Origin of the sequence: Mycolicibacterium sphagni (assembly GCF_002250655.1) — a bacterium.
GTDB classification, from domain to species: Bacteria; Actinomycetota; Actinomycetes; order Mycobacteriales; family Mycobacteriaceae; genus Mycobacterium; species Mycobacterium sphagni.
Genome location: NZ_NOZR01000009.1, coordinates 172,570 through 226,229 on the forward strand (window position 1 = coordinate 172,570; position 53,660 = coordinate 226,229).

The 53,660-nt window shown below is 66.6% G+C and carries 45 protein-coding genes and 2 pseudogenes (1 of these 47 running past the window's edge); 19 read left to right on the forward strand and 28 right to left on the reverse strand.

Translation table 11 applies throughout. The features are described 5' to 3' along the window. Positions 1 to 566 carry the 5' end (the start) of a molybdotransferase-like divisome protein Glp gene (gene glp / locus CG716_RS13140; protein WP_094480140.1) on the reverse strand. Its footprint begins 691 nt before the window's first position, so 566 of the gene's 1,257 nt are visible here — the first part of the coding sequence; the start codon lies at positions 564 to 566; its stop codon lies beyond the left edge, outside the window. A 49-nt stretch (positions 567 to 615) separates the two neighbouring features. Then, positions 616 to 1,536 (reverse strand): UTP--glucose-1-phosphate uridylyltransferase, encoded by a 921-nt coding sequence (locus tag CG716_RS13145; RefSeq protein WP_094480142.1) that lies wholly within the window; start codon positions 1,534 to 1,536, stop codon positions 616 to 618. 63 nt (positions 1,537 to 1,599) lie between these two features. On the opposite strand from CG716_RS13145, the gene CG716_RS13150 reads away from it, so the two are divergent. Both CG716_RS13150 and CG716_RS13155 read left to right on the forward strand, forming a co-directional pair. Then, positions 1,600 to 2,205: a 5-formyltetrahydrofolate cyclo-ligase gene (locus CG716_RS13150; RefSeq protein ID WP_094480144.1), complete on the forward strand. Its 606-nt coding sequence runs from the start codon at positions 1,600 to 1,602 to the stop codon at positions 2,203 to 2,205. 169 nt (positions 2,206 to 2,374) lie between these two features. Next, positions 2,375 to 2,704 carry an FmdB family zinc ribbon protein gene (locus tag CG716_RS13155; RefSeq protein ID WP_094480146.1) on the forward strand — a complete coding sequence of 110 codons (330 nt, stop codon included), beginning with the start codon at positions 2,375 to 2,377 and terminating at the stop codon, positions 2,702 to 2,704. Here the strand turns inward: CG716_RS13155 and CG716_RS13160 are convergent. Next, the gene (locus tag CG716_RS13160) at positions 2,701 to 3,951 is read right to left on the reverse strand and encodes a sensor domain-containing phosphodiesterase (protein ID WP_133066933.1); all 1,251 of its coding nucleotides are present in this window, start codon (positions 3,949 to 3,951) and stop codon (positions 2,701 to 2,703) included. The genes CG716_RS13155 and CG716_RS13160 overlap by 4 nt on opposite strands. Before the next feature lie 68 nt (positions 3,952 to 4,019). On the opposite strand from CG716_RS13160, the gene CG716_RS13165 reads away from it, so the two are divergent. Further along, positions 4,020 to 4,673: an SAF domain-containing protein gene (locus CG716_RS13165; RefSeq protein WP_094480150.1), complete on the forward strand. Its 654-nt coding sequence runs from the start codon at positions 4,020 to 4,022 to the stop codon at positions 4,671 to 4,673. A 1-nt stretch (position 4,674) separates the two neighbouring features. Here CG716_RS13165 and CG716_RS13170 read toward each other — a convergent pair whose 3' ends face one another. Beyond that, the gene (locus CG716_RS13170; RefSeq protein ID WP_094480152.1) at positions 4,675 to 4,884 is read right to left on the reverse strand and encodes a hypothetical protein; all 210 of its coding nucleotides are present in this window, start codon (positions 4,882 to 4,884) and stop codon (positions 4,675 to 4,677) included. Between the two features lie 119 nt (positions 4,885 to 5,003). Here CG716_RS13170 and mscL point away from each other — a divergent pair, with 119 nt between their 5' ends. Next, a complete protein-coding gene (gene mscL, locus CG716_RS13175; RefSeq protein WP_094480154.1) occupies positions 5,004 to 5,459 on the forward strand; it encodes a large-conductance mechanosensitive channel protein MscL in 456 nt (151 codons plus the stop codon). Between the two features lie 63 nt (positions 5,460 to 5,522). Here the strand turns inward: mscL and CG716_RS13180 are convergent, their stop codons facing one another. The 6 genes from CG716_RS13180 to rpmF form a co-directional block, all read right to left on the reverse strand. Next, positions 5,523 to 6,161 (reverse strand): porin MspA, encoded by a 639-nt coding sequence (locus CG716_RS13180; RefSeq protein WP_094480156.1) that lies wholly within the window; start codon positions 6,159 to 6,161, stop codon positions 5,523 to 5,525. A 681-nt stretch (positions 6,162 to 6,842) separates the two neighbouring features. Beyond that, positions 6,843 to 7,370 carry a MogA/MoaB family molybdenum cofactor biosynthesis protein gene (locus CG716_RS13185; protein ID WP_094480277.1) on the reverse strand — a complete coding sequence of 176 codons (528 nt, stop codon included), beginning with the start codon at positions 7,368 to 7,370 and terminating at the stop codon, positions 6,843 to 6,845. A 50-nt stretch (positions 7,371 to 7,420) separates the two neighbouring features. Continuing rightward, positions 7,421 to 8,872: a S1C family serine protease gene (locus tag CG716_RS13190; protein ID WP_094480158.1), complete on the reverse strand. Its 1,452-nt coding sequence runs from the start codon at positions 8,870 to 8,872 to the stop codon at positions 7,421 to 7,423. A gap of 63 nt (positions 8,873 to 8,935) precedes the next feature. After that, positions 8,936 to 10,480, reverse strand: a complete 1,545-nt coding sequence (locus CG716_RS13195; protein ID WP_094480160.1) for a HAMP domain-containing sensor histidine kinase — start codon at positions 10,478 to 10,480, stop codon at positions 8,936 to 8,938. Continuing rightward, complete coding sequence (locus CG716_RS13200) at positions 10,480 to 11,166, reverse strand: response regulator transcription factor (RefSeq protein ID WP_094480162.1); 687 nt, start codon at positions 11,164 to 11,166, stop codon at positions 10,480 to 10,482. The genes CG716_RS13195 and CG716_RS13200 overlap by 1 nt, the downstream gene beginning before the upstream one ends. An 81-nt stretch (positions 11,167 to 11,247) precedes the next feature. Continuing rightward, on the reverse strand, positions 11,248 to 11,421 hold the full coding sequence (gene rpmF / locus CG716_RS13205) for a 50S ribosomal protein L32 (RefSeq protein ID WP_094480164.1): 174 nt from the start codon (positions 11,419 to 11,421) through the stop codon (positions 11,248 to 11,250). A 219-nt stretch (positions 11,422 to 11,640) separates the two neighbouring features. On the opposite strand from rpmF, the gene CG716_RS13210 reads away from it, so the two are divergent. The 7 genes from CG716_RS13210 (at position 11,641) to CG716_RS13240 (ending at position 20,692) form a co-directional block, all read left to right on the forward strand. Beyond that, positions 11,641 to 13,323, forward strand: coding sequence for an acyclic terpene utilization AtuA family protein (locus tag CG716_RS13210; protein ID WP_094480279.1), 1,683 nt, complete (start codon positions 11,641 to 11,643; stop codon positions 13,321 to 13,323). After that, complete coding sequence (locus CG716_RS13215; protein WP_094480166.1) at positions 13,323 to 14,480, forward strand: acyl-CoA dehydrogenase family protein; 1,158 nt, start codon at positions 13,323 to 13,325, stop codon at positions 14,478 to 14,480. The genes CG716_RS13210 and CG716_RS13215 overlap by 1 nt, the downstream gene beginning before the upstream one ends. After that, on the forward strand, positions 14,477 to 16,072 hold the full coding sequence (locus tag CG716_RS13220) for an acyl-CoA carboxylase subunit beta (RefSeq protein WP_094480168.1): 1,596 nt from the start codon (positions 14,477 to 14,479) through the stop codon (positions 16,070 to 16,072). The genes CG716_RS13215 and CG716_RS13220 overlap by 4 nt, the downstream gene beginning before the upstream one ends. Before the next feature lie 8 nt (positions 16,073 to 16,080). Then, a complete protein-coding gene (locus CG716_RS13225; protein ID WP_094480281.1) occupies positions 16,081 to 18,057 on the forward strand; it encodes an acetyl/propionyl/methylcrotonyl-CoA carboxylase subunit alpha in 1,977 nt (658 codons plus the stop codon). After that, positions 18,054 to 19,220: an acyl-CoA dehydrogenase family protein gene (locus CG716_RS13230; protein ID WP_094480170.1), complete on the forward strand. Its 1,167-nt coding sequence runs from the start codon at positions 18,054 to 18,056 to the stop codon at positions 19,218 to 19,220. The genes CG716_RS13225 and CG716_RS13230 overlap by 4 nt, the downstream gene beginning before the upstream one ends. 1 nt (position 19,221) lies before the next feature. Next, positions 19,222 to 20,025 carry an enoyl-CoA hydratase family protein gene (locus tag CG716_RS13235; RefSeq protein ID WP_094480172.1) on the forward strand — a complete coding sequence of 268 codons (804 nt, stop codon included), beginning with the start codon at positions 19,222 to 19,224 and terminating at the stop codon, positions 20,023 to 20,025. A 64-nt stretch (positions 20,026 to 20,089) separates the two neighbouring features. Beyond that, positions 20,090 to 20,692, forward strand: a complete 603-nt coding sequence (locus tag CG716_RS13240; RefSeq protein WP_094480174.1) for a DUF1707 SHOCT-like domain-containing protein — start codon at positions 20,090 to 20,092, stop codon at positions 20,690 to 20,692. A 69-nt stretch (positions 20,693 to 20,761) separates the two neighbouring features. Here the strand turns inward: CG716_RS13240 and CG716_RS13245 are convergent, their stop codons facing one another. From CG716_RS13245 to purN, 5 genes are all read right to left on the reverse strand, one after another. Next, entirely contained in the window at positions 20,762 to 21,904 is a 1,143-nt protein-coding gene (locus CG716_RS13245) for a hypothetical protein (RefSeq protein ID WP_133066934.1), read from the reverse strand. Between the two features lie 375 nt (positions 21,905 to 22,279). Next, a complete protein-coding gene (locus CG716_RS13250; protein ID WP_094480178.1) occupies positions 22,280 to 24,265 on the reverse strand; it encodes a VWA domain-containing protein in 1,986 nt (661 codons plus the stop codon). Beyond that, entirely contained in the window at positions 24,258 to 25,640 is a 1,383-nt protein-coding gene (locus CG716_RS13255) for a sigma 54-interacting transcriptional regulator (RefSeq protein WP_094480180.1), read from the reverse strand. The genes CG716_RS13250 and CG716_RS13255 overlap by 8 nt, the downstream gene beginning before the upstream one ends. An 88-nt stretch (positions 25,641 to 25,728) precedes the next feature. Further along, a complete protein-coding gene (purH, locus tag CG716_RS13260; protein ID WP_094480182.1) occupies positions 25,729 to 27,312 on the reverse strand; it encodes a bifunctional phosphoribosylaminoimidazolecarboxamide formyltransferase/IMP cyclohydrolase in 1,584 nt (527 codons plus the stop codon). Next, positions 27,309 to 27,938, reverse strand: coding sequence for a phosphoribosylglycinamide formyltransferase (purN, locus tag CG716_RS13265; RefSeq protein ID WP_094480282.1), 630 nt, complete (start codon positions 27,936 to 27,938; stop codon positions 27,309 to 27,311). The genes purH and purN overlap by 4 nt, the downstream gene beginning before the upstream one ends. A 235-nt stretch (positions 27,939 to 28,173) precedes the next feature. On the opposite strand from purN, the gene CG716_RS30530 reads away from it, so the two are divergent. Then, positions 28,174 to 28,731 (forward strand): PASTA domain-containing protein, encoded by a 558-nt coding sequence (locus tag CG716_RS30530; protein ID WP_207760669.1) that lies wholly within the window; start codon positions 28,174 to 28,176, stop codon positions 28,729 to 28,731. 30 nt (positions 28,732 to 28,761) lie between these two features. Here CG716_RS30530 and CG716_RS13275 read toward each other — a convergent pair whose 3' ends face one another. From CG716_RS13275 to sfnG, 3 genes are all read right to left on the reverse strand, one after another. Beyond that, complete coding sequence (locus CG716_RS13275) at positions 28,762 to 30,165, reverse strand: cell division protein PerM (protein WP_094480184.1); 1,404 nt, start codon at positions 30,163 to 30,165, stop codon at positions 28,762 to 28,764. A gap of 49 nt (positions 30,166 to 30,214) precedes the next feature. Next, positions 30,215 to 31,027: a DUF5336 domain-containing protein gene (locus tag CG716_RS13280; RefSeq protein WP_094480186.1), complete on the reverse strand. Its 813-nt coding sequence runs from the start codon at positions 31,025 to 31,027 to the stop codon at positions 30,215 to 30,217. Between the two features lie 167 nt (positions 31,028 to 31,194). Next, entirely contained in the window at positions 31,195 to 32,325 is a 1,131-nt protein-coding gene (gene sfnG / locus CG716_RS13285; protein WP_094480188.1) for a dimethylsulfone monooxygenase SfnG, read from the reverse strand. A gap of 120 nt (positions 32,326 to 32,445) precedes the next feature. On the opposite strand from sfnG, the gene CG716_RS13290 reads away from it, so the two are divergent. Next, positions 32,446 to 33,297 (forward strand): LLM class F420-dependent oxidoreductase, encoded by an 852-nt coding sequence (locus tag CG716_RS13290; RefSeq protein WP_094480189.1) that lies wholly within the window; start codon positions 32,446 to 32,448, stop codon positions 33,295 to 33,297. Positions 33,298 to 33,338: 41 nt separating this feature from the next. Beyond that, the gene (locus tag CG716_RS13295; protein ID WP_165774139.1) at positions 33,339 to 34,109 is read left to right on the forward strand and encodes a methyltransferase domain-containing protein; all 771 of its coding nucleotides are present in this window, start codon (positions 33,339 to 33,341) and stop codon (positions 34,107 to 34,109) included. On the opposite strand, the gene CG716_RS13300 is transcribed toward CG716_RS13295, so the two are convergent. The 3 genes from CG716_RS13300 to sucC form a co-directional block, all read right to left on the reverse strand. Continuing rightward, positions 34,066 to 35,598, reverse strand: coding sequence for an acetyl-CoA acetyltransferase (locus tag CG716_RS13300; protein WP_094480193.1), 1,533 nt, complete (start codon positions 35,596 to 35,598; stop codon positions 34,066 to 34,068). The genes CG716_RS13295 and CG716_RS13300 overlap by 44 nt on opposite strands. Before the next feature lie 120 nt (positions 35,599 to 35,718). Continuing rightward, on the reverse strand, positions 35,719 to 36,621 hold the full coding sequence (gene sucD / locus CG716_RS13305; protein ID WP_094480195.1) for a succinate--CoA ligase subunit alpha: 903 nt from the start codon (positions 36,619 to 36,621) through the stop codon (positions 35,719 to 35,721). A 17-nt stretch (positions 36,622 to 36,638) separates the two neighbouring features. Beyond that, a complete protein-coding gene (sucC, locus tag CG716_RS13310) occupies positions 36,639 to 37,802 on the reverse strand; it encodes an ADP-forming succinate--CoA ligase subunit beta (protein WP_094480197.1) in 1,164 nt (387 codons plus the stop codon). Positions 37,803 to 38,126: 324 nt separating this feature from the next. On the opposite strand from sucC, the gene CG716_RS13315 reads away from it, so the two are divergent. After that, positions 38,127 to 39,146, forward strand: coding sequence for a M23 family metallopeptidase (locus tag CG716_RS13315; RefSeq protein ID WP_094480199.1), 1,020 nt, complete (start codon positions 38,127 to 38,129; stop codon positions 39,144 to 39,146). A gap of 4 nt (positions 39,147 to 39,150) precedes the next feature. After that, positions 39,151 to 39,726: a hypothetical protein gene (locus CG716_RS13320; protein WP_094480201.1), complete on the forward strand. Its 576-nt coding sequence runs from the start codon at positions 39,151 to 39,153 to the stop codon at positions 39,724 to 39,726. Here CG716_RS13320 and CG716_RS13325 read toward each other — a convergent pair. Both CG716_RS13325 and pcrA read right to left on the reverse strand, forming a co-directional pair. Next, the gene (locus CG716_RS13325) at positions 39,697 to 40,575 is read right to left on the reverse strand and encodes a phosphatase PAP2 family protein (protein ID WP_094480203.1); all 879 of its coding nucleotides are present in this window, start codon (positions 40,573 to 40,575) and stop codon (positions 39,697 to 39,699) included. The two genes, CG716_RS13320 and CG716_RS13325, sit on opposite strands and share 30 nt — an antisense overlap. A 10-nt stretch (positions 40,576 to 40,585) precedes the next feature. Beyond that, a complete protein-coding gene (gene pcrA / locus CG716_RS13330) occupies positions 40,586 to 42,913 on the reverse strand; it encodes a DNA helicase PcrA (protein ID WP_094480205.1) in 2,328 nt (775 codons plus the stop codon). 216 nt (positions 42,914 to 43,129) lie between these two features. Between pcrA and CG716_RS13335 the strand changes: the two are divergent. Beyond that, positions 43,130 to 43,426 (forward strand): annotated as a pseudogene (locus tag CG716_RS13335) (chorismate mutase); the annotation flags it as partial. Positions 43,427 to 43,495: 69 nt separating this feature from the next. On the opposite strand, the gene CG716_RS13340 reads toward CG716_RS13335, so the two are convergent. Then, a complete protein-coding gene (locus CG716_RS13340; protein ID WP_234817841.1) occupies positions 43,496 to 45,421 on the reverse strand; it encodes an SGNH/GDSL hydrolase family protein in 1,926 nt (641 codons plus the stop codon). Between the two features lie 362 nt (positions 45,422 to 45,783). Here CG716_RS13340 and CG716_RS13345 point away from each other — a divergent pair, with 362 nt between their 5' ends. Beyond that, positions 45,784 to 47,355: a long-chain-fatty-acid--CoA ligase gene (locus CG716_RS13345; RefSeq protein ID WP_094480211.1), complete on the forward strand. Its 1,572-nt coding sequence runs from the start codon at positions 45,784 to 45,786 to the stop codon at positions 47,353 to 47,355. A gap of 11 nt (positions 47,356 to 47,366) precedes the next feature. On the opposite strand, the gene CG716_RS13350 is transcribed toward CG716_RS13345, so the two are convergent. Next, positions 47,367 to 48,824: an NAD-dependent succinate-semialdehyde dehydrogenase gene (locus tag CG716_RS13350; RefSeq protein WP_094480213.1), complete on the reverse strand. Its 1,458-nt coding sequence runs from the start codon at positions 48,822 to 48,824 to the stop codon at positions 47,367 to 47,369. Positions 48,825 to 48,874: 50 nt separating this feature from the next. On the opposite strand from CG716_RS13350, the gene pgi reads away from it, so the two are divergent. Next, the gene (gene pgi, locus CG716_RS13355) at positions 48,875 to 50,524 is read left to right on the forward strand and encodes a glucose-6-phosphate isomerase (RefSeq protein WP_094480215.1); all 1,650 of its coding nucleotides are present in this window, start codon (positions 48,875 to 48,877) and stop codon (positions 50,522 to 50,524) included. Positions 50,525 to 50,620: 96 nt separating this feature from the next. Here the strand turns inward: pgi and CG716_RS13360 are convergent, their stop codons facing one another. From CG716_RS13360 to CG716_RS13370, 3 genes and pseudogenes are all read right to left on the reverse strand, one after another. Beyond that, complete coding sequence (locus CG716_RS13360) at positions 50,621 to 51,370, reverse strand: SDR family oxidoreductase (RefSeq protein ID WP_094480216.1); 750 nt, start codon at positions 51,368 to 51,370, stop codon at positions 50,621 to 50,623. A gap of 9 nt (positions 51,371 to 51,379) precedes the next feature. Then, on the reverse strand, positions 51,380 to 52,234 hold the full coding sequence (locus tag CG716_RS13365) for an Fpg/Nei family DNA glycosylase (RefSeq protein ID WP_094480218.1): 855 nt from the start codon (positions 52,232 to 52,234) through the stop codon (positions 51,380 to 51,382). 9 nt (positions 52,235 to 52,243) lie between these two features. Further along, positions 52,244 to 53,581 (reverse strand): annotated as a pseudogene (locus CG716_RS13370) (xanthine dehydrogenase family protein molybdopterin-binding subunit); the annotation flags it as partial. Positions 53,582 to 53,660: the final 79 nt, after the last annotated feature.

The following is a 53,660-nucleotide window of genomic DNA, read 5'->3' on the forward strand; positions in this document are numbered from 1 at the left end:
CTCATCACGGTCACCCGCGGGCGCGGATGCACCAGCACCCGCTCCCGGCCGACGGCAGCCAGCAAGCCCACCTGCGCAGCGCCGATGATGGCCCCGGCCCGAACGGCCACGTCACCGGGCTGGACGTCGTCGCCGGCCCGGCGTACGTACGCCCCCGACCGCACCCCACGCAGCACCCGCACCCGCGCCTGACCGCCGTCGGTCCAGCGCAGCGGCAGCACCGCATCGGCGAGCGTGGGCATCGGCGCGCCGGTCTGTACCCGGGCAGCCTGTTTGGGTTGCAGACGACTGGGGGTGCGCGTACCCGCCTCGATGACGCCCATGACCGGCAGACTGATCTGGCTGTCGCCCGACTCGTCGTCGGGATCGGCGCCGACACCTTGAACATCTACGCTGCGCACGGCATAACCGTCGATAGCCGCCTGGTCGAAACCCGGCAGCGGGTGTTCGGTGATCACTTCCTCGGCGCACATCAGGCCCTGGGCCTCGGCGATCGGCACCCGAACCGGCCGCGGCGCCACCGCGGCCGCCGCCACCCTGGCCTGTTGTTCCTCTACCGAACGCACCGCGCGCCTTTCTGCTTCGAGCCCCAGTCGCGCGGGCCCGCCGCAGCTCCTACTGTTCGGACTTGCCGGCCAGGCCTAGACGCGCCACCAACCATCGCCGCAAATCCGGGCCATAGTCGTCACGATCCAAGGCAAAGTCAACCGCAGCCTTGAGGTAGCCGCCGGGATTTCCCAAGTCGTGTCGAGAGCCGCGGTGCACCACGACATGCACCGGGTGGCCTTCCTTGATCAGCAACTCGATGGCGTCGGTCAATTGAATCTCTCCGCCGACCCCACGGTCGACCCGGCGCAGCGCATCGAATATCGCCCGGTCCAGCAGGTAGCGACCGGCGGCGGCGAACAGCGAAGGCGCATCCTCGGCCTTGGGCTTCTCCACCATCCCCTTGACCTTGAGCACGTTCGGGTTGGCCGCGTCGGGCAAGGTTTCGACGTCGAAGACGCCGTAGGAGCTGACCTCGTCCGCCGACACCTCGATCGCGCACAGCACCGTGCCGCCACGCTTGGCGCGCACCTTCGCCATCGTCTCCAGCACGCCCGTCGGCAGCACCAGATCGTCGGGCAACAGCACCGCTACCGCGTCTTCGTCCGGTGACAACACCGCTTCCACGCACCCCACCGCATGGCCAAGGCCCAGTGGTTCGTGCTGCACCACCGACTCGACCTTGATCAAAGCCGGCGCCCGGCGCACCTTTTCCAGCATGGCCTTCTTACCGCGGGCCTCCAGCGTGCCCTCGAGCACCAGGTCCTCGACGAAATGCGCGACCACGCTGTCTTTGCCTTCGGAGGTGACGATCACCAGCCGCTCGGCGCCGGCTTCAGCGGCTTCCTCGGCGACCAGCTCGATGCCCGGGGTATCGACGACCGGCAACAACTCTTTGGGGACGGTCTTGGTAGCGGGCAGGAAACGTGTGCCCAACCCGGCTGCGGGGACGATCGCCGTCCGCGGGATCGGCACCTCTGGCGGCGTCATCGTTCACACCCTATCGGCATCATCTTGGCCCTTCACTCTGGCGCAATCGACTGGCGCGCTGACATGGTGGACAGCGTGCTCGCCGGTACGAAAGCCCAACACAGGGAAGCCCTCTTTGCGGCGCGACGCGCGGTACCCGATTCGATCCGGGCCGCCGAGGCCGAGGCGCTGAGCGACCACCTCGCCCAGATCGTCGGTCCTGACGACGCTGTCTGCGCCTACCTGCCGGTGGGCACCGAGCCGGGCTCGCCGGAGATGGTGGACCGGCTGCGCAAGCTGTGCGCCCGGGTGCTGCTGCCGGTGACCCGTTCGGGCGCCGACGGCCGGCCGCTCGCTCTGCTCTGGGGTGTCTACGTGCCCGGCGCGCTGGTGGCCGCACAGTTCGGGCTCCTCGAGCCTGCCGAGCCGTGGTTGCCGAGCTCCGCAGTGGCCGAGGCCGACGTGGTGCTGGTTCCCGCGTTGGCGGTGGACCGCAACGGGGTGCGACTCGGGCGCGGCGGCGGGTTCTACGACCGCTCGCTGGCACTGTGCCGACCCGGCGCCAGACTCGTCGCGGTGGTGCGCGACGAGGAGGTTGTCGACGAGTTGCCCAGCGAGCCACACGACATCCGGGTAACCCATGTCGTGACCCCCAAACAGGGACTGTTCGCGCTGGCTGGCCCGTTGTGAGGCCATCGGCCTACGATGCACCCGAGCGTGCCCCCTCGAATCCTTTTTGCCGCATTTTGTTCCTGCCGCTTCCCTGGGCGCGGTACGGGGAATGATACGTGCCAGATGGCGGTTCTAGCACTTGGCACGGTAGAGTGCTAAAGACCAAAGTTTCGTCCCGGAGGTTCATGTGCCGACCTACAGCTACGCGTGCACCGAGTGCGACAACCGCTTCGACGCGGTGCAGGCGTTCACTGATGACGCGCTGACCAGCTGCCCGCAGTGCGCCGGTCGGCTGCGCAAGCTTTTCAACTCGGTCGGCGTGGTGTTCAAGGGCAGCGGCTTCTACCGCAACGACAGCCGTGATTCCTCGAAGAGCACGAGCAAGTCGGAGTCGTCTCCGTCGTCGTCGAGCTCGGAGAAGGCGGCGAGTTCCAGCGACGCGTCGTCCAGCACCTCGAGTTCGTCGAGTTCGAGTAGCTCCAGCAGCTCGGCGCCGGCCGCAGCGGCCTCCAGCTAGACCTGCTGGCCGGCCGCCGCCCCGAATTCGACTGAATAGCCTAGTAATTCGCTGCTCTCGTCCTTGACCGGACGGATGAGGATGCGCGCCATCGACCCGTTTGCAGTGGTCTCCAATTCTGGAAACTCCTCATCAAGGAGATCGGTCGCGCGCAGTTCGGCGAATGTCTCCGGCGTGACTGCGATCAGGTTCCAGATGTGCTGTCCGGCCGCTTCACCCGTGCCGACGTCCATCGTCCGGTCGAAGGCCGTACTCGATGCGACGACCCTCCCTGTCGCATCCATGAATGCGATCGCCGCGTCGGAGTCATACGCCTCGGCGAGCCGGTGGGCGCGCAGTTCCAGCGACATCGGCACCGACGAATCGGCAACACCGGGCGACGACACGCAGCCGCTTAAGACTTCCCGCACCTGATTGGCGGGCGTCGGCCGGCCGAACAGATAGCCCTGCGCGAGTTTGCATCCCATCCCTCTGAGCAGATCGGCTTGCACGGCCGTCTCCACTCCTTCCGCGACGACGGCCAGCCCCAGGCTGTGGCCCAGACCGACGACTGCGGCGACAATCTTGCGACTCTGGCGATGTTCGTGCATCGCCATGACGAAGCTGGAGTCGATCTTGATTTTGGAGAATGGCAGCGAGCTGAGCCATGTGAGGCTCGAATAGCCGGTGCCGAAGTCGTCCATGGCGATCATGCAGCCGAGGTTGATGAGCCGGTCGAGCGTCCGTCGCGGTTGCGTCAAGTCATCGATGAAGCCCGACTCCGTCACCTCAATATGCACGCGGCTCAAGGGAAATGACGTGTCGGCCGCCGCCCTGGCGATCCTTGTCGCCAACTCAGAATTCCGCAGCTGCAGGGGAGAGACGTTGAACCCCAGGAACAGGTTGTGCGGCCACTCCGTCGCGGCCAGAAATGACGTTCGCATCAATTGATCGAGCAGGCGATCCAGCAGACCGAAGCGATCGGCGATGGGGATGAACCGGTCCGGGCTGATGAAGCCCTCCACCGGATCTCGCCACCGGGCAAGCACTTCGAACCCGAGGATATGTCCGTCGTCCAAAGACACGATCGGCTGAAAGAACGGCTCCACCCCACCGTTGGACAGCGCGGACAAGAGGTTACGCGCGAGAAGCTGATCAGCGTTCATGCCCCGCGCCTCCTTCTCAACCGCCCAGGCGCCGTAACTGCTGTTACAGAAGGTACAGGCAAAGGCATTCCAGAACGTCGAAACGGGAAATATGCGCCGCACGCCGCTGCTTATCCACAAGCTGCGCTCGAGCGAAGGCCTGACAGCTAATGCCCAGTTACCGTCGCCGCATGAGTGAGTCGCTCAATCCCACGCTGACGAACCGAGTTCGGCAGATGCTGCGCCCGGATGTCACCCGCACGCTGCTGGCACGACGAGTCGTCGCCGGCGGGCTGGTGGTATTGGCCGGCGTCGCCGCGCTGCGACCAGATCCCGGCGATCAACGCTCCGATGTGGTGGTGGCCACCCACGATCTCAGTCCGGGCACGGCACTGTCCACCGCCGACATCAAGCTCGAAAAGCGTTCGGCTACAACAGTTCCCGATGGAGCTCAGACGGGCATCGAGGCTCTTGTCGGAGCCACTCTGGCCGGACCGGCGCGGCGAGGCGAGGTGCTGACCGACGCCAGAGTGCTCGGCTCACGTCTGGCCGGCCTCAGCGCCGGACCCGATGCGCGGGTGGTGCCACTGCATCTCACCGACGCGGCAGTACTCGACCTGATCAGACCCGGCGACATCGTCGACGTCACGGGCGCGGCGGACGCCGACAACAACGCCAAGCCGACGCTGGTGGCCTCCGACGCCATCGTCGTGCTGGTGTCCCCGAAGCAGAAGGCTGCGGGAGCCGGTGACGATCGCGTGGTGCTGGTGGCCCTGCCGGCCGCGGCCGCGCACTCGCTGGCTGCAGCCACGTTGGTGCAGACCGTCACATTGACGATCCACTGAGCTATCCCGCTGGCGGCGGCGGGGGCACCGGCGCGGTGGGCGGCGGGCCCTGGTTCTGAATCGCATCCATCACCATGTCGGCGATGTCATCGGAGGACGAGGTCTTCGGCGGACCGGGAGCCGGGGTGAGGGTCGGTGCGGCCGCGGCGATACCGCCACCCACCGCCAGGGCACCGAACAAGGCTGCTGTCGCGACCGCGCGAATCCACATGGTGTTTTTACCTCCGCCTTTCCGTCTGCAGCCAAGCTAACAGCTCCGCAGACGCCCCGCCCGGCCCGTATTACCCTTCGAGGTCTCGGGGCAATGCTCCAATCGAAAGGGGAAATACCGTGTTGAAGGGCTTCAAGGAGTTTCTCTCTCGCGGAAACATCGTCGATCTGTCGATCGCGGTCGTCGTCGGTACCGCCTTCACCGCATTGGTCACGAAGTTCACCGACAGCATCATCCAGCCGCTGATCAACCGAATCGGGGCGGGCAAGAACTCTGATCACGGCATCCTGCGCATCGCCATCGGGGGTGGACAGGTCATCGACTTGAACGTCCTGCTGTCGGCGGTGATCAACTTCGTCCTTGTTGCCGCGGTGGTGTATTTCCTCGTCGTCGTGCCCTACAACCGCCTTCGCAAGAAGGGCGAGGTCGAGCAGGCCGGCGACACCGAGCTGAGTCTGCTGACCGAGATCCGCGATCTCCTGGCCGACGCGAGCGGAACGCCCAAGAAGGTCACCGGTCCGGGCACCGGCCCCAGCCCCGACACCGCAGAGACGACGAGCGCCGACAGAGACTGACGTAGCGCAACAAAATGGCCCCCGGCGTGAGCCGGGGGCCATTTTGTTGACGTGCTTAGGGAATCAGTTCATATTCCAGGGTTCGCCGTAGGTGGTGACGCTGTCACCGGCCTTGGAGATCAGGCGAGCGAACGGGCGCAGGAGCACGCCGCCGGCGGCACCGGTGACGGTGCCGTGGGCGTTGGCCACGGCGACCGAGCCGTTGGGGCCCGAGACGTCCACCGAGAAGGTGGCGACTTCCTGGATGCCGGGGCCGTTGCCCAGGTCAGCGCTGATCGACACGCCCGGGAACAGGTTCGGGGTGATGACCGAGCCCAGCGGGTTGAAGCCCGTCGGGGAGATGTTCGCGTCGTCGAGCAGGATGTTGGGGGTGGTGTAGCTGAAGTTGATGCCCACACCCAGCGACCACGGGAAGCCGACCTGGTAACCCAGCTCCAAGGTGCCCGCGAACTCGTCCGAACCCGGGCCGACCACGCTGTAGACGGCCTTGCCGGAGTGGAACCACTCACGAGTCAGCCTGTTGCGGTCCAGGGGGAACACGCCGTTGAGGAAGGTGTCCCACTGCTGAATCGTCATGGTGCGGCCACCGCCGTCAACCAGACTCAGCTCGTTGTCCAAACCTGCGTGTGAGGTGCCTGTCCCGACAAACAGCGCCGCGACGGCGGCGATCATCGCCACCAGCACCCGACCGATTACCTTCATGTTCTCCCTAGCTATGTCGACGGTGACCCGTGGGCTCACCGAGTGTGTGGTTCGTGCTCGGGTCCCAACATGCTGACACCGCACACGGCGCTCAGCAGTTCAATGAGAGTCCTCACACCCTGCTCTTACGCTCTGCTCATCGTTGACAGGAGGAACATAACGGGATGGCATCTGGGCGGCAACGCAAGCCGTCACGGTGTGCCGAAACGGTGCTTGCGTGGGGAAGTTTGCTGAGAGGCAAGCCGCGGTTAACCGGAATCAGTTGCGACATAGGCCGGACGGACGCCAGGACCCGCGAGTTCGCCACGCTGGCGTGTACCTGACTCCGGAGAGCGCCACGAGCAAAGCCGCCCGACCAGCACCTGCTGATCATCAATGGTGGTGCGGCGGAACGTTATCCCTGAACCACTGCTCGCGGTCCGCGTCCTCGCGCCCCTCATCTGGATCCCGTTCGTCAGAGGACTCCTTGGGCAGTTCGGTACCGAAGACTTTGTTAACTGCGCTTCGGTTCTGGCGCGAAGTTCCCATCACATCACCCCATAATTGTGACAAAGATCACAATCTTGATGTTTGCCCAGTTCACAGGCCGTTAACACAAGGCCTCCAACCCCGGATGCGGCGCTCTTAATTGACGGTACGCCCCGCAGTGAAGCGACCGTTGATGCTCCGCGTGGAGCTTGCTTAAATCTCCAGGCTCGACAGCTGGCCGATGACATGGGTCGCCAGCGGGTTCAACGTCGCCATGCCATCCCGAACCGCATACCGCGAGCCGGCGATGTTGACGACGAGGGTGCTGCCGGAAATCCCGGCCAGACCACGTGACAGTCCCGCATCGGTGATGCCCGCCGACAAGCCGGACGCGCGCAGCGCCTCGGCAATGCCGAGAAGCTCGCGATCGAGGATGGTCTTGGTGGCCTCAGGCGTGACATCGCGCGGTGTGACGCCCGTGCCGCCTACCGACACCACCAGGTCAACACCGCCGATCACGGCGGTGTTCAGTGCATTGCGGATCTCGATTTCGTCGGCTGACACCACCACAACGCCGTCCACCACAAAGCCCGCCTCGGCGAGCAGTTCAGTGACCAACGGACCGCTGTGATCCTCCTCATCGCCGTGAGCCGTGCGGTCGTCGACAACGACGACGAGTGCACGCCCCACCAGCTCACCTGGCTGTTCCATGGATGTCACCGTATATCCGCCCGCCGACATCGCGGCAGTCACGCTGGTCAGCGTCATGGGATGTTCACCCACCACCCGGATCACGAAGCGGCCTTTCCTAGCGTGACCTGCACGGTTCGGTCGGCGCCGGATGGATCGGTGAAGGTCAGCGTCACCTGGTCGCCGGGCGCCCGGGACCTGACAGCCGCGACCAGCGCATCGGCGCTACCGATCACGCGGTCGTTCAGCTTCGTCACCACGACCCCGCTGGGCAGGCCGGCGGCCGCAGCTGCACCGCCCTTCGTCACATCGACGATCTTCGCTCCGTGGGTCGTGGTGTCATTGCTGACCTGTACGCCCAACGACGCATGCGTGGCGGTGCCGGTACTGATCAGCTCGTCCGCGATGCGCTTGGCCTGGTCCACGGGAATAGCGAAGCCGAGCCCGATCGAACCGCTCTGGGCGTCCGGGGAATCACCGCCGAGCGTGGCGATTGCCGAGTTCACCCCCACCAGTTCGCCGCTCATGTTCACCAGCGCACCGCCAGAGTTGCCGGGGTTGATCGCGGCGTCGGTCTGGATGGCATCCAGCACGGTGTTCTGATTGTTGGCATCACCGCCGGTGGCCACCGGCCGATTCAGGGCGCTGACGATGCCGGTGGTGACAGTGCCTTCCAGGCCCAGAGGCGAACCGACCGCCACCACGTCCTGGCCGACCCGAAGGTTGGCCGACGAGCCCACGCTGATCGGCGTCAGGCCTGACACTCCCTGCGCTCGAACGACGGCGATGTCGCTGGCCGGATCGGTGCCGACGACGGTGAAGGTAGAGGTGCGGCCGTCGGCGAACGTCACGGTCGTCGTCGGGGCGCCGCCTGTAGGCGGAGCAGCAGGGCCGCCGGAGTTGCCCGGTCCACTCGGCGCGCCCGGGGCGCCTGGCACCAGCGGCGGCAGGCCGGGGATTGCCGGCGGTGCGGCCGGGGCCGGGCCACCGGCCTTGGCCGCGGCCACGACGTGGTTGTTGGTCAGGATCAGCCCGTCGGAGGACAAGATGATGCCTGAACCCTCTTCGGACTGACGACCGAACTCGGTTTCGAGCTTGACCACGCTGGGGACGACCTTGGCGGCGACCTGCTCGACCGACCCGGCCGGAAGGTTGGCCGCCGGGACGTTAGCCGCCCCGTTCGGCGAGCCTTGCAGCACAGAACCGACGGGTTGCCGGTCCGGATGCGCAAGCAGCACCACAGTGCCACCCACGCCCGCCGACACGACTGCGATCGCCAGCGCCCCTGCCATCAACGCCCCTGCACGCGAACGGTTACGCGGTGGCACGGGCGGAATGTTCGGCGGAGCTGCCGGATATCCTTGTCGCGCAGCCTGATACGGATCGTAAGGCTGACCGTAATGCTGCGGTTGCTGTGGTCCGGCATACCGCCAGTCGTACGGCTGTTGATGGCCGGCCGGCCGCGGCGGAGCTGAATACCCCGGTGCCACACGCTGATTCGGGCCCTGATGACCGGGCGGCGGCGGAGGTGAATACCTCGGGTGGTCGGTCATGTCGTCAGGTCGCTCTTTCTCTTAACGAGATGCATAAAACTGATGAGTAAAGCTTGCCTTGCTCTACTGAGAATCGACTGAGATAACACTCGGTACGGCCGGTGGTTTTTGCTGGGAGTGGCGGCCATCACCATTGATTTTGGCCCTTTTGACCGTGATTTCGCTCTCAGCTGAAGCCTCAGGATACGTTGCCGCGGCGATCGGCAGGCCGGGCAGCAGAACGTAGAACGCCGTACCTGGCGGATCGCCGCCGGGCACGGTGTCCGCGATACGGATCATCCCGCCGTGTTTGACGACAACCTGTTTGACGATCGCCAGGCCGAGTCCTGAGCCCGGCATGGCCCGCGCCGAAGCCGACCGGTAGAACCGCTCGAACACCAGACCGCGTTCCTGAGGCGGGATTCCGGGTCCCCGGTCCGACACCACCAGCTCGGCGTGGGCGGCGTCGACTTGACGCAGCCGAACCCCGACGTGGGCGCCCGACGGGCTCCACTTGGCCGCATTGTCGAGCAGGTTGACCACCGCCCGCGACAATCCGGCCGGATCCCCGTAGACCTGCCATCCGATGACGTCGACGTCGAACTGAACATCGTTGCGGCGCCTGCGCGCCCGCTCCAGGCTGCGTTCGACCACATCGCTGATGTCGACCGCCTCGTGCACCACACCACCGGCGTCCTCACGCGTGAGGTCAACCAAATCGCCTACCAGAGTGGACAATTCCTCGATCTGGGCGATCACGTCGATGCGCAGCTCGGCCATTTCCCCCTCCGGCAGCCGCGGGGCGCCGGGCTGCATCGAGGCCATCAGCAACTCGACGTTGGTGCGCAGCGACGTCAGCGGTGTGCGCAGCTCGTGGCCGGCATCGGCGACCAGCCGGGCCTGGCGTTCCCGCGACTCGGTCAACGCCCGAAGCATCGTGTTGAACGTTTCGGTGAGCCTGGCCAGCTCGTCACTGCCGAACACCGGGATGGGCCGCAGATCGTCGGTACGCGCCACCCGCTCGGCCGCCTCGGTCAGTCGCGCCACCGGCCGTAGACCAGTTCGCGCCACCATCCCGCCGGCGATCGCGGCGACCACCACGCCGATGCCGCCCACCGCCAACAGCACCCACTTCAGCTTGGTCATCACCGCGTTGGTGGGGACCAGACTCTTGGAGATCAATAGTGAACTCTGGTTGGGCAGATGAACCGCCAGCACCCGCTGGTTTCCGACCGTCCTGCGCGACATCAGCAATTCGCCGCTGATGACGGACTTCTCCGGCTCGCCGACCGGCAGCCGCTGCCCCTGCTGGTTCGCCGTGTAGGTCGACCGGCCAGGAGTGATGTACATGGCGTTGACGTCGGAGTAGGCGGTGCCCTCGATGGCCTTACCAGGGTCGACGGCCAGCGACCCGCTGCCGATCAGCAGCGCTGCCCGGCTCTGCAACTGGTTGTCGATATCGGTGTAGAGCGCGGCCGACACCACGGCGTAGACCGCGACGGCCATCAACACCACGACCATCGCCACCATGGACATGGCCAGCAACATGACCCGCCATCGCAGGGAGAGCGATGTCGTGGATTCCTCGGGCGCTCGCGAGGCTCGCGCGCGCCGCCTCCAACGAACCATCAGGGCGGTGTCTCACGCAGCACGTAGCCCACACCACGCACGGTGTGGATTAGCCGCGGTTCTCCTTCTGCTTCGGTCTTTCTGCGTAGGTAGCCGACGTATACCTCCAGCGCATTACCCGAGGTCGGAAAGTCGAAACCCCATACCTCTTCGAGAATGCGGCTCCGCGTCAGAACCCGTCGCGGATTGGCGATGAGCATCTCCAGCAGCGCGAACTCGGTTCGGGTCAGACTGATGGCGCGTTTGCCTCGATGCACCTCGCGGGTCACCGGGTCCAGCGTCAGGTCCCCGAACGTCATCACCGCCGAGTCGGACTGCTCATCGGGGCTCCGCCGGCGCAACAAGGCGCGCATCCGCGCCAGCAGCTCTTCGAGGGCGAACGGCTTGGGCAGGTAGTCGTCAGCGCCCGCGTCCAAGCCCGCCACCCGCTCAGATACCGAGTCGCGGGCAGTCAAAACCAGGATCGGCAGATCGTCACCGGTGCTGCGCAGCTGACGACAAACTTCGAGGCCGTCCAGCCGGGGCATCATCACATCGAGCACCAGCGCATCGGGCCGATCGTTGGCGATCGCATCGAGCGCTTCTACGCCGTCCTGCGCCAAATCCACGGAATAACCGTTGAAGGAAAGGGACCGGCGTAAGGACTCGCGCACCGCGCGATCGTCATCGACGACAAGAATTCGCACGGCCCCAGTGTCAACCCAACGCCTGAGATAGGCCTGAGAGGCACGCCGCGCGAGCAGGCAATTCGCGGCGGGCGAACGCTATCAGCGCTTGTCGAGATCGATCAGTCCGAGCCGCGCTGCCTTGAGCAACCGGCGGGGAATCTTGTGCTGACGGCCGGCAACGGAAACGTTGACCAGACCGGTGGCCTCGGCCTTCCACTGCGCGCGCCGACTGCGGGTGTTCGCGCGCGACATTCTGCGCTTGGGCACAGCCATGACGTGCTTCTCCTTGATCAGGGGTGTCGCCGCGCAGGGACTTTCCAGTGCCGGCGGCCAACAGTTGCACTTCAGGATAGCCGCTCACCTGCGTCGGCTCCAAAACGGCCCGAGCGGGCCGCGGCCGGCGGCCTCACCCCTTGACTGAGGGCTGGTGCTCGCAAGTAACCTACCAGTTGGTTGGTCACTGAAGGGAAGACAGCGCGCGTGGCGAATGCGGTGCGGATCGGCAACTGTTCAGGCTTTTATGGTGACCGAATCGCCGCCATGCGCGAGATGCTCACCGGCGGTGAGCTGGACTATCTGACCGGCGACTACCTGGCCGAGCTCACCATGCTGATCCTGGGACGAGACAGGATGAAGCATCCCGAGCGCGGTTACGCCAAGACCTTCCTCAGCCAATTGGAGGAATGCCTCGGTCTGGCCCATGACCGGGGGGTGCGCATCGTCGCCAACGCCGGTGGCCTCAATCCGGCCGGCCTGGCTGATGCCGTCCGCGCGCTCGCGGATCGGCTGGGCATCCCGACCAAGGTCGCCCATGTCGAAGGTGACGACCTCCTCTCACGCGCGGCCGATCTCGGGTTGGGTTCACCACTGACGGCCAACGCCTATCTGGGCGCGTGGGGCATCGTCGACTGCCTGCAGGGCGGCGCCGACGTCGTCGTCACCGGGCGGGTCACCGACGCCTCCGTGGTGGTGGGCCCGGCCGCGGCGCACTTCGGATGGGGCCGCGCCGATTACGACAGGCTCGCGGGCGCCGTGGTGGCCGGCCACGTCATCGAATGCGGAGCGCAGGCCACCGGGGGCAACTACTCCTTCTTCACCGAGATCGCCGACCTCGGGCACGCCGGCTTCCCGCTGGCAGAGGTCAGCGCCGACGGTTCCTCAGTGATCACCAAACATCCGGAGACCGGCGGCCGGGTCAGCGTGGGCACGGTTACCGCGCAACTCCTCTACGAGATCGGCGGCGCACGCTACGCCAACCCTGATGTCACCGCGCGCTTCGACACCATCGCGCTGACCGCCGACGGCACCGACCGCGTCCGCATCAGCGGCGTGCGCGGCGAACCCCCTCCCCCGTCACTAAAGGTGTCACTGAACAGCATTGGCGGGTTTCGCAATTCCGTGACGTTCGTGCTCACCGGCCTTGACGTCGAGGCCAAGGCCGCGTTGGTGCGCGAGCAGCTGGAGTCGGCCCTGAGCGTGCGCCCGGCCGAGATGGGGTGGTCCCTGGCCCGGACCGACCACGTCGACGCCGACACCGAGGAGGCGGCCAGCGCCCTGCTGAGTTGCGTCGTCCGCGACGCCGATCCCAAGGTTGTGGGCCGCCAGTTCTCCTCGGCTGCAGTCGAACTCGCACTGGCCTCGTATCCCGGCTTCACCTCTACCGCGCCGCCTGGCGACGGACAGGTCTACGGGGTGTTCACCGCCGGATACGTACCGGCGAACGAGGTTACGCAGGTAGCCGTGCGCGCCGACGGAACCCGCACCGCCATCGCCGCTGCAGCCGACACTGTCGAACTGGCCGGGGTCGAACCGCCGGCGCTGCCCGACGCCCCCGCCACGGCGCCCACCCGCCGGCTGCCACTGGGCACGATCGCCGGGGCGCGCAGCGGCGACAAGGGCGGAGCGGCCAATGTCGGCGTTTGGGTGCGCACCGACGAGCAGTGGCGTTGGCTGGCACACACGCTGACGATCGACCTGCTGCGCGAATTACTCCCGGAGACAAAAGATCTCCCGGTTTCCCGCCATCTGCTGCCGAACCTGCGCGCGGTGAACTTCGTCATCGACGGCATCCTCGGGCAGGGCGTTGCCTACCAAGCCCGGTTCGACCCGCAGGCCAAGGGTCTGGGTGAATGGCTACGCAGTCGGCACGTCGACATCCCGGAAGGCATCCTCTAGTGAGCATCTGGAACACCCCCGAACGCCAGCAACTGCGCAAGACCGTGCGCAGTTTCGCCGAACGCGAGATCGTGCCCCACATCGAGGAATGGGAGCGGGCCGGTGAGCTTCCGCGCGATCTGCACCGCAGGGCCGCCGCCGCCGGACTGCTGGGCGCCGAGCTGCCAGAATCGGTAGGCGGCGGTGGTGGCGACGCCGCGGACTCGTTGATCATTTGCGAAGAACTGCACGAAGCCGGCACTCCCGGTGGAGTTTTCGCCTCACTGTTCACCTGCGGTATCGCGGTACCACACATGGCCGCGTCCGGCAACGAACGGCTGATCGAGACCTTTGTGCGCCCTACGCTGCGTGGAGACCTGATCGGATCACTGGCGATCACCGAGCCCGGCGGCGGCTCCGACGTCGGGCACCTGCGCACGACGGCAACGCGAATCAATGACGAGTACATCGTCAACGGCGCCAAGACCTACATCACCTCGGGCGTGCGCGCCGACTACGTCGTGACCGCTGTCCGCACCGGCGGCGCCGACCTTCCCGGCGCGGCAGGGGTGTCCTTGCTCGTGGTCGAAAAGGGGACACCAGGATTTGACGTCACCCGCCGACTGGACAAGATGGGCTGGCGATCGTCGGACACCGCCGAGCTCTCCTACACCGACGCGCGGGTCTCGGCGGCCAATCTCGTCGGCGCGGAGAACACCGGGTTCGCCCAGATCGCCCAGGCATTCGTATCCGAACGTATCGGCCTTGCCGCGCAAGCTTATTCGTCGGCCCAGCGCTGCCTGGACCTGACCGTTCAGTGGTGTCGCGACCGGGAGACGTTCGGCCGGCCGCTGATCTCCCGGCAGGCGGTGCAGAACACCCTGGCGGAGATGGCCCGCCGGATCGATGTGGCGCGCGTGTACTCGCGCACTGTGGTGGAGCGGCAGTTATCGGGTGAGACGGATTTGATCGCGGCGGTGTGCTTCGCGAAGAACACCGCCGTGGAAGCCGGCGAGTGGGTGGCACACCAGGCGGTGCAACTGTTCGGAGGGATGGGCTATATGACCGAGTGCGAGGTCGAACGCCAGTATCGGGACATGCGGATCCTGGGGATCGGCGGAGGGACCACCGAAATCTTGACCAGCCTGGCCGCCAAAGCCCTTGGATACCAGGCATGACGGCTCTGCAGAGCATCGTCGACCCGACGGCGCCGACGTTCGTCGAGGCGGCCGAGGCCATGACGGCGAAGCTTGGCGAGATCGACGTCGAGCTGGCGAAGGCGCTGGCCGGTGGTGGCCCCAAGTACGTGAACCGGCATCACGACCGCGGCAAGCTCACCGCGCGTGAGCGTATCGAGCTGCTCGTCGACCCCGATTCTCCGTTCCTGGAACTGTGCCCACTTGCGGCCTACGGCAGTGACTTTCAGGTCGGCGCCAGCGTGGTCACCGGCATCGGTGTGGTTGAAGGCGTCGAATGCCTGCTGATCGCCAACGATCCCACCGTCAAGGGCGGCACCAGCAATCCGTGGACTCTCAAGAAGATTCTGCGCGCCAACCAGGTCGCCTTTGAGAACCGGCTCCCGGTGATCTCACTGGTGGAGTCCGGTGGCGCCGACCTGCCGACCCAGAAAGAGATCTTCATCCCCGGCGGTCAGATGTTTCGCGATCTGACCCGGCTGTCCGCGGCGGGTATTCCCACGATCGCGCTGGTGTTCGGCAACTCCACAGCCGGCGGTGCCTACGTCCCGGGCATGTCCGATCACGTCGTGATGATCAAGGAGCGGTCCAAGGTATTCCTGGCCGGTCCCCCGCTGGTGAAGATGGCAACCGGTGAGGAGGCCGACGACGAATCCCTCGGTGGTGCCGAAATGCATGCCAGGGTTTCGGGTTTGGCCGACTATTTCGCGGTCGACGAGCTTGATGCCATCCGCATCGGGCGGCGCGTCGTGGACCGGCTCAATTGGACCAAGCAGGGGCCCACACCACGGCCGGTGGTCGCGCCGCTGGCCGACCCCGACGAGCTGCTCGGCATCGTCTCGGCGGACCTGCGGATCCCGTTCGATCCCCGAGAGGTCATCGCGCGCGTCGTCGACGGCTCCGATTTCGACGAATTCAAAGCGATGTACGGGGCTTCCCTGGTGACCGGCTGGGCCACCCTGCACGGCTATCCGCTGGGCATCCTGGCCAACGCCCGCGGAGTGCTGTTCAGCGAGGAGTCGCAGAAGGCGACCCAATTCATCCAGCTGGCCAACCGCTCCAACACACCACTGTTGTTCCTGCACAACACGACCGGATACATGGTGGGTAAGTCCTACGAGGAAGGCGGGATGATCAAGCACGGCTCGATGATGATCAACGCCGTGTCCAATTCCCGGGTCCCGCACATCTCCCTGCTGATCGGTGCCTCGTACGGGGCGGGCCACTACGGCATGTGCGGACGCGCCTACGATCCCCGCTTCCTCTTCGCGTGGCCCAGCGCCAAATCCGCGGTGATGGGCGGCGCGCAGCTGGCCGGCGTCCTGTCGATCGTCAACCGCGCGGCCACCGAGGCCCGCGGCGGGACGGTCGACGAACAGGCCGATGCAGCCCTGCGAGCAGCCGTCGAGGCGCAGATCGAGGCCGAGTCCCTGCCGATGTTCTTGTCCGGCCGGCTCTACGACGACGGGGTGATCGATCCCCGCGACACCCGCACCGTGCTCGGAATGTGCTTGTCCGCCATTGCCAGCGCACCGATCGAGGGGACGTCGAACTTCGGCGTCTTCCGGATGTGAGTGACACGATGATCAGTCGAGTTCTCGTCGCCAACCGCGGTGAAATCGCCCGCCGCGTCTTCGCCACCTGCCGGCGGCTCGGAATCGCCACGGTGGCTGTCTACACCGATCCCGACGCCCAGTCGCCGCATGTCGACGAGGCCGATGCGCGGGTGCGCCTCGACGGCAATTTCGGCTACCTGGACGCCGATCAGCTGATCGCGGCGGCAACGGCGTCCGGTGCCGACGCGATCCACCCCGGCTACGGATTCCTCTCCGAGAACCCCGATTTCGCCAAGGCTGTCATCGACGCCGGACTGAGCTGGATCGGACCACCGGTCGCCGCGGTCGCATCGATGGGCTCCAAGATCGAGGCCAAGAAGATGATGGCCGCCGCGGGAGTTCCGGTCCTTGAGGAGCTCGATCCCGAAACCGTCACCCAAGCCCAGCTGCCAGTGCTGGTGAAGGCGTCGGCCGGCGGCGGCGGACGTGGCATGCGGGTGGTGACCGAACTGGCCGAGCTGCCCGGCCAGGTGCAGGCTGCGCGCCGGGAAGCCCAGTCGGCCTTCGGCGATCCGACCGTGTTCTGCGAGCGATACCTGCCCACCGGCCACCACGTCGAGGTGCAGGTGCTCGCCGACCAGCACGGAACGGTCTGGGCGCTCGGTGAGCGGGAGTGTTCCATCCAGCGCCGGCACCAGAAGATCATCGAGGAGGCTCCCTCTCCCCTGGTCGAACGTGTTGCAGGCATGCGCCAGAGACTGTTTGACGCCGCGCGACTTGCGGCCGATGCGATCGGATATACCGGCGCGGGCACGGTGGAGTTCCTCGCCGACGACGACGGCGAGTTCTTCTTCCTCGAAATGAACACCCGGCTGCAGGTTGAGCACCCCGTCACCGAGCTCACCACCGGTCTCGACCTGGTCGCGTTGCAGGTGGCGGTGGCCGAGGGGGAGCGGCTCGACCCTGAGCCACCTCCCGCCCGGGGGCATTCCATCGAGGCACGGATCTATGCCGAAGACCCGGCCCGCCAGTGGCAACCACAGGCCGGTCTCGTTCACCGATTCGAAGTGCCGAGCACCACAACCTCTTTCGGCCTGCTCACCGAAACCGGTATCCGGTTGGACTCCGGCATCGCTGGCTCCGCGACCGTATCCATCCACTACGACCCGATGCTGGCCAAGGTGATCTCGTACGCGCCGACCCGGCGGCGCTCCGCGCAGGTACTCGCCGACGCACTCGCCCGCACCCGCTTGCACGGCATTCGTACCAACCGCGATCTACTGGTCAATGTCCTTCGGCACCAAGCCTTCCTGGCTGGCGCTACCGACACCGCCTTCTTCGACACACACGGATTGGCCGAGCTGGCCCGGCCTCTGGCCGACGCCCGCACCGTCCGGCTCGCGGCGGTGGCCGCAGCCCTGGCCGATGCCGCCCACAACCGGGCCAGCGCCACGGCGATGGGCCACATCCCTAGCGGTTGGCGCAATGTCGTGTTGGGCAACCAGCGCAAGGCCTACCTGGACGGCACTGAGCACGAGCACCAGGTGGCGTACCGATTCACCCGCGATGCGCTGGTGCTGCCCGACGACGACGGCGTCACACTGCTGTCGGCCAAGCCGGACCAGGTGGTGCTGGCGGACGGCGGTACGGCCACAGCGTTCGACATAAGCTGCTACGGCACAGAGGTTTTCGTCGACTCACCCCGGGGCTCGGTCGCGTTGACCGCGGTACCTCGATTCCCCGAGCCGGGATCCGCCGTGGAGAAGGGATCGCTGTTGGCACCCATGCCTGGCGCCGTCATCCGCCTCGGGGCCGCGTTGGGCGACAAGGTGACGCTGGGCCAGCCCCTGGTCTGGCTCGAGGCGATGAAGATGGAACACACGATCACCGCGCCCGCCGACGGCGTGGTGACCCAACTCGATGTCAGCGTCGGCCAGCAGGTCGACGTGGGAACCGTCCTGGCCCGGGTGGAAGACCCGGCGGCAGGAGAAGGAGAGCAATGACCGACAACGGCTTCATCGAGAGCGCCGAACGCCAAGAGCTGCGCAAGGCGGTCGCCTCAATGGCGGCCGGCTACGGCTCCGCCTACTACCTGGCGAAAGCGCGGGCCGGCGAGCACACCGACGAATTGTGGTCTGAGGCAGCAAAACTCGGCTTCATCGGCGTCAACCTGCCCGAGGAGTACGGTGGCGGCGGCGCCGGCATGTACGAACTGTCCCTGGTCATGGAGGAGATGGCCGCCAGCGGCTGCGCCCTGCTCATGATGGTGGTCTCGCCGGCGATCAACGGCACGATCATCAGCAAGTTCGGCACCGAAGACCAGAAGAGGCGTTGGCTGCCCGGCATCGCCGACGGTTCGATCACGATGGCATTTGCCATCACCGAACCCGACGCCGGCTCGAATTCGCATCGCATCACCACCACCGCGCGGCGGGACGGCAGCGACTGGATCCTGTCGGGCCAGAAGGTGTACATCTCCGGTGTCGACCAAGCTCAGGCCGTACTCGTGGTGGGCCGCACCGAAGACGCCAAGACCGGCAACTTGAAGCCGGCGTTGTTCATCGTGCCGACCCATGCCCCGGGGTTCACGTTCACCAAGATCGACATGGAGATCGTCAGTCCTGAGAGCCAGTTCCAGTTGTTCATCGACGACGTCCGGCTGCCTGCCGAGGCGTTGGTGGGCTCGGAGGATGCCGCGATCGCGCAACTGTTCGCAGGTCTGAATCCGGAACGGATCATGGGTGCGGCCAACGCGATCGGAGCGGGACGGCATGTGCTCGGCAAGGCCACCGAGTACGTCAAGACCCGGCAGGTGTGGAATACGCCGATCGGCGCCCATCAGGGTATCGCGCACCCGTTGGCGCAGAACCACATTGAGCTCGAGCTGGCCAAGCTGATGATGCAAAAGGCCGCCACGCTCTACGACATCGGCGACGACTTCGGCGCTGCCGAAGCAGCCAACATGGCCAAGTACGCTGCGGGCGAGGCGTCCACCCGGGCCGTCGACCAGGCCGTGCAATCCCTCGGCGGCAACGGACTCACCAAGGAATACGGCGTCGCCTCGATGCTGACGGCGTCGCGGCTGGCGCGCATCGCCCCGGTGAGCAGGGAGATGATCCTGAACTTCGTCGCCCAGACGTCTCTGGGCCTGCCCCGGTCGTACTGATATGGCCGGCGGGCAGGAGCGAAACGACACGGGGAATGACGCAGCGCTTGTCACCTATGCCGTCGACGGTCACGTCGCCCGGCTGACCCTGGATTCGCCGCACAACCGCAACGCGTTGTCCTCACGGCTGGTCGACCAGCTGCACTCGGGGCTGCGGGCGGCTGCTGCTGATCCCGCGGTGCGGACCGTGGTGCTGGGCCATACCGGTGGCACGTTCTGTGCCGGTGCCGACCTGAGCGAAGCCTCCGACGGCGACCCCTTCGACACCACTGCCGCGCGGGCCCGCGAACTGGCGACCGTGCTGCGCGCGATCATCGAATCACCCGTGCCGGTGGTGGCGGCCATCGACGGCCATGTTCGCGCGGGCGGGCTCGGCCTGGTGGGCGCGTGCGATATCGCCGTCGCCGGCCCCCGCAGCACATTTGCGCTGACTGAGGCGCGCATCGGCGTTGCGCCCGCGATCATCTCCCTGACGCTGTTGCCCAAATTGACGCCCAGGGCCGCTGCCCGCTACTACCTCACGGGTGAGACGTTCACTGCGGCCACGGCCGCCGAGATCGGGTTGATCACCCTTTCCGCCGACGATCTCGACACCGCGATCGCGGGCGTGGTGGCGGACCTGGGCCGGGGCTCTCCCCAGGGGCTGGCGGCATCAAAAGCGCTGACCACGGCCGCGGTCCTTGCTGGATTCGACCGGGATACCGAGCGGTTGGCGGTGGAATCGGCGCGGCTGTTCGTCTCCGAGGAAGCGCGGGAAGGGATGCTGGCGTTCCTGGAGAAACGCCAGCCACGCTGGCAGCGATAACACCACTGTGAGAGATCAGCGAACACTCTTGCGGTTGCCTACCAGAGTCGTACGCTCGTAAGCGATGAGCAATTTGACACCGCGCGACGCGTCGACGCGGGCCGCTGATACAGACCGCATCCAGGTCGCTCAGCTGCTCACCGACGCCGCCGCCAAGGGACGTCTGCAGCTCGGCGAGTACGAGCACCGGCTGGCGAAGGCGTATGCCGCACAGACCTATGAGGATCTGGACCGTCTCACCGAGGATTTGCCGGAGGCAACGGAAACCACGCACCGGCGTGGCGCTTCCAAGCCCGCCCCCAAGACACTTCTGCTGGCCATCCTCAGCGGGTTCGAGCGACGCGGGCGGTGGAACGTGCCCGGCCGGATCACGACGTTCACCCTCTTCGGGGGCGGTGTGGTCGACCTCCGCTACGCCGACTTCACGTCCGCCAACGTCGAGATCCACGCGTATTCGATCATGGGCGGGCAGACGATCCTGCTGCCGCCGGAGGTCAACCTGGAGGTGCGCGGTGTCGGTGTGATGGGTGGCTTCGACCACAATGTCGACGGCCCCGGGACGCCGGGCGCACCGAAGGTCACCATCAGCGGCTTCTCGCTATGGGGCGGTGTGGGCGTCAAACGCAAGAACCGCAAACCCGGCGGCTCCGAGCAACTTTCGCCCTAGCCCGTTCGAGCCCCGAAAAGACTTCGGCCCCTTCCGATCGGAAGGGGCCGAAATCCTGTTGCAGGACTGCTACTTCGCGCTGCCACCGGTGCTCGAGCTGGAGCCGGAGCTGGACGAATCGCTCGAGGAGCTGGCGCCGGACTTGGCCTTCTTGCCGCCGAGCGCGTCCGAGATCTGCTTGCCGATCTTGGCGAGCGGGTTCGTCGGCGTGGCCGGCTTGGTCGTCTTCGGGGTGGTGCTCGTTGCGGTCTTGGCCGAGGAAGCCGTGCCGGACGTCGACGAGCTGCTGTCGGTCGACGAGCTGTCCGTCGCGGTGCTGCCGTCCGTCGAGGTGCTGCTGTCGGTCGAGACCTCAGCTGCTGCCGCTGTCTTCTTCGACGCCGCCGACGAGGCGGTGCCCGTTGTCGCGGACTTCACAGCACCCTCAACATCGTTGACGACGGTCTCGACAGCGGTAGACGCAGCACTGACCGCCTTGGTCAGCGAGCTGCTGATCGACGCGGCGCTGACCGACGCTGCCGATGCGGCCAGGCTGTCCGAGATGGACGTCGAGATGTAGGCGATGATCGCCGACAGACCGTTGGTGCTGTAGGCGAATCCGGTACCCGGGGTCGTATCCGTCGGTGCGACGTAGTCCGGGGTCTGCCCGTAGAAGTAGAGGCTGGCCAGGTATCCGGCGCCGAGCTTGACCGGACCGATGTTGAAGCTCGGCACCAGCTCCGCCGCCGAGGTCACGACCGAATTGATCAAATTGGGGATGCCGTAGTAGAACACCGCCTGCGCGGCCTTGAAGATCGGCGACGAGGTTCCGAAGATCTCACCCGCGGCCACGTAAGGGACCGCCGGGAAGCCCTCTTCGAAGAAATAGTTGTCCAGGTCGAACCCGGGGACGAACGACTCGATGGCGTTGTCCACCACGTAGTAGAGAACACCCGAGGCACCGCTGACGTAGATGTTGCTCACGCCCGGGTAGTAGGTGTTGGTCGTGGTGATGTAGCCGCCCCAGCCGAACCAGTAGGCGTCGTTGATGCCCTGGAGGGTGATGTCGGTGATCGCCGTCAGCTCATACTTCGCGGTCGACAACGCCAGCGGGGCGGGCGCGCCCACCGCCAGGTCGTGGGTCGGCAGTAAGGCCGGCGAGGCGGTGACGATGGCGGCGGCGCTCGCGAGTGCCGCGCCGGTCATCAGAAAAGGCCGAGTTCGTGACGCCATTGCTAATTCCCCTTGCTGGTGCGGGTTCGCCCAGGTCGTGACGAACTCGATGCTTTGCTGATGCGAATCTTAGAAGATCCTGATAGATACTAAGGGGCTGTTTGCCCTTCAGCAAGCGGAACGAGTGAAATTCACCACCGCCAAAATTCGCACCCATCACACCAATCACGCCGGATCGACAGGTGTCGAGTAGCCGGCCCACAGGTGTGTTACGCCTGGGTAAATAACATCACGCAGGTATTCGCTGGGACCACGGGGCGAGAAACGTTGCCGTCGACAACATCTGGGTTTGCCGCGCGGATGTGCTGAAGTCGGGCACGGCCGCCGCGTCGGCAATGGGGGGTAAAGGTTTGCTGAATACCTGAGAGATTCTGATCAGCGACGGCGACGGCGCGACCGCAGGTAGTCGCCCACGACCGCGGCGCCCAGACCGTCCAGGTCGGGAACAACTACCCGGCCCTCCACCCGTCGAGCAACCCGGTCGATGAATCTGGCGAGGTTCGGGTCGTTCCCGAGCCGGTAGATCGTTACCTGCGCTCCGAGGCGGGCGACCTCGTCGAATCCGCCCACGGTGTGCTCGATGGTCCGCCGGTGCGGCGGGTAATCAAAAAAGACCGACGCGCCTTGGCCGTCGAAATCCTCGAGGTGCGCGGTCGGCTCACCGTCGGTGACCACCAGCACCACCGGCTGGGCATTGGGATGTCGACGCAGATGCCGCACCGCCAAAGCCAGCGCATGATGCAGGTTGGTGCCTTGCTCGTAGACGCCCTCGAGTCCGGTCAGTTCGGCCGCAGTCACCGTCCGGGCGTACCGACCGAAGGCGATGATCTCGAGTGCGTCGGACCGGAACCGCGTGCTCACCAGGTGGTTGAGCGCCAACGCGGTCTGCTTCATCGGCAACCAGCGGTTCTCCATCACCATCGAGAAGGAGGTGTCGACCAGCAGCGCCACCGCCGCCTGGGTGCGGGTCTCGGTCTCCGACACCTCGACGTCGTCGACGGAGATCTGCAGCGGGCCGTCCAACGTGTGTGTGCCGGCTTGCCGTAGCACTGCGTTGGTCAGCGTGCGGGTGACGTTCCACGGCTCGGTGTCGCCGAACGCCCACGGCCTGGTCGCACCGGTCAACTCGCCGGCCGCGCCCGCGCGACGGGTGTCCCGCTCGCCGTGACGTCCCGAAAGCTGTTGGGCGACATCGCGAAGCGCGGTTTGGCCGAGTTGGCGCATCGCCTTCGGCGACAACCGCCACTGCCCGTCCGAGCCACGATCCAAGAAGCCCTGGTTCATCAGGGCTTTCTCCAACTCGGCCAGAGTCCGCGCATCGATGGCGGCCTGGTCGCCCAACTGGCGGCCCAGCGCGTCGAGGTCGACGTCGTCCATTGTCGCCCCGGCATAGCTTTGCGAGAGCTGGTCGGCAAGCTGCTCGAGTTCGGCGATATCGGCCAGCGCCTGCGCCCCTTCCCCCATGCCGAGGGGATTGTCACCGGAGAACTCCGCCGAGCCGCTCCAGTCCTCCCCCGGCCGAGCCGCCTGCAAGTGACCGTCGAGCCGGTTGAGCGCGTTCATCAGCGACGGCGAACCGAATGCCTGCTGCGCCAAGGCATCCAGCTCAGCACGCTGGTCGGCACTTAGGCTGTTGCGGAATCGCTGAGCCGCCGCGGCCCGCTTGGCCAGCGAGTCCAGCAGCTCGTCGACGTCCTTCGGATTCTCCGGGAAGTACTGGCCATGCTTGCGCATGAAGTTTTGAAAGTCCTCGGGGCTGTCCTCACCACGAGAGTGCTTGTCCAGCAAGTTGTTCAGGTCGTCGACCATCTCATTGACGGCTTGCCGGTCCTCGTCGGTGGCGTTCTCCAGCGCCTGCTTCATCCCGGCGAACCGCTGATCGAGCATCTCCCGGCCGAGCAGATCCTTGATCTGCTCGTACTTCTGCCGAGCCTCGGGGCTGCGCCAGTTGTAGTCGGACAACTCCTGGACGGCCTTGGCCGGCGACGGCGACAACGCCTCGATCTGCAGTTCGGCGAACCGTGCGTCGTCATCGAGCGCCCGTGCCAGTTCCTTGCGCTCGGACAGCACCGCCTCGTCGAGCAGCTGCTTGATCTCCTGCAACGTGCCGTCTAGATTGTTGCGGTTCAACAGCTCTCGCCGCCGACGGTTGACCTCCGCGGCCAGCCGGTCGGCACCCTTGGTGTCTTTGGTGCCGCGCCGCAGCAGCTCGGACAGTGCCCGGCGCGGCGACGTGCCCTCCATGACGTCCTGCCCGATCTGCTCGAGCGCGTCCCGCAGATCCACTGGCGGGGCCAGCGGATCGGGACCCCCGGTGTATGCCGAATACCGGGAGTCGTGTCCGTGCGGGCGTTTAGCCATAGACGGTTTCGCCTTCTTCGGTCACCTTGTCGATGCGCTTGGCCAGATACAGTGCCTCGAGCGCCAATTCCAGTGCGGCGGCGCGTTCCCCTTCGGTGTCGGCCTCGAGCCGCTTGGCGATCGCCTCGATCACCGGCAGGTCTGGCAACGCGGCCAGCACATCCTTGGCCGCCACCTGCTCACCTGTCGTCACCGCCGAGCCGCCCTCGACCGCGGACACCAGCGGGCCGACGTCGATCCCGCCGAGTACGCGCTGCGCGGTGTCGGCGGTGGCGCGGCGCAGCAGGTGCTCGAGCACCGCCTGTTCGCGGCCCTCCTCGCCGGACTCGAATTCGAGCTTGCCGCGCAGCACGTCGATCACAGTGCCGAGGTCGACCACCCGGGCCACCGGCTCGTCCTCTCCCAGCACCGCACCGCGGTGGCGGGCCGAAGCCGCGACGGTCTCGGCGGCCGCGATCGCGAACCGCGCCGAGACCCCCGAACGCTGGTCCACGGAGCTGGACTCGCGCAGGTAGCGCGCGAACCGGGCAATGATTTGCATCAAATAGGTCGGAACCGCCGCGGACAGGTGCGCTTCCTGAGTGATGACGCCAACCTCGGCGTCCAGCTCCCGTGGGTAGTGCGTGCGGATCTCGGCGCCGAACCGGTCCTTCAGCGGGGTGATGATGCGACCGCGGTTGGTGTAGTCCTCCGGGTTGGCGCTGGCGACCACCAGCACGTCCAGCGGCAGCCGCAGTGTGTAGCCGCGCACCTGGATGTCGCGTTCCTCCATCACGTTGAGCATCGAGACCTGAATGCGCTCGGCGAGATCGGGCAGCTCGTTAACGGCCACGATGCCGCGGTGCGCCCGCGGGATCAGCCCGTAGGCGATGGTTTCCGGGTCGCCCAGGCTGCGGCCTTCGGCGACCTTGATCGGGTCGATGTCGCCGACCAGATCCGCCACGCTGGTATCGGGAGTGGCGAGCTTCTCGGTGTAGCGCTGACTGCGGTGTCGCCACTCGACCGGCAGCGCGTCACCGAGGTCGGCCACCCGCCGGATCGACTGCGGGGTGATCGGGGTGTAGGGATGCTCGCCGAGTTCCGAACCGGCGATCACCGGCGTCCACTCGTCGAGCAGGTTCTGCAGCGAGCGCAGCAGCCGGGTCTTGCCCTGGCCGCGCTCGCCGAGCAGAACGAAGTCGTGCCCGGCGATCAGGGCCCGCTCCAGCTGCGGCAGGACGGTGTCCTCGAAACCGAAAATGCCTGGCCAGACATCATCGCCCTCAGCCAGCGCGACCAGCAGATTCTCCCGGATCTCTTGTTTGACGCTGCGCTCCCGGTGCCCGGTTGCGCGCAGTTCGCCAAGAGTGCGGGGGAAGTTGTCAGGTGAAGTCACCTCTCCACGCTACGACTGCCGTGCCGCGACGGCATTACGCGGTCAGCGCAACGTCATATCTGGCCGTCATATATGGCTCAGTTATGGCTCAGTGCGCGAAGTGGCGTGCCCCGGTCAGATAGAGGGTGACGCCGGCCTTGGCCGCGGCTTCAGTGACCAGATCGTCGCGCACCGAACCACCGGGATGCACGACGGCTTTGACCCCCGCCGCCGTCAGCGTCTCCAGGCCGTCCGGGAAAGGGAAGAACGCGTCGCTGGCCGCCACAGCCCCGCGCACCCGCTCGCCGCCGCGCTCCACCGCGAGCCGGGCCGCGTCGACCCGGTTGACCTGACCCATGCCGACGCCGACCGTGGCACCGTCGGCGGCGACCACGATCGCGTTGGACTTGACCGCGCGGCACGTGCGCCAGGCGAACTGCAGATCGGCAAGCGTCGCGGCGTCGGCCGGAGTTCCGGTGGCCAGCGTCCAGTTGACCGGGTCGTCGCCCGGCGCGTTGAGGGTGTCGCGTTCCTGGATCAGCAGGCCGCCGCTGATCTGGCGCAGTTCGGTCCCTTCGGTCGGCGGCTCGGCGGCGACCAGAACGCGAATGTTCTTCTTACGGGCCAAGATCTCCACCGCTCCGGGCTCGTAGGCCGGCGCGATGATCACCTCGGTAAAGATCTCCGAGACGAACTCGGCCATCTCCACGGTGACTTCGGCATTGGCGGCGATCACGCCACCGAAGGCGCTCAGCGGATCACATTCGTGGGCCTTACGGTGGGCATCGGCCACCGACACCGACGAGACGGCGATCCCGCACGGGTTGGCGTGCTTGATGATCGCCACGCAGATCTGCTCGTGATCGAACGCCGCCCGCCAGGCCGCATCGGCGTCGGTGAAGTTGTTGTAGGACATCTCTTTTCCGTGCAGCTGCTCGGCCTGCGCAAGGCCCGGCCAGCCGCCGTCGTCGCTGTAGAGCGCCGCCTGCTGGTGCGGGTTCTCGCCGTAGCGCAGCTGCGAGGTACGCCGCCAGGTCCGGCCGAACCACCGCGGGAGGAACGCAGGAGCCTCGCCGCCCTCGGGCGCCAGCACCGAACCCATCCAGCTGGCCACCGCGACGTCGTACTCCGCGGTGTGCCGAAATGCCAGCGACGCCAACTTCTGTCGCTCTGCCAGGGTGAAGCCGCCCGAGCGGACGGCGGCCAGCACGCCGTCGTAGCCAAGCGGGTCGACGACTACAGCGACGCTGGCGTGGTTCTTGGCCGACGCGCGCACCATCGACGGGCCGCCGATGTCGATCTGCTCAACACACTCGTCGACCGCGGCGCCGGAGTCGACCGTTTCGGTGAACGGGTAGAGGTTCACCACGACGAGGTCGAACGCCTCGATCTTGAGTTCCTCGAGCGCCTGCAGATGTTCGGGCTTGCGGGTGTCGGCCAGCAGGCCGGCATGGATATGTGGGTGCAGGGTCTTGACCCGGCCGTCGAGCACCTCGGGGAAGCCCGTGACGTGCTCCACCGGTGTTACCGGAATGCCTTTGTCAGCAATCGTTTTCGCCGTGGAGCCGGTGGAGACGATAGCGACACCCGCGTCGTGCAGACCTTGCGCCAGCGGAATCAGCCCGCTCTTGTCGTACACGCTGATCAGCGCGCGCCGGATCGGCCTCTTCCCGATCAATGTCTCCACCGTCATCCTATGGTCGCCTTTCTGCCACTCCAGGTCGCGCCGCGCGTTGCCAGCGCGGCCAGCACATCCACCAACAGCCGCCGTTCGGTGACTTTGATGCGTTCGTGCAATGTGTCTTCGTCGTCACTGTCCAGAATCTCGATCGCTTTCTGGGCCAAGATGGGTCCGGTGTCCACGCCCTCGTCCACCAGGTGAACGGTGCAGCCGGTGACCTTGACTCCGTACTCCAGCGCATCGGGCACCGCGTGCGCGCCGGGAAATGCCGGCAGCAGCGCGGGATGAGTGTTGACCACACGGCCGAGAAAGCGCGAAAGGAATTCCGGCCCAAGTATTTTCATGAAGCCCGCGGACACGATCAGGTCTGGGCTGTGCGCATGCGTGGCGTCGGCGATCGCGGCGTCCCATTCGGCGCGGTCGGGGTAATCCTTCAGCCGCACAGAAAACGTGGGGATCGACGCGGCCTTCGCGATGTCCACGGCCGGGCAGTCGCGATCCACTCCGACGGCGACGACTCGCGCCGGATAGTCGCCGACGGCCGAGGCCAACAGTGACTGCAGCAGCGACCCGGTGCCCGATGCCAGGACGACAAGTCGCGCCGGCGCGCTCGGGGGGACGTGGATCGGATGCCGCACGGCGATGAGCCTAGCGGGAACGACGCTGTACGCACGCAGCACTGACCCTCGCCCGCGAGCCAATGGCGTCGCTCGCGGGAAGCTGCTAGTTTGCTGTGGACCCGTGGATCGCCGCTTCTATGGGTGAGCAACGCCGAGCAGCGAAAACGGCTGCGGTGTATCGGATAGCAACGGGCTCGGTGTTCGCGATGACCGTTTTTGTGACTCAGGGCAGCGCCGCCCGGGAGGTTGTGACGTGATCGACGTGCGAGCCGCATTCGCGGCACCCCTGCTGGCCATTGCGATGGCGGCTGCTACCTGTGCCGTGAGCAACGCGTCTCCCGACGTCGTCGGCAAGACGTTCGACGAGGCCAACTCGATACTGCGGTCGGCCGGGTACGCCGCGGTCGTCGTCACCACATTGGGTGGACGAACGGACCGGTCCGATTGCATCGTGACCCAACAGGGGAGCCGCCAGTCATCCAACGGGCAGGAGGCCTTGCTCGCGCTGAACTGCAACGCGCCGCTCGCGGGCCCCGGTGTGCCAGGAAACTCCGCCGGCAGTCCCGCCGGCCGAGCGGCAGCAGCGGCGGTGGTCCGCGTATCCAAGGCCAACGTCGAACAATCGCTGGTGAGCCAACTCGCAACGAGCCCCGGCCCGGCGTGGGCGCAGTGCTCTGGTGATCTGGTTGGAACGATCGACAGCAGCATCGACTGCACGGTGCTGGCCAATCATGAGAAGCAGACGTACACCTTGACCGTCAGCGGCGTCGAGGACGGCCGGATCAGCTACAACATCGCCCCGAAGGCGTAGCAGCTCGTCGCCCGCTGGTTCACAGACACCTCAGCGTTCGAGCGGCCCGGACTCGATGTCGTCGTCGACGATCATCAAGTCCTCGACGTCCTCGAGGTTGGGCGCCGGCCGCACCGGCGGCGGGGGTGGCGGCGGCGACACGACGGGTTCAGACTCGGCCGCCGGTTCGGGATCGGGTTCGGGCTCGGGCGCGAGCACTTCGGTCACGTCGGATATCGGGGCGGTCAACGCGTCGTCGTCGGCGTCGGCGAACGCCGGTTCCTCGATCGGCGGTTCCGGTTTGGGCGGCTTGATCCGTCTGGGCCTGCGCCGGAGGCCACCGCTCATCACGACCGTGACCGCCCCGATGGCGAAAAACCAGAAGAACACCGCCGGCCCGAATGTGGTCTGGTCCACTCCGATATCACCGAAGTTGCCCAGCCGGCCGCCGCCGGCGTAACCCAGCACGACCATCACGACGGCCGCCAGCAGCGAGGCGACAGCCAACTTGCCCAGTGCCGACGGCCACGGCAGCGGCCGTCGGGCGCACTGCTGCCCTACCGCCACCCCGGAGGCGGCACCGACGATCAGCAGCGCCACCCACACCGGCCCCAGCGGTGGCGTCGGCACCGCAGCCAGGATCGGTAGCGCCGGGATATCCCCGCCGAAGACGGTGAACGAGCTGAAGGTCGCAAAGCCGATGTGGGCGCTGGACCCGACCGCCACCGCCGACGTCCCGACGATCACGTTGGGCACGTACAACCCAGACAACAAGGTGAGGCTGAGCTGACCGAACACAGAGTCGGTCACCGCGTACAGCTCATGCATGGTGCCCCAGTGCACGACCAGTGAGACCGCGGTGACCGCGCCGGACAGCCCGAGCAGCGCCAGCAGGCCCGCCGTCGCGGCGCGCACGGTGTCGCCGAGCCAGATCGGCAACCGCAGCGCCCGCAACGCCCGCCAGCCCACCTGAGACCCGACCCCGATCAGCGCGCCGATGCCGTGTACCGCCAGCACGCCGGAGAACGCGCGCAATGCGCTGGGTGTCTGCAGTTCGGTGATCACCGACGAAGCGTCGTGGATGACGGCCAGGGCGATCGCGGCGAACAGCATCGGACCGCCCAACGCCGATGCGACGATCCAGCGAGTCACGAACCAGGACGCGCGCGGTGAGGTCGCACGCGCCGTGGCGCGCGCGGTCCCCCACACCATCAGCAGTACCGGCAGCAATGGCAGAACGGCCAATTGGTGCCCGGCGATCGAGATGGGCACCTGATGCACGGCCAGCCACATGCTGGCGATCGCACCGAGGGTGCCGGTCATATCGCTGTTGGCGATGACGAGTTGCAGCAGCGTCACCGCGGCGATCACGACCAACGCCACCAGCGACGGCCCGAATGCGACCCGCACCAGGTCACTAGCCTGGCGCGCCCCGACTGGTCGCCTGTCCTCCATCCGTGTCACTCGTCGCGCCAGTCAGACGTGCGGCGCGACGAGTGCCCGGTTACGACGGGGTGGGACCCGATGACGGCGACGATGACGGCGCCTGAGGCTGTTCCGGCTGCGCGGGAGGCTGCTGCTGACCGGTCGACGGTGGCGGGCTGAAGCTCGGGAAGCCGGTCGGCGGCGTCGGCGGCCCGTTCTGGGCGCCGATCCCACCGAATCCGCCGCTGGCCGGGGCCGATGAGTAGCCGCCGCCGTACTGCGACGGGTAACCCGGACGCGGCGGAAGCCCCGGCGGCGGGCCCTGTGGACCCGGCTGGCCGTAGTAGCCGCCGGGCGGTGGGCCGTACTGACCGAACTGCTCGTAGCGCGGGCGCGGTGCCGGGGCGCTGATGATGCCGGCCTCCAGCAGCAGCGCCGCCACGGCGGCGACGGTCTGCAGCAAGGTGAAGGCGACCATCAGCCAGAGCCCCCAGCCGACGGTGGTGCCGGTCGGCTTACCGAGAACCTGGGCGATCGCGAGCAGCAGCCCCACGCCCGACGCTGCCGCGATGACGCCGCCATAGTCTCTGGCCTTGGGCAGCAGGCTGGCCGCGGCCAGCAGCGCACCGACGAGCGTGGCGAGCACCGGGAAACCGCCGCCACCGGCGGTCAGCTCAGCGCCGCCGAAAGGGCCGAGGTCGGCCTTGATGACCAGTATCGGCCCGAAGCTGGCCAGGTAGGCGGCCAAGCCCAGCACGATCACGGCGACGTTCAGGTACTGCGGCAGCTTGCTCGGTCCGGCCTCAGTGGGTACGTACGACGGCGCCGGAGCGCCGTAGGGACCTGGTGGCTGCGACGGCGGATAGCCCGGGTTCGTGGGCGGGTAAGTCATGGCCTCTCCTTCAGCCTTGTCACGCCGCGCGTCCCCCGGCGCTGCGTCGGTTGTGGCTTGCGAACGGACCCGCAGGTCGGCGTTCGCACACCACGCTAGCGCACGCCGCCGTGGCGACCGTGACCATCGGCGTGTCACACAGGCAGTTGGCAAACGGCCGTCAGGGGTCAGGCCGATGCCTGAAGCGGCGCTCCGATCGAATCGCTTTCGGCGGCTTCGATTTCGCGCACCAGTGGCAGCACGCGGGCCCCGAAGTACTCGATCTCCTCCTGGAAGTGCAGGAAGCCACCGAGGATGAGGTCGACACCGCGCTTGCGGTAGGCGGCGATGCGTTCGGCGATCTGCTCGGGTGTTCCGATCAGCTGGGTACGGAATCCGTCGTTGTATTGGACCAGGTCTTCGAACGACGAATCCGCCCACATGCCGCGCTTGTCGCCGGTGGAGCTGCCGGCCTGCTGTACCGCGGCGTGGAAACCCTCGACCGCGGGCCGGTTGGCCTTGGCGATGATCTCGCGAAGGACTTCCTTTGCTTCTCTTTCTGAGTCCCTGGCGATGATGAACCCGTTGAGCCCGAAGTTGACTTCCCGGCGCGCGTCGCGGGCATGGTCGCGAACCTCGACGAGCTGCTCGGTGACGCCGTCGAAATCCTTGCCATTGGAGAAGTACCAGTCGGCGTAGTGGCCGCCGTTGCGCCGTGCGGCAGTGGAGTTTCCGCCCTGGAAGATCTCGGGGTTGGGGCGCTCGGCGGTGTTCAGCGGTTTGGGCTTGAGGGTGAAATCGTGGATGCGGTAGAAGTCGCCGCGGAATTCAACGTCGTCCTCGGTCCAGATCTTGCGCAGCAGCTGTAGGAATTCAGCGCTGCGCCGGTAGCGCTCGTCGTGCTCCAGCCACGGCTCGCCCAGGTGGGTGAATTCGTCCTTGAACCAACCGGACACGACGTTGACGGCGAAGCGGCCGCCGGAGAGGTGGTCGGCGGTGGCGCCGAGCTTGGCCAGCACCCCGGGGTGCCAGAGGCCGGGGTGGACGGCGGCGATGAGCTTGAGCCGTTGGGTGGCCAGCAGCAGGGCCAGCGAGAAGCTGGTGGATTCGTGCTGATACTCCGCGCCGTAGCTGGCCTCGTACCGGACCTGGGACAGCGCGTACTCGAACCCGTTGTTCTCGGCGGTCTGCGCAAGCTTGACGTTGTAGTCGTAATTCCAGTCGGTGCGCTGCTCGATGGTGCTGGTGACCAGTCCACCACTGACGTTGGGAACCCAGTAGGCAAATTTCACGTGGTCCGCGATGCGTTCGGTCGTCATGGTCGCCCATGCTCGCGAGGGTTATCGCCGGGGTCACCCCTTTAACTCGCCGAGAGTGCAGGTGTCGACCACCGGGACCGAGCCTTGCCCGGGGGTAGGCAACAAGCTCTAATTCAGCCCATGGATTACGGGCTCGTTCTGTTCACCAGTGACCGCGGCATCACCCCTGCGGCGGCGGCCAAACTCGCCGACGACCACGGCTTCACGACGTTCTATGTGCCCGAGCACACGCACATCCCGGTCAAGCGTGAGGCCGCGCACCCCACCACCGGTGACGAGTCGCTGCCCGACGACCGCTACATGCGCACCCTGGATCCGTGGGTCAGCCTGGGCACCGCGGCGGCGGTGACCTCCAAGGTCCGGCTGTCCACCGCGGTGGCGCTGCCCGTTGAACACGATCCCATCACGCTGGCGAAATCGATTGCGTCACTTGATCATCTGTCGGGGGGCCGGGTCAGTCTGGGGGTCGGCTTCGGCTGGAACACCGACGAGCTGGCCGACCATGGGGTGCCGGCCGGGCGGCGTCGCACCTGCCTGCGCGAGTACCTCGAGGCGATGCGGGCACTGTGGACGCAGGAAGAAGCTGAATACGACGGCGAATTCGTGAAGTTCGGACCCAGTTGGGCCTGGCCCAAGCCGGTGCAGTCGCACATCCCGGTGCTCGTCGGCGCAGCCGGAACCGAGAAGAACTTCAAGTGGATCGCCCGCAGCGCCGACGGCTGGATCACCACCCCACGTGACTTCGACATCGACGAGCCGGTGAAGCTGCTGCACGACACCTGGGCGGCCGCTGGTCGCGAAGGCGCCCCGCAGATCGTCGCTCTGGACTTCAAGCCGGTGCCCGAGAAGTTGGCGCACTGGAAGGACATTGGCGTCACCGAGGTGCTCTTTGGATTGCCGGACAAGCCGGCCGAGGAGATCGCCGGTTACGTGGAGCGGCTGGCCGGCAAGCTCTCTGCCTTGGACCTCTAAGGTACGACGGGCATGCTGGGTGCATGCTCGATCCGACACCCGTGCACACCAACCGACGCCGGGCCCTGGCCTTCGGTGCGGTCGCGTCCGATTACGACCGCTTTCGACCGCGCTACCCACAGGCGCTCATCGATCGACTGGCGACTCGTCCCGGCTTGAGGGTTCTCGATGTGGGGGCCGGCACCGGAATCCTGTCAGCTCAATTGGCCGCCGCAGGGGCCGATGTGTTGGCGGTCGAGCCGGATGAGCAGATGGCGGCGGTGGGCGGATCTAAGGGAATTCTCTACGAGTGCAGCACATTTGAGGATTGGCAGGCAGGCGGCCGCACATTCGACCTGATCACCTTCGGGCAGTCGTTTCACTGGGTCGACCCGTCGGTGGCGCTGCCCAAGCTGGCGGCGCTGCTGAATCCCGGCGGCCGGCTGGTTTTGGCGTGGAACCGCATCAAACCGGCCGAGCCATTACGCCAGGAAATCGAAAGCATCTCTGCCGAATTCGGCGCCACCACGCCGGCCGCGAACTCCGCGAACAACGCCGAGACCGCTCTGCAGACGCTGGAGGGCACCTCGGATTTCGAGGTCGAACTGATCGAGGTCAGCGAAAACCTTCACTACGCAGGAGAGGACTGGTTGAGTCTGGTGTTCACTCACTCCAACCACATCATCCTGGAACCCGGAATTCAGACCGAACTACGCCAACGGCTCCGGACCCTGATCGGCGACGCCGGGGTCAGCGCGACGAACAATGCGCTGGCACTGGACTGCAGTCTCAGGCCAGAACTGCCCGGTTTTTCCCGTCCTCGCCGGCAGTGACGGTGATCTTCGCGCCCAGCGGGTCGCCGGTGGTCATCAGCGTCACCAGGTCGTCGTCGGTGCTGATCGCCATGAAGCGGCTGCCGTCGGCGTCCAACCGGCCGATGATCACACCGGTACGCTCCGGCCAGTCGTAGCGCACTGAGTACGTCTCGATCACGCCTGCGCCGTTCGCGTTTCGGGTGACCGCGAGCTTCGGCAGGGCAGCGATGTCAGCCTGCAGCTCCTTGCTGCGATCAGGCGCCCAGTCGACCGGGGTGGTCGAGTACACACCCACCGAATACTTGCTCATCACACCGCCATTGGCGCCCACCAGCCCGAACGCACCCGGCTTGTCCCGCATCGCGGCGACGGTTTCGGCAATACCGTGCAGCGAATAGCTGTTGCCCGGTCCACCGAAGTACGGCAGCCCACCGGTGAGGGTGAGCCCGCGCGGATCGTTTGCGGCCAGCCCGAAGTCGTCGCACACCGCGAAGACGGGGAAGGGAAAGCAGCTGTACAGGTCGAAGGTCGCCACGTCGTCGATGGTGATTCCGGCACCCCGAAGTGCCTCTGCCACAGCCTGTTTCTCCGAGTAGCTGACGCTGACGTCTTCGCGGTCCAGTAGATCCTGCTCGCGCTGGTCGGCGTGCCCGTGCAGGTACACCCACTTCTCTTCGGGCACACCGAGTTTGCGGGCGGCCTCGACGGACATGAGGACCGCGGCAGCACCCTGGTTGACTGTGTCGCGGGCAACCATCAACCGCGGATAGGGGTCGCAGATCATCCGGTTATCGGCGGTGACCGTGGCCAGTTCCTCGACCGAACGCTCCACCGGTGACGACGAAAACGGGTTTTTGGCAGCCACTTTGGAGAACGGCGCGAACAGCTCCGCCATCTTCAGCCGGTATTCCTCGACGCTCAAGCCCAGCCGCGCCCGGCGCGCGTTGTCCAGCAGCCCGTACTGCACGGGCGCGCCGCTCAGGCCGTGTTTGGCGGTGTACTCGCTCATGTATTGCTCGAAACCGTAGCCAAGGTCGTCCAGCTGCCCGCCGACGGTCTCGCTGTGGTCGGGTCCATCGTCGCGGCCCGCGAACGTCTTCAGCGTCGAGCCGTTCTCCGAACCGAGGATCAACGCCACCTCGAGATCGCCTGCCGCTATCGCCCCGCCGAACTCCGAGACCAACTTCTGCGGACCGTTGCCGCCGATCGGCTCGAGCACCGCGCGCTCGGGGTCGGCACCGACACGATTGGCGACCGAGCGGATGTAGTTGTCGGAGCAACCCAGCGGCGCGGTGGCGTACGGCGTGCAGATCTCAAACTGCCGCAGTCCGGCGAACACCTGAATGGCCTTGGCGACGGCGGTGACATCCGCCCCGGTGTCCGCCAGCGCGGCACGGACCGCCTCCGTGGCCAGCTCGACGGCTGACATGCCGCGGTAGTCCGGATCGTCGATGCGCTCGGTGAACTGCCCAACGCCGACGATGACTGGGGTACGCGGATCGACCATAGTTCGACAGGCTAATAGAACACGTTACTGTTTTGCCAACCGGGGACTCCCCCACCAGAGACAGAATCGCCCTGACAGCAGCGTGTCAGGGCGATTCTGTGTCTGCTCGCGTGAAATGGCTTACAGCCCCGCCAGGATCTCCCGGGCCAGCGCGGCGGTCTCCGACGGCGTCTTGCCGACCTTGACCCCGGCGGCCTCGAGGGCCTCCTTCTTGCCCTGCGCGGTGCCGGCGCCGTCGGACACGATGGCACCGGCGTGGCCCATCGTCTTGCCCTCCGGTGCGGTGAAGCCGGCGACGTACCCGACGACCGGCTTGGAGACGTTGGCCTTGATGTAGGCGCCCGCCTTCTCCTCGGCGTCGCCGCCGATCTCGCCGATCATGACAATGATCTTGGTCTCGGGATCCTTCTCGAACGCCTCGATGGCGTCGATGTGGGTGGTGCCGATGACCGGGTCGCCGCCGATGCCAATCGCGGTCGAGAAGCCGAGATCGCGCAACTCGTACATCATCTGGTAGGTCAGCGTGCCGGACTTGGACACCAGCCCGATCGGTCCCTTGCCGGTGATGTTGTTCGGCGTGATGCCGACGAGCGACTCACCGGGAGTGATGATGCCAGGACAGTTCGGGCCGATGATGCGGGTCTTCTGACCCTTCTCAACGTTGTAGGCCCACGCATATGCGCTGTCCTGCACCGGGATTCCCTCGGTGATGACGACCAGCAGCGGGATCTCGGCGTCGATGGCCTCGATGATGGCGTCCTTCGAGAACGCCGGCGGCACGAAGGCGATCGAGACGTCGGCGCCGGTCTTCTTGATGGCTTCACTCACGCTGCCGAACACCGGCAGCTCGATGTCGTTGCCGTCCTTGTCTTTATGCGAGACGGTCGTGCCGGCCTTGCGCGCGTTCACGCCGCCGACCACCTGGGTGCCGGCCTTGAGCATCAGCGCCGTGTGCTTGGTGCCCTCGCCGCCAGTGATGCCCTGGACGATGACCTTGTTATTCGCGTTCAGAAAAATGGACACGAGTCATGTCTCCTTAGTTACTTGTTCGCCAGCTCGGCGGCCTTGTCGGCCCCGGCGTCCATGGTCTCGGCCTGGATGACCAGGGGGTGGTTGGCTTCGTTGAGGATGCGCCGGCCCTCTTCGACGTTGTTGCCGTCGAGACGCACGACGAGTGGCTTGTTCGCACTGTCACCCAGCTTCTGCAGCGCGCCGACGATGCCGTTGGCGACCGCGTCGCACGCGGTGATTCCGCCGAACACGTTCACGAACACGCTCTTGACCTGGCTGTCGCCCAGGATCACGTCCAGACCGTTGGCCATCACCTCAGCCGACGCGCCGCCACCGATGTCGAGGAAGTTGGCCGGCTTCACGCCGCCGTGCTTCTCGCCCGCGTAGGCCACGACGTCCAGGGTGGACATGACCAGGCCCGCGCCGTTACCGATGATGCCGACCTCGCCGTCGAGCTTGACGTAGTTGAGGTCGTTCTCCTTGGCCTTGAGCTCCAGCGGATCGGTGGCGTCCTTGTCCTCGAACTCGGCGTGGCCGGGCTGCCGGAAGTCGGCGTTGGCGTCCAGGGTGACCTTGCCGTCCAGCGCCAGAATCTGATTGTCCGGGGTGCGCACCAGCGGGTTGACCTCGACCAGGGTGGCGTCCTCGCCGACGAAGACCTCCCACAGCTTCTGGATGGTCACGGCGGCGGCGTCGAGCACCTCGGCGGGCAGGTGGCCCTGCTCGGCGATGGACCGGGCGAAAGCCAGGTCCACGCCGGTGACGGCGTCGACGGGCACCTTGGCCAGCCGCTCGGGCTTGGTGGCGGCGACCTCTTCGATCTCCATGCCGCCCTCGACCGAGCACATCGCCAGGTAGGTCCGGTTGGAGCGATCGAGCAGGAAGGAGATGTAGTACTCCTCGGCGATGTCGCTGGCCTCGGCGACCAGCAACTTCTTCACGATGTGGCCCTTGATGTCCAGGCCGAGAATGTTCTTGGCGTGGGTGTAGGCGTCCTCGGGGGTGGCGGCGTACTTCACGCCACCGGCCTTACCGCGGCCACCCACCTTGACCTGCGCCTTGACCATAACGGGCTTACCGATTTCCTCGGCGATGGCTTTGGCGTCCTCAGGCGAGTCGGTGACCCGGCCCGGGGTGGTGGGAACGTTGTGCTTGGCGAACAATTCCTTCGCCTGATATTCGAAAAGATCCATTGGCTCACTGTCTGGTCGGCGCTGACTGTTTTGATGAAGATGAAGATGCTGTGATGAGGAAGTCGCTCCGGGGGGAACTGTATCTAGAGGGTTCTGAGACGCCGACCTCGCCTACCACTCATGTGGCACATCTCACCGCGCAGTCGAAGTGATTCAACTCACAATCCGCCACGGAATAACGGCTTGGCTTGCCACCTTCATTAGATCTTCGTTAACGTCTTCGGGGTCCAGATAACGCTTTGGTCACGACTAAAGGGACTTTGAGTTTTGACGCAGCATCGGCCGGCCCCGACCTCGATCGGAGAACTTCCGGCCTCGCACGCAATGACCAGGGCCTTTGATCGGTCGGCACCGTATCGGCCTTCGCCGTCGGATCGAGCCCTGGATCCTGAGCGGCTGGACGTCACCGACATCATTCCGTTCAACGAGTTCGGCGATCTCTGCGACATCGACTTCCGCGAGAACACCGCCTTCGACACCGAAGCTCAGGTGGCCCGCAGCCCCGAGCTCGACGATCTGCACGACGCGGATGACCAGAAGCCACTGCGGCTGGTTGTACCCACCGAGTTCTCCGCGGCCCGCGAAAATCGGCGCGAAGTGCCGCGCTACAGCAATAACGAGAACACCGACATCCTGCCGCGCACACCGCAGCACCGCAGGCAGCCCACCAGCGCCGCCAAGGGCCGCGTGATGATCGCCGCGATGGCCGCCGGTGCCGCCGCAGCCGCCGCCTACACCGCGATCAAGCCGGCCACCGACACCACCACCCAGACCGTCCTGGCTGCCGACAGGGCGCCGATGGACGGCACCCTGACCACGCCGCGGGGAATGCAGTTGATCTCCGTGAAGCCGGTCGCCGACGCCACCGTGCACGGCGAGGAGCTGGCCAACGGTCAGGCATTCGCACAGGAACGCGCCGAGCGTGAGGCGCGGCTGCAGCGACCGCTGTTCGTCATGCCCACCAAGGGCGTCTACACCTCGGGCTTCGGCTACCGCTGGGGCGCGCTGCACGCCGGCGTCGACCTCGCGGGCCCGATCGGCACCCCCATCGTCGCGGTGTCCGACGGCGTCGTCATCGACGCCGGACCGACAGCCGGTTACGGCGCCTGGGTCAAGCTGCGCCATTCCGACGGCACAGTGACCCTGTACGGCCACGTCAACACCTGGACGGTCCAGATCGGCCAGCGGGTCTTCGCCGGAGATCAGATCGCCACCATCGGCAACCGCGGCAATTCGACCGGCCCGCATCTGCATTTCGAAGTTCTTCTGGGCGGCACCAACCGGATCGATCCGGCGCCGTGGCTGGCAGCACGGGGCCTGTCGGTCGGCCCCTACGTCGGCTGACCTGTTGTCTGAACCGGACGAACCGCAGACCCGCATCATCCGGCGCCAGCCGTCCGGACCGATTCTCCAGCCCGAAGAGCCCCGCACGGGCCTCATTCGGCGCGCGCCGACCGGCCCGGTTCCGCGGGCGCCGGAGGAGGCGCCGACCGGCCTGATACCCCGCGCCACACCCGTCGCGGTGCCGGCCACCCGGCCGCCAACGGTGGACATCTCAACCGGCCGAACCGCGATCGCAGCCAGCATCATGAGCATCCTCAGCGGCTGGGCGACCGCGGTGGTCGCCACCGACCTGATCACCGGCTGGTGGGGCACGGATCGGCTGTTCTGCTGGGCGGTCGGATTCCTGACCCTGGTATTCGCACTCAGCAGCATCGGCGGGGTGATCGCGCTGCTGCTGCGCCGCTCGGCCGGCCGCTACCTGATCGCTTTCGGTTCGGTTATCGCACTGTTGACGTTCGGCAGCGTGTTCGTCGCTGGTGCGCGAATCCCGTTGGTGGTGTACCTGATTCCGGTGCTACCGCTGGCAAGTCTGGTCCTGGCGCTGCACCCGTCAACCCGGCGATGGTGCCGCCTGCGCTGAGCGGCGGCGGCTCTCCCACCACTCCCCGACCACAACGACGGCGACCGCCCACGCCGCACCGAGGAACGCCCCCGCGACGACATCGCTGACGTAGTGCACGCCCAGATAGATCCGGGAGAATCCGATCAGCCCGGCGACCGCCAGCGCGACCGCCCACAGCGCGACGCGAGCCGTCCAGGCCCGCAGCAGCCAGTGGCCGACCATCCAGGAGACGAGCACCGCGACGCCGAAGGAACCGGTCGCGTGACCGGACGGGAATGAGAAGCCGTCCTCGACGATCACCGCGATCCACGACGGCGGACGGGTCCGACCGACCACCACCTTGGCGACCACCAGCACAACCCCGATCCCCACCAGCCCGGACAGCCCCAGCACCGCGGGCAGCCAGGAGCGGATCCGCCACCCCGCCCACGCACTGGCGGCGACGACGATCACCGCCAGCGAGGCCGCATCACCCAGGTGGGTAAGCACTTTCAGAGTCGCGGTAAGCCACAGCTCACGATGGGCGGCAAGCCACTGGCTGACCGGCTGATCGACGTAGGTGATCACCTGGCCTTCCAGGACGTCGTCGAGAAGCTCGGTGAATCCGGCGGTCAGCAGCGCGACGACCGCCATTCCCGACAGCAGTCCGACCGCGGCGGCGACGTCCACCGACAGCCATCTCGCCAGCGGGGTGACCGCACTGTCGAGGTATTCGGTTGCCCACGAACGTATTCGGCCGACCGCATCGAGAATGCCGGGGTGGCGCGCCACCCAGATCGCGAGCCCGCACCACAGCAGAAGCGCCACAAGCACGATCGCGCTGAGGATCCCGAAGCCGGGCGAGCCCGGTCCGTACGGCTGCCCCATGGCGGGGAGACTACAGCTTCTGAATCGGGGCGTGGTTGTGCATGAGCTTGACTCGCCCAGCGCTGCCGAAGTCGATCAGTGACATCGCCGACTCCCCTGTGCCGGAGACTTCCTCGACGCGGCCGAGACCGTACTTGTCGTGGTTGATGCGGTCGCCCGGTTCGAGGACCACCATCGGACGCTTGCTGCCGCCCGCAGGCCGCATCGGCGACGGCCGCGGGGTGCCGAACCGGCCCGCTCCGCTCACCGGCGCGCTGTACGACGGCGTGGGATCGGTGCGGCGCCAGTCCAGAAGGTGTTCGGGGATCTCGCGCAAGAACCGGGATTCCGGGTTCATCATCGGCTGGCCCCAGGACGAGCGAACTTTCGCGCGGGTCAGGTAGAGCCGTTGGCGCGCACGGGTTATGCCCACGTAGGCCAGCCGACGTTCCTCGGAGAGCTCGGTCGGGTCGCCGAGGGCGCGCATGTGCGGGAACATGCCGTCCTCCCAACCGGTGACGAAGACCACCGGGAATTCCAGCCCCTTGGCGGTGTGCAGCGTCATCAGCGTGACCACACCGGCGCTGTGCTCAGGCACCTCGTCGGAGTCGGCCACCAGTGACACCCGCTCCAGGAACTCCGCGAGAATTCCGGTCTGCGGAACGTCCTCGTCGGCGGCGGCATCATCCTCGAGCGCGGCGGCATTGGCCCGGTCGATGCTGAATTCGTGTGCGACGCTGACCAATTCGTTGAGGTTGTCCAGCCGGGCCAGGTCTTGCGGGTCGCTGGAGGATTCCAGTTCATTGCGGTAGCCCGTGCGGTCCAGCACCGCTTCGACGAGGTCGCCGAGCTCGTCGTCGAGCTTGCCGCGCAAATCGTCGAGCAGCTTGACGAAACTCGCAATCGCCTTCTCCGAGCGGGTGTTCAGCATGGGCACCTTGCCCTCGGCCGCGGCGACGAGCGCGTCTGCGAAGGTGGCGCCGGTGTTCTCCGCGTACACCGCCACGCAGGCCTCGGCACGGTCGCCGATCCCCCGGCGCGGAGTGTTGAGGATGCGGCGCAGGCTGACGGCGTCACCCGGGTTGTCCAGCACCCGCAGGTAGGCGACGATATCGCGAATCTCCTTGCGCTCGTAGAACCGAACGCCGCCGACCACCTTGTAGGGGATGCCAGCGCGAATGAACACCTCTTCCAATGAGCGTGACGAGTTGTTGGTGCGGTAGAACACCGCGACGTCGTTGTACGTGATCTCGCCGCGGTCGGCGAGCGCGTCGACCTCGCCGGCGACGAATCGGGCCTCGTCGTGCTCGTTGTCGGCGACGTAGCCGACGATCAGCTCGCCGTCGCCTTCGTCGGTCCACAGCCGCTTCTCGCGCCGGTTCGCATTGCGTGAGATCACCGAGTTGGCTGCCGACAGGATGTTCTGGGTGGACCGGTAATTCTGCTCGAGCAGGATCGTGGTGGCGTTGGGGAAGTCGCGCTCGAAATCCTCGATGTTGCGAATGGTCGCCCCGCGGAACGCATAAATCGACTGATCGGCGTCACCGACCACGCACAGCTCGCTGGGCGGCACCGTATCGGTGTCGGGAGCCGCGACGCCGACGAGTTCGCGCACCAGCACGTACTGGGCGTGGTTGGTGTCCTGGTATTCGTCGACCAGGATGTGCCGGAACCGCCTGCGGTAGTACTGCGCGATCTGCGGGAAGTTCTGCAGCACGGCCACGGTCTCGCCGATGAGGTCGTCGAAGTCCAGCGCGTTGGCCGCACGCAGCCGCCGCTGGTACTCGCCGTAGACGCTGGCGACCGTGCGGGCCAAATCGTCGGATCCCGGCTCGAGTGCGGCCACCGCATCCTCGGGCACGATGAGCTCGTTCTTGAGGTTGGAGATGGCGTTGGCCAGCAGCCGCGGCGAGTACCGCTTGGTGTCCAGCCCCATGTCCTTGCCGATCATCAGCAGCAGGCGGCGCGAGTCGTCGGCGTCGTAGATCGAGAAGTTCGAGTTCAGCCCGGGCAGCAGCGAGGCTTGATTGCGCAGGATCCGCACGCAGGTGGAGTGGAACGTCGACACCCACATGGTGCGGGCTCGGGGCCCCACCAGCGCGACCACCCGCTCGCGCATCTCGGCGGCGGCCTTGTTGGTGAACGTGATGGCCAGCACCTGGCCCGGCCCGACATCGCGGGCCGCCAGCAGGTAGGCGATCCTCCGAGTGAGGACGGCAGTCTTGCCCGAACCAGCGCCGGCCACGATCAGCAGCGGCGTGCCTTGGTGCAGCACGGCCTGGCGCTGCTGGGGGTTGAGGCCCTCGAGGAGTTCGGCCGCGTCGGCCGGAGGCTTGTAATCACTCACGTGCACACTCATGTCTGACCCAACTTACCGCTGTATGGCGACAGTTTTTTTGCGAAGCCGGCCATCGGAGTGGCACACTCGAAGCGTGCTTTCCTGGCAGCGTCGATTTTTCTACGGGTACCGGTCCGCGGTGCCCGTGGGTATCTAGCTGCTCAACCCGAGAGCCCCGCGGTCCGCATCCGGACCCGGGGCTCGTCTCTTGTGTGAGGCCCGGGAGCGAATGAAGACCAACCCACACATGAGGAGAACGAAGCGATGACTGTAGAAATGGTTCCTGAAGCCGACAACGACATCGACAGCCTGCGCGGCGAGATCGACCGGCTCGACGCCGCGATCCTGGCTGCGGTCAAACGCCGCACCGAGGTGTCCCAGGCGATCGGCCGGGCCCGGATGGCCTCCGGCGGCACCCGGCTGGTGCACAGCCGCGAGATGAAGGTCATCGAGCGCTACAGCGAGCTGGGCCAGGACGGCAAGGATCTGGCGATGCTGCTCCTGCGCATGGGCCGCGGCCGGCTCGGGCACTGACGCCGGCCATCAGGCAGCGCCGGCTCGGGCACTGACGCCGGCCATCAGGCAGCGCCGGCTCGGGCACTCCTAGCGGACTGCGTCCAACAGCCAGGGCGTCATCCACTTCACCGCGTTCGGGGTGGGATGCACCCCGTCGATGCGTACCTGTACGCCGTTGATCTTGTTGGTGTAGCCGCCGTTCGGTGCGAGTTTCTTGTTCAAGTCGAGCACGGTGACGTTCTTGCGATCACCGACGACCTTGCGCAGCAACGTGTTCCACTGGTCGACGCGGCTCGGCTGATCCTCGGGATAGAGGCTGCCGTTCGGCTGTTCCCCGTGCCGGTTGTAGGGCTCGGTGGTGACCACCACGAGCGCCCCGGTGGAGGTCAGGATGTCCAGCGCGTGGTTCAGCTCGCTCGCCAGATACTTGTCGAAATCGGGTTGCCCGATATGCGCCCAGTCGCCGTTCCACTTGCGGTCGACGGTCTCCCAGCGTCCGACCACCATAAGCACCACGTCGGGCTTGTCGTAGGCGATGCGCTGCGTCCAGCGTTCCGGCCAGGCGTCACACTCAGGCTTCTGTTCCAGCACCTGACCGGAGTATCGGTACGGTCCGCCACGCACCAGACCGCAGCCTATGGTGGTGCGGTCCAGAAAGCTGACCCCCGGCGTGGGCGGCAGATAGCGCATCATCGTCCACCCGATCGAGTCGCCGAACACCGAGACGGTGTGCTCGCGGGGACCGGTGTGAGTGGACGGTGCGGCCCGCACCGTTTCGACCGGTGAGACGAGCGCCGCCTGGGTGATGTCGGGGCTCGTGGGATCGATGCGCGTGCCGATCGGCACGACGACCATCGCGATCGCGACGGCGGTGGCCATCGTGGCGGCGGCGAGCCGAAGCTGCGGCACGTGCACCGGCCGCCAGCGCCGAACCGGTCGCTCGATGAGCCACCAAGAGCCCACCGCCAACACCAGCGTCACCACACAGCGCGCGGCGAACAGCGGCAAGCCCGACCAGTCCGTGCGCTCGCCGTTGAGCACCAGGAACACCGGCCAGTGCCACAGGTAGACGCCGTAGGAGATGACGCCGAGCCACACCAGAGGCGGGGTGGACAGCACCCACGCCACCGGGCCGTTTTGTTCGAGGGCCACCGGCGCGATCACCGCCACCGCCGCGACCGCGACGACGATGAAGAGGCCGTGCCGGAACTCGGTGGCGCTCCCGGTGGCGACGTGGGTGATCGCGGCCAGCACCGCCACGCCGGCCATCGGTAGACCCCAGACGAGCCAACGAACCCAGCGCGAGTGGACCAGCGGCAGACCCGCCATTATCGCCGGCCAGTCCCGGACCAGCAGCGCGGCTGCCGCGGCGCCGATGAGCAGCGCCTGGGCGCGGGTATCGGTGCCGAAGTACACCCGGTTCAGCGAGTCGTCCGAGGCCATCAGAATCGCCTCGGCCGCCGACGCGGCCATGCCGACGACGGCAAGGACCAGCACCGCGCGCCGGACCGCGACGATGGTCGGCGTCTTCTTGCGGCGGCGCGCGATGACGGCCAGTAGTACCGCCGCCACAGCGATCAGCACCGGCCAGATCAGGTAGTACTGCTCCTCGACGCCCAGAGACCAGGTGTGCTGTAGCGGCGACGGCGGGGCGCCCTGGCTGAAGTAATCGGTCTGATGGGAGACAAAGGCCCAGTTCGCGACCCACAGGAACGCCGCGATCGAGTCGTCGCGCAGGCCACTGACCGCGTCCGGCTCGAACAGGATGCGGCCGGCGATCACCGCCAGCACCATCAGCAGCAGCGCGGGCAGCAGACGGCGGGCCCGGCGGACCCAGAACGCGCCGAGGTCGAGCTGTCCGGTTCGGCCGAGCTCGTCGAGCAGTAAGGACGTGATCAAGAACCCGCTGAGCACGAAGAAGACGTCGACGCCGATGAACCCGCCTGCGACGCCGGGGATTCCGCTATGACCGACCAGTACGAGAGCGACGGCGACACCGCGTATCCCGTTCAGCGCGGGAACGCCCGAGCCACGGGGTTTTGGCCCGCGCCGCGGGCTCGGCTGCGAGGCGGGATCAACCCATGGACTTTGCGCCCAAAAGCGCGCCGTCAACCCATGCCCTCCTAGTTCTTCAAGTTCTGTGAAATCTAGAGCCCGACGACGGCCGATCGACGCAGGCGCGCGGTCGTCAGCGTCAAATATCCGATCGGGAGGTAAACAGACCCTCTTGGGGGGATTTCGGCGCGCGGCGGTGCCTTTGACACTGGAGGCCCCGGGCAAATGCCCGGCAGCGGCATACACTGCGGCCAGGAGATGTCGATGCGCACACCAGAGTTGTTGGACCACAACGCCTTGACGAACGTCTTGACGCCACAATGACCACGGGCATGTATCTGACCCAGGGGCTGCACCGGGCAGCGCGCGGTACCCCGCACGACACGATGACGGTCTGCGCGCAGCGGGTACGCACCTTCGTCGAGGTTGCCGATCGGGTTTCCCGGCTGGCCGCGGCCTTCCAGGCGTTGGGAGCCCGCGACGGCGACCGCATCGCGATGCTGTCGCTGAACTCCGATCGCTACTCCGAATACCTGTTGGCCACCCTCTGGGCCGGCGCCGTCGTCAACCCGATCAATATTCGCCTGAGTGCCGCCGAGATCGCCTACAGCCTGCGCGACTCCGACACCCGGATCCTTCTGATCGATGACGCCTTCGCGCCGTTGCTTCCCGAATTACGCTCGCAATTCGGCGATCTGGCGACCGTCATCCACAGCGGCGACGGCGAGACGCCCGCGGAAACGCTGAGCTACGAGGAACTGGTGGCAGCCAACGACTCGGTGCCCGACGCGCAGCGTGGCGGCTCAGATCTGGCCGGCGTCTTCTACACCGGTGGCACCAGCGGGCATGCCAAGGGCGTCATGCTCACCCACGACAACCTGATGACCTCGGCGCTGGGCAGCCTGGCGTCGGGTTACTTCCTGACCTCGGGCGGCCCGCTGCTGCACGCCGCCCCGATGTTCCATCTCGCCGACCTCGCGATCTGGCTGGCGCAAATAATCCACGGCGGTACCCACGTCTTCATCCCGGCGTTCCGGCCGGACTGGGTGCTCGATGCCCTGCAACAGCACCGGGTCAGCGACCTGCTGCTGGTCCCGACGATGGTGCAGATGCTCGTCGACGAACCGTCGCTGCCCGGCTACGACACCAGCAGCCTGCAGTCCGTCATGTACGGCGGCTCGCCGATCTCGGCTGCCCTGCTGGAACGTGCGGCGCAGCGGCTGCCCACCGCGTCGTTCGTGCAGGCCTACGGCATGACCGAGGTGTCCCCCGTGGCCACCTTGCTGGCGCCGCAGGACCATCACGACCCGGCGCTGCGTACGTCCGGCGGCCGGGCCGCGCCGCACTCGGAGGTGCGCATCGTCGGTGACGACGACATCGAGCTGCCCCGCGGCGACATCGGCGAGATCGTCGTGCGCGGCGGGCACGTGATGGCCGGCTATTGGGGCAAACCCGAGGAAACCGCCGCCGCGCTGCGGGACGGCTGGATGCACACCGGCGACGCCGGGTACATGAACGACCGCGGGTACGTGTTTGTCGTCGACCGGCTCAAGGACATGATCGTGTCCGGCGGGGAGAACGTGTACTCCGTGGAGGTGGAGAACGCGCTGGCCCGCCACCCCGCGGTGGCCACATGCGCCGTCATCGGGGTGCCCGACGAGCAGTGGGGCGAGCGGGTGCACGCCGTCGTCGTGCTGGCGGCGGGACACCAGGCGGGCGGTCAGGATTTGGCTGACGAACTGCGGGAGTTCTGCAAGTCGCTCATCGGCGGTTACAAAATCCCCCGCAGCTTCGACGTCGTCGACGCGCTGCCGCTGTCGGCTGCCGGCAAAGTGCTCAAACGCGAACTGCGGGCGAAGTACTGGGCGGGCGCAGACCGCTCGGTCGGCTGAGGCCGCCCGAGTTATTTCGTCAGCGCGATGTACTTGGTGTCGAGGTATTCCTCGATGCCTTCGTAACCGCCCTCGCGGCCGAACCCGGATTCCTTGACGCCGCCGAACGGCGCGGCCGGATCGGAGATGACACCCCGGTTGACCCCGACCATGCCGGACTCGATGGCCTCGGCCACCCGCAACGCCCGGTCCAGTGATTCGGTGTAGATGTATGACGCCAGACCGTATTCGGTGTTGTTGGCCGCGGCGACGCCGTCCTCCTCGGTGTCGAAGCCGATGATCGGCGCGACGGGCCCGAACACCTCTTCGGTGAGGATGCGGGCGTTCGGCGGGACGTCGGTGAGAACGGTGGCCGGGTAGAAGTTGCCGGGACCGCCGGGCGCCTGGCCGCCGAGAGCGACGCTCGCACCCTTGGCCACGGCGTCGTCGACGAGTTCCTGAACCTTGGCCAGCTGCTTGGTGTTGACCAGCGGGCCGAGCTTGGCCGACGGGTCCAGGCCGTTGCCCAGATTGACCTCGCCCATCCGCTTGACGAACTTGTCGGTGAATTCCTCGATCACCGCGTTGGCGACGTGGATGCGGTTGGCGGCCGTGCAGGCCTCGCCGCCGTTGCGCATCTTGGCCAGCATCGCGCCGTCAACCGCGGCGTCGACATCGGCGTCGTCGAACACCACGAACGGTGCGTTGCCGCCCAATTCCATCGAGGTGCGCAGCAGCTTGTCCGCCGATTGGGCCACCAGCGCCTTGCCGATCCCCGTTGATCCGGTGAAGGTGAGCTTGCGCAGCCGGCCGTCGTCGATCAGCGCCTTGGTGACTTCGCCGGGCTTGCTGGTGGGCAGCACAGACAGCACCCCCTGGGGCAGACCGGCCTCGGCCATCAGCTTGGCCAGCAGCAGCATGGTCAGCGGGGTCTCCTGCGCGGGCTTGACGATCATGGTGCAGCCGGCCGCGAAGGCGGGCCCGATCTTGCGAGTTCCCATGGCCAGCGGGAAGTTCCACGGCGTGATCGCGTAACAGGGGCCGACGGGCTGCTTGGTGACGATGATGCGCCCGGTGCCGGCCGGCGACTGGGCGTACCGGCCGCCGATGCGCACCGCCTCTTCGGCGAACCACCGGAAGAACTCGGCGCCGTATTTGACCTCGCCCAGGCTTTCGGCGACGACCTTGCCCATCTCCAGGGTCATCAGCGTCGCGAGGTCGTCGGCGCGGTCGACGATCGTCTCGAATACCGAGCGCAGGATCTCGCCACGGTCGCGGGCCGGCGTGGCAGCCCACTGCGCCTGCACGGCGCACGCGGCGTCGAGTGCGGCAACAGCATCCGCGGCGGTCGCGTCGGCCACCGTCGCGATGACGCTGTCGTTGGACGGGTCCAAAACCTCGAACGTCGACGAGCCGGGACGCTCTTCGCCACCGATCCACAGTCCGGTGGGAACAGACGACAACAACCGTTCAATGTCTGGGGTGCTCATACCTCCATCATGTACACCTTTGGACACCTCGTCACACTAGGGTCGAACGAATGACTGGAGACATTTCCGCTACCCCCGAATGGAACGCGCTGCGTCGCCACCACGACCAGATCGCCGGGAAACACCTCCGCGAGTTCTTCAAGGAAGATCCCGACCGCGGCCGGGAGCTCACGCTGACCGTCGGTGACCTCTACATCGACTACAGCAAGCACCGCGTCACCCGGGAGACGCTCTCGCTGCTGGTCGACCTTGCCAAGGCCGCTCACCTAGAACAACACCGCGACGCGATGTTCGCCGGCGAGCACATCAACACCTCCGAGGATCGCGCGGTGCTGCACACTGCGCTGCGACTGCCCCGCGACGCCGAGCTGGTGGTCGACGGCCAGAACGTGGTGGCCGACGTGCACGAGGTGCTCGACGCGATGGGCGAGTTCACCGACCGGCTGCGTAACGGCGAGTGGACCGGAGCCACCGGCGAGCGGATCAAGACCGTCGTCAACATCGGCATCGGCGGGTCGGATCTGGGCCCGGTGATGGTCTATCAGGCGTTGCGGCACTACGCCGATGCCGGCATCTCGGCGCGGTTCGTCTCGAACGTCGATCCGGCCGACCTGGTTGCCAAGCTGGACGGACTCGACCCTGCCACAACGCTTTTCATCATCGCGTCCAAGACGTTCTCGACATTGGAGACACTGAGCAATGCCACGGCGGCGCGGCGCTGGCTCACCGACGCATTAGGCGACGCCGCGGTGTCGAAACACTTCGTGGCCGTCTCGACCAATAAGAAGCTCGTCGACAGCTTCGGTATCAACACCGCCAACATGTTCGGCTTCTGGGACTGGGTGGGCGGCCGCTACTCGGTGGACTCGGCGATCGGCCTGTCGGTGATGGCGGTCGTCGGCAAGGAACGCTTCGCCGAATTCCTGGCCGGCTTCCACGTCATCGACGAGCACTTCCGCACCGCACCCCTTGAGGCGAATGCGCCTGTGCTGCTCGGCCTCATCGGGCTCTGGTACAACGAGTTCTTCGACGCGCAGGCCCGGGCGGTGCTGCCCTACTCCAACGATCTGACCCGCTTCGCGGCGTATCTGCAGCAGTTGACCATGGAGTCGAACGGCAAGTCGGTGCGTGCCGATGGGTCGCCTGTGACGACCGAGACCGGCGAGATCTTCTGGGGCGAGGCGGGCACCAACGGACAGCACGCCTTCTACCAACTGCTGCATCAGGGCACCCGACTGGTGCCCGCCGATTTCATCGGATTCTCCCAGCCCACCGACGACCTGCCCACCGCTGACGGCACGGGCAGCATGCACGACCTGTTGATGAGCAACTTCTTCGCCCAGACGCAGGTGCTGGCGTTCGGCAAGACCGCGGCCGAGATCGCGGCAGAGGGCACGCCGGCGAACGTGGTGCCGCACAAGGTGATGCCCGGAAACCGGCCCACCACTTCGATTCTCGCGACCAAGCTGACGCCGTCGGCGGTGGGGCAATTGATCGCGCTCTATGAGCATCAGGTGTTCACCGAGGGCGTGATCTGGGGCATCGACTCGTTCGACCAGTGGGGTGTCGAGCTGGGCAAGACTCAGGCCAAGGCGCTACTCGGGGTGATCACCAGCGACGGCTCGCCGGCCAAGCAGACCGACAGCTCGACCGACGAGCTGGTGCGGCTCTACCGACAGGAGCGCGGCCGGGCTCGCTGAGCGGAACGCGAAGCAGAGGCCCGGCCATCGGACACCGCCGGGCTCGCTGAGCGGAACGCGAAGCAGAGGCCCGGCCATCGGACACCGCCGGGCTCGCTAAGCGAACGGTTTGGTGAACCGCGGCGGCAACACCTTCAATAGCGCCACCAACGGAATCCACGGCCAGCCGGGCACGACCGCGCGCCCGCTTTCGCGTTCGATCGCGTTGACCATGTGGCGCACACCGGTCTCGTTGTCTACCATCAGCATGGTGGTGTTCGACTTGCCGGTCATCTCCGATTCGATGTAGCCGGGCTCGACGACAGTGACTCTGATTGGGCCGGAGGCATATTCGGCGCGCAGGGATTCACCCAGCGAGGTCACCCCGGCTTTACTCGCCGCATAGGCGGCCTTGACGCCGGGAACGCCCTTGTTGCCCAGCACGCTCGAGATCAGCACCAGGTGTCCCGCGCCGGCGGCCTTGAACATCTCCAGCGCAGTCTCGGTCTGCACGAGCGCCGAGACCAGGTTGGTCTCGATGGTGGCCTTGTTGGCCCAGAGCTTGCCGGACCCGAGTACCGCACCCTTGCCGATACCGGCGTTTACGATGATCCGGTCGATGCCGCCGAGTTCGTCGGAGAGTTCGGCGAACACCTTGGGCACCTGATCGTGGTCGTTGACGTCGAGTGCGGCGACAGCGACCGTGATGTTGGGATGGCGCCGGCTGAGTTCGGCCTTCAGCTCGTCGAGGCGGTCCACGCGCCGTGCGCACAGCGCAAGGTCGCGCCCCCTGGCGGCGAAGGCACGGGCCATACCCGCACCCAGGCCAGAGCTCGCACCGGTGATGAGGATCTTCTGCCGAGTCATGCGATAAGGCTATTTGAGAAGCTTGGACATCCGCCTGTCGGCCAGTACCTTGCCCCCGGTCTGGCAGGTCGGGCAGTACTGAAACGACTTGACGACGAAGGACACCTCGCGCACGGTATCGCCGCACACCGGGCACGGCAACCCGGTGCGGGCGTGCACCCGCAGCCCAGATCGCTTCTCCCCCTTCAGCGTTGCCGCCCCCTGGCCCACCGAGCGTTGCACGGCGTCGGTCAGCACCGAGTTCATCGCGTCGTGCAGCGCGCCCAGTTGCGCGGCGGTCAGCTTGTTGGCGGTCGCAAACGGGGACAACTTCGCAACGTGCAGGATCTCGTCGCTGTAGGCGTTGCCGATCCCGGCGATGACCTTCTGGTCGGTGATGACCGTCTTGATCCGGCCACTGTGGGATTTGAGGATCTCCGCCAGCTGTTCGGGGCCGATGTCCAGCGCGTCGGGGCCCAGGGTGGCGATACCGGGCACCTTGGCGGGGTCGTCGACAATCCACACCGCGAGCCGCTTCTGGGTGCCTGCCTCGGTCAGGTCGAATCCCTCGCTGCCGTCGAGGTGTACGCGCAGAGCGATCGGACCCTTGCCCGGCTTGAGCGGGGCGGTGGCGAGCTTGTCGCTCCACTTCAGCCATCCGGCCCTGGACAGATGGGTGATGAGCCATAGATCACCGGCCTGCATTCCCAGGTACTTGCCCCAGCGTCCGGCGCCCGTGACGGGCCGCCCGTGCAGCGCCGTGGGCGGCGGGTCGAACGTCTTGAGCACCGACAACGCCGCGACGTCGATGCGCCCGATCGTCTTGCCGACAGCATGCCGGCGCAGGTGGTCGGCCAACGCCTCCACTTCCGGCAGCTCAGGCATGCTTCCAGACTAGAGGAGCTTCTCGCAGGTGATCGGCAGGTCGGTGATCCGCTTGCCCGTCGCGTTGAAGACGGCGTTGGCGATCGCCGCGGGAATCCCGACGATCACGATCTCCCCCAGCCCCTTCACACCGATCGGGTCGGCGACGGTGTCCTGTCCGGGCAGGAACGCGGCGTCCAGCTGCGGCACATCAGCATTCACCGGTACCAGGTAGTCGGACATGTTGGCGTTGACGATCCGGCCGTCGCGGTGATCGACCTGCGTTGCCTCCAGCAGCGCCATCCCGATTCCGCCTACCATGCCTCCGATTGCCTGGCTGTGCGCCAACTTAGGGTTCACCACGCGGCCGACGTCGTAGCAGGCATAGATGCGCCTGACCCGGACCAGTCCGAGCGCCGCGTCGACCGCCACCTCGGCGAACACCGCGCCGTAGGCGTACATCGAGAACCGTTTATCGGCGTCGTCGGGCGTCCACGTCTGGCGCGAATCCAGGCTGGGCCAACCACGTCGGCGCAGCAGATCCTGATACGTCTCGCCGCGGGCCGGATCGGCGGTGGCCGACATCCGCCCGTCGGTCACCGTCACGTCGCCCGGCCGCAAACCCGACAGCGGTGAGCTCGGGTCTACTACCGCCAGGCGGATGATCTTGTCGCGCAACATGTTGCCCGCCGTGAACACGGCGGAGCCGACACTGGCCATGGTGCGCGAACCCGAATGTGACGGCGCTTTGGGAAATGCGCTGTCCCCCAGAGCGAATCGGACTCGATCGGCCGATATGCCCAACGCGTCGGCAGCGACTTGCGTCATGGACGTGTAGGTGCCGGGTCCCATGTCACTGGTGGCGGTCTGGACATCGGCGGTACCGTCGGAGTTGATCCGGGCCAGCGCATCGGATTCGCTGCGGCTGGTGTGATACCCGGCGGCGGCCATCCCGAGCCCGATCAGCTGGTCGCCGTCGCGGGTCGAGCGCGGCACCGGGTTGCGCCGCGACCAACCGAACTGCGCCGCACCGAAGTTCAGGCATTCGGTCAACCTTCGGGTGGAGAACGGGAGGCCGGTCACCTGGTCGCTGCCGGGCTCGTTGCGTAGCCGGAACTCGAGTGGGTCCATGCCGAGCCGGAACGCCAGGTCGTCCATCGCGGATTCCAGCGCGAACGTTCCGGTGGTGGCGCCAGGCCCGCGCATGTAGGTCGGCAGGTTCACGTCCAGCGGCACCACTTTGTAGACCGAGCGCATGTGGGCCGAGGTGTACATGAACTTCGGCGATGCCGTCAGGCCGTCTTCGTAGAGCGCGTAACGCGCCGTCTCGGTGCGCCCTTCGTGAATGGTGACCGCGATGCGACCGGAACTGACTAGGTTCAACCGGTCGAAGCAACACCCTGAAATTTTGGAGGGTGTTCGATGGTTCGTCGGCAGCAAGCAGCAG

Coding starts and splice junctions, on each gene's coding strand:
- CG716_RS13145 (WP_094480142.1), bottom strand. CDS start 1,536: ATGACGCCGCCAGAGGTGCCGATCCCGCGGACGGCGATCGTCCCCGCA.
- CG716_RS13150 (WP_094480144.1), top strand. CDS start 1,600: ATGGTGGACAGCGTGCTCGCCGGTACGAAAGCCCAACACAGGGAAGCC.
- CG716_RS13165 (WP_094480150.1), top strand. CDS start 4,020: ATGAGTGAGTCGCTCAATCCCACGCTGACGAACCGAGTTCGGCAGATG.
- CG716_RS13170 (WP_094480152.1), bottom strand. CDS start 4,884: ATGTGGATTCGCGCGGTCGCGACAGCAGCCTTGTTCGGTGCCCTGGCG.
- CG716_RS13180 (WP_094480156.1), bottom strand. CDS start 6,161: ATGAAGGTAATCGGTCGGGTGCTGGTGGCGATGATCGCCGCCGTCGCG.
- CG716_RS13185 (WP_094480277.1), bottom strand. CDS start 7,370: ATGTCGGCGGGCGGATATACGGTGACATCCATGGAACAGCCAGGTGAG.
- CG716_RS13190 (WP_094480158.1), bottom strand. CDS start 8,872: ATGACCGACCACCCGAGGTATTCACCTCCGCCGCCGCCCGGTCATCAG.
- CG716_RS13195 (WP_094480160.1), bottom strand. CDS start 10,480: ATGGTTCGTTGGAGGCGGCGCGCGCGAGCCTCGCGAGCGCCCGAGGAA.
- rpmF (WP_094480164.1), bottom strand. CDS start 11,421: ATGGCTGTGCCCAAGCGCAGAATGTCGCGCGCGAACACCCGCAGTCGG.
- CG716_RS13220 (WP_094480168.1), top strand. CDS start 14,477: ATGACGGCTCTGCAGAGCATCGTCGACCCGACGGCGCCGACGTTCGTC.
- CG716_RS13225 (WP_094480281.1), top strand. CDS start 16,081: ATGATCAGTCGAGTTCTCGTCGCCAACCGCGGTGAAATCGCCCGCCGC.
- CG716_RS13230 (WP_094480170.1), top strand. CDS start 18,054: ATGACCGACAACGGCTTCATCGAGAGCGCCGAACGCCAAGAGCTGCGC.
- CG716_RS13235 (WP_094480172.1), top strand. CDS start 19,222: ATGGCCGGCGGGCAGGAGCGAAACGACACGGGGAATGACGCAGCGCTT.
- CG716_RS13240 (WP_094480174.1), top strand. CDS start 20,090: ATGAGCAATTTGACACCGCGCGACGCGTCGACGCGGGCCGCTGATACA.
- CG716_RS13245 (WP_133066934.1), bottom strand. CDS start 21,904: ATGGCGTCACGAACTCGGCCTTTTCTGATGACCGGCGCGGCACTCGCG.
- CG716_RS13250 (WP_094480178.1), bottom strand. CDS start 24,265: ATGGCTAAACGCCCGCACGGACACGACTCCCGGTATTCGGCATACACC.
- purH (WP_094480182.1), bottom strand. CDS start 27,312: ATGACGGTGGAGACATTGATCGGGAAGAGGCCGATCCGGCGCGCGCTG.
- CG716_RS13275 (WP_094480184.1), bottom strand. CDS start 30,165: ATGGAGGACAGGCGACCAGTCGGGGCGCGCCAGGCTAGTGACCTGGTG.
- CG716_RS13280 (WP_094480186.1), bottom strand. CDS start 31,027: ATGACTTACCCGCCCACGAACCCGGGCTATCCGCCGTCGCAGCCACCA.
- sfnG (WP_094480188.1), bottom strand. CDS start 32,325: ATGACGACCGAACGCATCGCGGACCACGTGAAATTTGCCTACTGGGTT.
- CG716_RS13290 (WP_094480189.1), top strand. CDS start 32,446: ATGGATTACGGGCTCGTTCTGTTCACCAGTGACCGCGGCATCACCCCT.
- CG716_RS13300 (WP_094480193.1), bottom strand. CDS start 35,598: ATGGTCGATCCGCGTACCCCAGTCATCGTCGGCGTTGGGCAGTTCACC.
- sucC (WP_094480197.1), bottom strand. CDS start 37,802: ATGGATCTTTTCGAATATCAGGCGAAGGAATTGTTCGCCAAGCACAAC.
- CG716_RS13315 (WP_094480199.1), top strand. CDS start 38,127: ATGACCAGGGCCTTTGATCGGTCGGCACCGTATCGGCCTTCGCCGTCG.
- CG716_RS13325 (WP_094480203.1), bottom strand. CDS start 40,575: ATGGGGCAGCCGTACGGACCGGGCTCGCCCGGCTTCGGGATCCTCAGC.
- pcrA (WP_094480205.1), bottom strand. CDS start 42,913: ATGAGTGTGCACGTGAGTGATTACAAGCCTCCGGCCGACGCGGCCGAA.
- CG716_RS13345 (WP_094480211.1), top strand. CDS start 45,784: ATGACCACGGGCATGTATCTGACCCAGGGGCTGCACCGGGCAGCGCGC.
- CG716_RS13350 (WP_094480213.1), bottom strand. CDS start 48,824: ATGAGCACCCCAGACATTGAACGGTTGTTGTCGTCTGTTCCCACCGGA.
- pgi (WP_094480215.1), top strand. CDS start 48,875: ATGACTGGAGACATTTCCGCTACCCCCGAATGGAACGCGCTGCGTCGC.
- CG716_RS13360 (WP_094480216.1), bottom strand. CDS start 51,370: ATGACTCGGCAGAAGATCCTCATCACCGGTGCGAGCTCTGGCCTGGGT.
- CG716_RS13365 (WP_094480218.1), bottom strand. CDS start 52,234: ATGCCTGAGCTGCCGGAAGTGGAGGCGTTGGCCGACCACCTGCGCCGG.